Genomic DNA, 57671 nt, shown 5'->3' on the forward strand with positions numbered 1-57671 from the left:
GACACCGTCCCCTGGGCGCTGGCGTCAAAGGCTCGACAGTGTCCATCGGGCGAGAGGATACCCCCCTCATCGTACAGGTATCCGGTCTTTTGCGGGAAGCGCACTGAGACTCCGCCAGCCAATGCCATATCACATGCGCCTGTACGCAGGCTTTCACAGGCCATATGCACGGCTACCAACGAGGTCGAGCAGGCTGTCTGCACGGTAACGCTGGGACCGCGGAGATTCAGTTTGTAGGAGACGCGCGTCGTGAGGAAGTCGCCGCCATTGGCGATGCCAACCTGGCCGGGACTCATTGTCTCTACCGCCGCCTGGTTACGCAGAATGTTCGAGATCAGGTAGGTATTCATGCTGCTGCCAGCGTACACGCCGATCTCGCCCGCATAGGCATCCGCGTTGTAGCCCGCATCCTCCAGGGCTTGCCAGCAACACTCTAGAAATAGCCGCTGTTGAGGATCAGTGATCTCGGCTTCGCGCGGACTATATCCGAAGAAGGTCGCGTCAAATAATGCGGTATCCTCTAATACTGCACCCGCTCGTACATAACGCTCCTGGTTGAACACCTGCGGATCAACTCCGGCAGCCACCAGTTCGGCATCGGTAAAGAAGGAGACCGCTTCGGCTCCATCCCGCAGGTTATGCCAGAAGGCATGCACATCTTTCGCCCTGGGGAAGCGACCAGCCAGGCCAATAATGGCGATATCTGCCGCGTTCCCGTCGTGTGGTGCTGGTGACAGTGCTGGGATGGGCATATTCTCTGGCGTATGATCTTGCTTGTCTTTCTCCTCAGTTTGCAGGAAGCGTGCCAGCGTCTCGACGCTTGTATATTGAAAGAGGTCAAGCAGCACAAGATCAGGCTTGAACACCTTCAGGCGCTCAAAGACCTTCACAATGCTGAGGGAGTGTCCCCCAAGATCAAAGAAGTTATCTTGCAGCCCAATCTGCTCGACAGGCAGGACCGCGCGCCAGGCTTCAACAATGCTTCGCTCAATCTCGGTACGTGGGGCGACGTATGTTGTGCTTGCCTGCTGTATCTCGGGCGCGGGTAGGGCTTTGCGATCGATCTTGCCATTGGGGGTCAATGGAAACGCCTGTAAGATGACATAGCGAGCGGGCTGCATATAGGTTGGAAGATAGCTCTGGGCATGGCCTTTCACGGCTTCAATCATTGTGGATGCATCACTCAGGATGAGATAGGCCACAAGCTGTCTCTGCCCAGGCGTATCTTCACGTACCACGACGATACACTCTTTGACAGCCTTGAATCGTCGTAGCACGGCCTCAATCTCGCCCAGCTCGATGCGAAAGCCACGCAGCTTGATTTGTTGATCAGCTCGTCCAAGATACTCAATCTGCCCATCCAGGCGGTAGCGCACCAGGTCACCTGTCTTATAGAGGCGCGCCCCTGACTGCTGACTGAAGGGATGTGGGATAAAGCGTTCAGCAGTCAAGGCAGGCTGATACATGTAGCCGCGCGCCAGGCCACTCCCTCCTAAATAGAGTTCGCCAACCACCCCGGCTGGAACGGCTTGCAGATACTGATCCAGTATATATGCCTCTCCGTTGGAGATCGGACGCCCAATCGGCACGATCTGGGCATCTCTTGTGATCAATGCCGCCGTCGAGTAGGTGGTATCCTCTGATGGGCCATAGAGATTGTACAGGCGCTGCACCGCCTCTTGTTGATAGAGTCGTTGGACTAGCGCCAGCGGCAAGGCTTCACCAGCCAGGTTGATGGCCCTGATCGATCCTGGCAACTGGCCCAACGCGCAAATTTCTGCGAGTACCGAGGGTACTGTATTGATCATGGTGACGCGCCCAGCCTCTGCGAGCTGTGTCAGATGAAGGAGATTCTCGACGAGAATGACGGCTCCTCCACAACTCAAAGGCACAAAGAGCTCGAAGACCGAGAGGTCAAAGCAGATCGAGGTGCTGGCCAGGACTCCGCGCAGGTCAGGTGCCGCAAAATACTGTCTCGCCCAGGATAGCAGCGCCACGACGCTCTTATGTGTGATGACCACTCCTTTGGGAAGCCCCGTCGAGCCTGAGGTATAGAGTACATAGGCGCAATGCTCGGCGTGCCCTGGCTTTAGAGGCGAAGGCGAAGCAGCCTGCTGGATATGCTGCCACTCACTATCCAGGCACAACACCCGAGAAATATCGTCGGCGGGCAATCTCTCCTGGAGCGCCTGCTGCGTCAACACCACTGGTACCCGGGCATTGCGCAACATATATGCCAGCCGCTCGTGAGGATAGCCAGGATCTAGCGGCACATACGCTCCGCCAGCCTTCAGGATGGCGAGCAGCGCGACGACCATCTCTGTACAGCGGTGCATATACACTCCCACCAGTACCTCTGGCCTGACACCTTCGCTCTGTAAGGTCGCGGCCAGGCAGTTAGCCCGCTGATCGAGTTCGGCATAGGTGAGCTGTGTTTCCGCGAAAACGACCGCGATAGCATCGGGACTTCGCTGTACCTGCTCCTCAAAGAGCTGATGGAGTGAGCTATCGCGTGGATATGACAACTGAGTAGCATTCCACTGTACTAATAGCTGCTCGCGTTCGGCAGAGGAGAAGAGCGAGAGGCTTGAAAGGCGCTGGCGTGGCTCGGCGACCAGGGTCTGTAAGAGTTGCTGCCAGTGCTGCATGAGCCGCTCAATGGTGGTGGCATCGAAGAGATCTGTGTTGTACTCGACGCTGGCCTGGAGTCCCTGCTCGCTCTCCTGTACCAGCACCGAGAGGTCAAACTTGCTCGTCTTATGCTCAAAGGCCACTGTCTCAAGGCTGAGTTGCTCCAACACCATGTTCTGCTGGGGGACATTCTGCAAGGCGAAGAGAACCTGGAAGAGGGGGGCATAGCTCAGCGAGCGCTCGACGGGCAGGCTCGTGACGACCTGTTCGAGGGGCACATCCTGGTGGGCATAGGCTCCCAGGCAGACCTCGCGCGTTCGGGCCAGCAGCTCCAGGAAGGTAGGATCGCCCGAGAGGTCGCCGCGCAGTGCCAGGGTATTGACAAAGAGGCCGATCAGGCCCTCCAGCTCGCGGTGGCGGCGATTGGCCACGGGGGTCCCGATCACCAGGTCGCTCTGGCCGCTATAGCGCATGAGCAGGAGCTGGAAGCTGGCGAGCAGGGTCATGAACAGGGTTGCTCCCTGCTGCTGGCTGAGCGCCTCCAGCCCTTGCCGCAGCTCTTGTGCCAGGTGGAGACTGAACTCGGCTCCCGCATAGCTCTGGACCTGTGGGCGCGGGCGGTCGGTGGGCAGATCCAGCAGAGGTGGGGCATCCGCCAGGTGAGCCTGCCAGTAGGTAAGCTGTTGTTGCAACTGCTCATCCTGGAGCCACTGGCGCTGCCAGAGAGTATAGTCGGCGTACTGGATGGGCAGGGGAGTCAGTTCAAGCGACTCACCGCGCACGGCGGCCTGGTAGAGCGTGGTGAATTCGCGCACGAGGACGCCGATGGACCAGCCATCGGAGATAATATGATGCATATTGAAGAGCAGAATATGCTCCTGGGGCTGAAGGCGTAGCAGGCGCACGCGCAGGAGGGGACCGTGCGCGAGATCAAAGGGGCGATGGGCCTCCTCCCGCGCCAGTTGCTGGACAACACCCTCTCGCTTCGTTGTCGGAAGCCAGCTCAAGTCGATGAGCAATACCTGCATCTCAGCTTCAGCCGCGATATGCTGCATCGGCTCACCCTGATGGGAGCGAAAGGTGGTGCGCAGGCTCTCATGCCGCTGGACAATGCTCTGAAAGCTCTGCTCCAGTTGCATGATGGCAAGCACTCCCGCGAGGCGCAGAGCTGCGGGCATATTATAGGTGGCGCTACCCGGCTCCAGCTGATCGAGAAACCAGAGCCGCTGTTGGGCAAATGAGAGCGGATAAGCATCAAGCTCACCTGTGCGTGGGCTGATTCTCATCTGGGAGCCTGTATCGTTATTCTTCTCACTCAGTCGTCGCAGCAGCAACTCACGTTTCACTGGTGAGAGGTTTGCGATAATCTTTGAAAGGTCACTCATGTGTAATCTCTTCTCTCATGTGCTTACTTCTCGCGCGCCAGCTGTGCCTGCACTTCATCCTCTGAGAGCAGGTTCAGCTCGGCCAGGACACTGGCCAGGGTCTCGCTATCCGTCTGTTCTACTTGTTTCTGCTCGATTGCAATCGTCAAATCCGCAATGGTTGGTGTTTCAAAAAGGCTACGCAATGGGAGTTCTACCTGGAAGGTCTCCCGGATCCAGGCAATGACTTGCGTCGCTAACAGGGAATGCCCGCCAAGATCAAAGAAATTATCATGCACGCCGATCTGCTCGGCATGAAAGAGCTGTCGCCAGAAGTGCGCGAGCTGCTCCTCTCTTGGATTGCGTGGCGCGACAAAAGTGGTTGAGAGGCTGGCTTCAGGCACTGGCAGCTGCCGCCGATCCACCTTGCCATTGGGAGAGAGAGGAAGGGCATCCAGCAACACAAACTGCGCTGGCAGCATGTACTCTGGCAGCCGCTCCTTGAGCGCGCTTCTCAGCTCGCCTTCGCTGCCTGGCTGCACGACCTCGCCCGCCTCTGGCACCACATAGGCCACCAGGCGCTTCTCCTCCCCCGTCTCGGCTCGCAGGACCACCACGCTCTGCTTGATCTGCCGCTGCTTGTTGAGCGCCGCTTCGATCTCCCCCAGCTCGATACGGTAACCGCGCAGCTTGACCTGCTCATCCTGTCGCTCGACAAACTCCAGTTGTCCATCACCCCGGTACCGCACGCGGTCCCCCGTGCGGTACACCCTGGCACCCGCCTTGCCACCGTAGGGATCAGGCACAAACACGCCCGCCGTCTTCTCCGGCTCGTTGAGATAGCCACGACCAACCCCCATCCCACCCACATACAGCTCACCAATAACGCCCGCTGGCACCGGTTGCATCTGCTCATCCAGGACATAGAGCTGGGTGTTGGCAAGCGGTCTGCCGATGGGCACTCGCCACGTTCCCGTCTGTTCCTCTGGCTGCTGGAGGACGGCGTGAGTCACATCATCGGAACACTCGGTGGGTCCATAGGCGTTGAGCAGGGCGGGCAGGACCTGTTCCTCGCGCCACCAGTGGCGGCACAGTTCCACCGGCATGGCCTCGCCCGTCACGCTGACCCAGCGCACCCGGCTCTGGGAGAGCACCTGCCCACCTCCTTGATCGAGGAGCGCTCCCAGCAGGGAGGGGACGACTTGCAGGATGCTGATTCCACCTTCCTCAACGGCGCGCAGGAGCTGCCAGGGATCATGGGCCACTGCATCGGGAAGGATGGCAACCCGTCCCCCATGCAGCAGCCCGGCGAACAGCTGCCAGACAGAGATATCGAAGCACTGCGAAGCGGTCTGGGCCACCACATCCTCCTCTCCCAGGGAGAGGGCCTCGACCTTGGCCCAGAGATGGTTGCGCATGCCCTGCTGAGTCACCATGACGCCCTTGGGCTGGCCGGTGGAGCCGGAGGTGTAGATGACATAGGCCAGCTGCTCGTCCAGCAGCGGAGGTTCGACCCAGGTCTCGTGCTCTGAGGTCTCAGCCAGCTCGTCCAGGCACAGCACGCGTGTGCCCTCGGAGGGCACGCTGTCGCGGAGCTGGCTCCTGGTGAGGAGCAGGGGCAGGGCGCTCTGCTGGAGCATGGCCTGCACGCGTTGCTGAGGATAGGCAGGGTCCAGGGGGACAGAGGCCCCGGCGCAGCGCCAGGTGGCCAGGACACTGATCAGGAAGGCAGCCGAGCGTTCGAGGTAGAGGCCAACCAGGGTCTCGGGACCCACGCCCAGGGCCTGCAAGCGCCGGGCCAGCCGCTGCACCTGTTGTTGGAGGGCGGCATAGGTAAGCTGTCCATCGGGACCACTCACGGCGAGCCGGTCAGGGAAGCGCTCTGCCTGCCGGGCGAGCAGGGCATGGATGTGTTGCGGCGTCTCCCATTCACGCCGGGTCTGGTTCCACTGGACCAGGAGCTGTTCGCGCTCGGTGGGTGAGAGGAGTGCGAACGCCGAGAGGCGCTGGCGTGGCTCAGTGACCAGGGTCTGTAAGAGTTGCTGCCAGTGCTGCATGAGCCGCTGGATAGTGGTGGCATCGAAGAGATCTGTGTTGTACTCGACGCTGGTCTGGAGTCCCTGCTCGCTCTCCTGCACCAGCACTGAGAGGTCAAACTTGCTCGTCTTATGCTCAAAGGCCACTGTCTCAAGACTGAGTTGCTCCAACACCATGTTCTGCTGGGGGACATTCTGCAAGGCGAAGAGAACCTGGAAGAGGGGAGCATAGCTCAGCGAGCGCTCGACGGGCAGGCTCGTGACGACCTGTTCGAGGGGCACATCCTGGTGGGCATAGGCTCCCAGGCAGACCTCGCGCGTTCGGGCCAGCAGCTCCAGGAAGGTAGGATCGCCCGAGAGATCGCCGCGCAGTGCCAGGGTATTGACAAAGAGACCGATCAAGCCCTCCAGCTCGCGGTGGCGGCGATTGGCCACGGGGGTCCCGATCACCAGGTCGCTCTGGCCGCTATAGCGCATGAGCAGGAGCTGGAAGCTGGCGAGCAGGGTCATGAACAGGGTTGCTCCCTGCTGCTGGCTGAGCGCCTCCAGCCCTTGCCTTAGCCTCAGCGGTAGCAGGAGGCTCAACTCGGCTCCCGCATAGCTCTGGACCTGTGGGCGCGGGCGGTCGGTGGGCAGGTCCAGCAGAGGTGGGGCATCCGCCAGGTGAGCCTGCCAGTATTCAAGCTGTTGTTGCAACTGCTCATCCTGGAGCCACTGGCGCTGCCAGAGAGTATAGTCGGCGTACTGGATGGGCAACGGGGCGAGGTCCAGGCTTTTCCCGCGTACGGCTGCTCGGTAGAAGGCGGTCAGCTCGCGGACCAGGACGCCGATGGACCAGCCATCGGAGATAATATGATGCATATTGAAGAGCAGAATATGCTCCTGGGGCTGAAGGCGTAGCAGGCGCACGCGCAGGAGGGGACCGCGCGCGAGATCAAAGGGGCGATGGGCCTCCTCCCGTGCCAGTTCCTTCAAGTACTCTTCGCGTTGCCCCAATGTGACGCCGCTCAGTTCAATGAGCTGTATTTGTAGCTCGGCCATGGCCGCGATATGCTGGAGCGGCTGGTTCTGTTGAGTGACAAAGGTGGTGCGCAGGCTCTCATGTCGCTGGACGATACCGTGAAAGCTCTCTTCCAGTGATTCGAAGGAGAGAGGTCCCACCAGGCGCAGGGCGGCAGGCATATTGTATGTTGCACTCCCTGGCTCCAGTTGATCGAGGAACCAGAGCCGCTGCTGGGCAAAGGAGAGAGGAAGCTGCTCTGGACGAGCCATAGGCACCAGCGGAGGCAGTCCCTCAGAGGACCCAATCTGCTTCAGGGCCTCGATGCGCTGGGCCAACTCGGCGATAGTGGGGGCCTCAAAGAGGGTGCGCAGGGCCAGTTCCACCCCCAACGCCTGCTGGACGCGTGCGATGACCTGCATCGCCAGTAACGAATGACCTCCCAGCTCAAAGAAGTTGTCGGCGATACCCAGGTGCGGGCGTAGTAGTAGCTCGCTCCAGATGGAGGCCAACTCCTGCTGAAGCGGAGTCGCCGGCGCGACATAGCGACCGCGCTGCCAGCTCAGCTGGTACTCCTCGGGCAGGGGGAGAGCCTTGCGGTCCACCTTGCCATTGGCTGTCAAAGGAAGCTGTTCCAGAGCAACAAAATGGGCGGGGAGCATGTACTCAGGCAGGCGCTCTTTCAGGAATTCCCGCAACTGAGGCAAGACCCAGCGTGTAATCTTCCCTTGCAGTGGGTTATTTGTGTATCTTGACCAGGTGCTGTTGGAGAGTACTTCCGGCGCTTCAGCGCGGGCCTGCTCGCTGCTACTCTTCAGCGCGGGCTTGCTCTTCTGGAAAGAGACATCGTACACGCCTCCATCTTCGGTCTCCGACCAGTAGATACTGACCTGGTATCCAAGCTGCTCGCCCATATGCCAGAGGTCCTCCGGGTCCAGGCCCCATTCGCTTGTTTGCTGTAGTTCCTCGCGGAAGGCTCCTACTGTCGCCGGCCCCTGCTCGCCAAAGGCCCACTGCACTGAGCGCAGGTCCTGTTCCAGGCGACTATTGGGCAGGCCGCGCACCAGTAACTCATCTGGTGTTTGCTCCTGTAGATAGGTCTGGAGTTGTGCCAGGCTCTCCACCTCTTGCCTCCACTGCCATGCAAGCGCTACTGGCACTCCTTCAGAATGGCCCTTGCTCACCAGGACATCATAGCGGAAACGGGTCAACTCATTAGACGTGCGACCTCGCTTCAGCAAGAGCTGCACCTCTCCTGCCTGTGGAAGCACCCTTTGGAGCTGAAGGAAGAATGCGGGATCGATGAGCAACTCCTCTTCTTCCTGCATCCGTTGCCGCACGCGCTGGCGTAGCTCTTCCTTTGAAAGGGAAGCCGCGGCTTTATAGAGTTCCACGGAGGTCGCGTAGGCCCTGTGTAGGGCCAGGTTGCGCACATCACCGATGAAGAGAAAACCATCAGGCTCCAATAAGGCGAAGGATTCTAGCAACACCTGGCGCAGATAATTGGCACTGGGGAAATACTGCACCAGTGAGTTAAGAATCACAGCATCAAAGGTCTCTGCCGAAGCCTGGGTGGCCTCATGTGCCAGCTGTTGCTCGAGGTGTACCTGGGGTAGGGGCTGCGTTGCTAAAACTTGCTCAACATACGAGAGGGCTTCCTTTGAAAAATCAGAGGCTCTATAGAGCGTTGTGTGGGGAGCGATACGGAACAGGAGCAGGCCTGTTCCACAACCAATCTCCATAACTCGTTTGGGCGCGTGTGCCAGGATGCGGCTCACTGCCTGCTCCACTTGCACGCGCATCTCTTCTGGTGCGATTGGCTCACCCGTGTAGCTGCTGTTCCAGCCAACGATATTCAGCGTGGGGTCCTCTAGTTCGGAGGGAGAGGTATAGAGGTCATTGTAGAGCATCTGCCATTGCCCAACGTGCTCTTCCTCCCAGGATGGACCGCCATCGTTGATCTGCTGCGTATCCGCTGCCGGGACAAGATACGCCACGAGCTGTTTATCTTCGGCTCGCTCCTGAACGATGACCACGCTCTCCTGGACCGCGGGATGGGCCTGCAAGACGGACTCAATCTCGCCCAGCTCGATGCGGAACCCGCGAATCTTGACCTGCCCATCAATCCTGCCCATGTACTCGATGGCCCCATCAGCCTGATAACGCGCCAGGTCGCCAGTCTGATAGATGCGCGCCCCCTCTGTGTTGCTAAAGGGGTGTGGAAGAAACTTCTCCGCAGTCAGGTCGGCTCGCTGATGGTAACCACGTGCCAGCCCAACACCCGCAATGTAGAGTTCGCCTACGACTCCCACCGGCACAGGCTGCAAGTAGGTATCCAGGACATAAAGCTGCATATTGGCAATGGGATACCCGATGGGCACTGTCGAGCGCTTGCTATCCTCCTGACACTCCCAGAAGCTAACGTCGACCGCTGCCTCCGTGGGGCCATAGAGGTTATGCAGGCGCGTGCCCTGTGGCATATGGGTAAAGAAGGTCTTCTGGAGATCGACGCTGAGTGCCTCGCCGCTACATATTACCTGCCTTAGGCTCCGGCACTGTTCTGGGCGGGGTTCTAGTAAGAATGCTTGCAGCATGGCGGGCACAAAATGGAGAGTGGTAATGGCCTGCTCATTGAGCATATCTTTGAGGTAGGTTGGATCTTGATGCCCACCTGGTATAGCCACAACCAGGCGAGCACCAGCTATGAGCGGCCAGAAGAACTCCCACACCGAGACATCAAAGCTATAGGGCGTCTTTTGTAGTACCCGATCATTCGCGCTCAACTCATACGCCTGCTGCATCCACAGCAAGCGATTCCTGATGCCCTGATGGGTGTTCATGGCTCCCTTGGGTCGCCCAGTAGAACCTGAGGTATAGATCATGTAGGCCAGTTGCTCGGGTGGCACGGCGCGCTCAATATTCTCCACAGGCTGATGAGAGAGAGTACCCCAATCGGTATCGAGCACGAGCTGGGTAATTCCCTCGCCTTCGGAGGTGCGGTCGCGCAAAGCCTCCTGAGTTAGCACTACAGAGACCTGGGCATCATGCAACATGTAGTGGAGCCGCTCCTGGGGATAGACAGGGTCCAGGGGCACATAGGCGCCCCCTGCCTTGAGTACGCCCAGGAGCGCGATTACCAGCTCAAGCGAGCGCTCCAGACAGACCCCCACCAGCGTATCAGGTCCAACCTGCATTTCTTGTAGCCTGTGCGCCAGCTGGTTCGCGCGCCGGTTGAGTTCCGCGTAGCTGAGTTCCGCCCCCTCAAAGACGACCGCGACCGCGTCGGGACTGCGCTCGACCTGCTCTTCAAAGAGCTGATGCAGGCTCGCGCTGCGTGGATATGTGGTCCCGGTGTCATTCCAGTGATGGAGCAGCTCTTCACGCTGGGCTTCGATTAAGAGCGGCACGGTGGCGATACGCTGTTGAGGATCGGCAACAATGGCCTGCAGGATCTGCCGCCAATGCTGCATCATACGCTCAATCGTGTCAGCATCAAAGAGATCCGTGCTGTATTCCACTAGCAGTGAGAGGCCCTGGTCCGTGGCTTCAATTTGCAGCGAGAGGTCAAATTTGCTGCTCTTACGCTCGAACTCAACCATCTTGATAGAGAGCTGATCCAGTACTACGTTCTGTGGCGGCGTGTTCAGCAGGATAAACATAATCTGGAAGAGTGGCTGCCGGCTAAGATCACGCTCGGGTTGTAGGTCCTCCACCAGTCGCTCAAAAGGCAGATCCTGGTGAGCGTAGGCGTCCAGGCAGACCTCGCGTACGCGCGCAAGCAATTCGAGAAATGAGGGATTGCCCGAGAGGTCGCTGCGCAGCACCAGCGTATTCACAAAAAAGCCGATCAAGCCTTCCAGTTCCTGGTGACGGCGATTGGCTACTGGTGTCCCGACCAGGATATCGCTCTGCCCACTGTAGCGCATCAATAGTACCTGGAAGCTGGCGAGCAGCGTCATAAAGAGGGTGACCCCTTGGCGCTGACTCAGGCTCTCAAGCGCTTGCTGTAATGGGAGCGGGAACCACATGGTACATGAGGCACCCACATAGCTTTGTACCTGGGGGCGAGACCGATCCGTGGGCAAGCTCAGGACGGGAGGCGCCGCGACCAGCTGCTCTTTCCAGTAGTCCAGTTGCTCTTGTAGCTGCTCGTCCTGGAACCAGCGCCTCTGCCAGAGGGTATAGTCGGCGTATTGCACGGGTAAGGGATCGAGCGTGATAGCTTCTCCGCGTACGGCTGCCTGGTAGAAACGGGTAAGCTCGCCAAGCAGCACCGCGCCCGACCAGCCATCGGAGATGATGTGGTGCATATCGATAAGTAGGATATGTTCCTCTTCTCCCACGCGTAGCAGCCAGGTACGCAAGAGCGGCCCTTGTGAGAGATCAAAGGGATGATGAGCCTCGTGCTGAGCCAATGCCTGAATGAGCGCCTGTTCATGCTCAGCAACTGCGCACAGATCTATGACAGGCACATGCAGGCGTGACTCCGCCGCGATTAACTGAATGGGAGTACCCTGGCGCGAGACGAAGGTCGTACGCAGGCTTTCATGCCGCTGGACGATCTGCTGCAAGCTCCATTCCAGGGCTTTCACGGAGAGCGGCCCCGAGAGCCGCAGCGCCCCTGGCACGTTGTAGGCGCTACTGTTCGTTTCAAGCTGATTCAAGAACCAGAGACGCTGTTGCGCGAACGAGAGTGGGACTTGTCCTGGACGCTCAAGCGCGACCAGTGGCGGAATCGTCGTCGTGGGTAGGTCGTTCTCTTGTAGCGCTTCAATCCGTTGGGCCAGTTCAGCAATCGTCAGTGCTTCGAAGAGGATCTTCAGGGGCAACTCCATGCCAAGGCTCTGGTTAATCCGTGTGACCACCTGGGTCGCCAGTAACGAATGCCCGCCCAGGTCAAAAAAATTGTCGGTGACACCCACCTGGGGAAGGAGCAGGATCTCGCTCCAGATGGCTGCAAGCTCTTGCTGGAGCGGTGTTTTGGGGGCCACAAAATCGCGGGAGAGCAGTTGCTCCTCGGGATCAGGAAGCGCCCGGCGATCAATCTTGCCGCTGGTCGTGAGCGGAAGATACTCCATGAGCACAAAATGGGCCGGGAGCATATACTCTGGGAGCTGCCTCTGGAGGAAGGCGCGCAGGTTCGCGATGATGACATCATCCTCTTCCCAGAGTAGTGCTGTATATTCCGCCAGTTGTGTCTCTTCATCGAGCACGACATACGAGACCAGCTGTTTATCGTTATTGGAGCGCTCCCGCGCCACCACGACGCCCTCTCGAATGAGTGGATGAGCGCGGAGCACGGTCTCAATTTCGCCCAATTCAATGCGAAAGCCTCGGATTTTGACCTGGTGATCATAACGGCCCATATAGATCAGTGCGCCATCGTCGCGATAGCGAGCCATGTCACCCGTACGATAGAGCCGCGCGCCTGGTACCTGGCTAAAGGGATCGGGAATGAAACGCTCGGCGGTCAGTTCGGGGCGATTGAGGTAGCCACGCGCCAGGTTCACGCCCCCAATACAGAGTTCCCCTGGCACCCCGATGGGCGCAACCTGTCCCTCCGCATCAAGAATATAGAGCCGGGTATTGGCGATGGGCCTGCCGATGGAGATGCGTTCATCACTGGTGCCACGCTCACACGGCCAGCAACTGACCTCCACCGCCGCTTCTGTTGGACCATACACGTTATAGAGCGCGAGCGAGGGATGAGCCAGAACCTGCTCCAACAGTGCCGAAGAGAGCGCTTCACCGCCGCAAAGGATCTGCCGCAAGTCTCGACATTGCGCGAAGCCGGGTTCCTCTAGAAAGACGCGGAGCGTCGAGGCGACAAAGGTCTGCGTCGTAATTGCCTGCTCCGCGGTCACGGCACAGAGATAGGCGCTATCCTTATGCCCATCTGGGCGCGCCAGGACGAGTCTTGCGCCCGCTAGTAGCGGCCAGAGCAATTCCCCCAGCGAGGCATCGAAACTTGTGGGAATCTTTTGTAGTACGCTATCGCGTGCCGTCAATTGAAAGGTAGCCTGGCGCCAGTTGAGCGTGTTGCAGATGCTCCAATGTTGTACCATGACCCCTCTCGGGCGTCCGGTCGAACCCGAGGTATAAATAACATACGCAAGTTGCTCTGGTGTCACCCTGCTGGCTGGAGCGCTGATGGCCTCCTCGCGCCAGCGTGCCTCCTCGCTATCCAGGCAAAATATCTGTGTGGAATGGACAGGCAGTGTATGCAGCAGCCTGGCCTGGGTCAGTACAACCTGGGGCTGAACATCCTCAAGCTGCCAGGCCAGGCGCTCCGTGGGAGTAGACGGGTCCAGTGGGATATAGACGCCTCCCGCTTTCATAATGCCCAGAATACTGATCAAGACAAGAGGGGAGCGCTCCAGATAGACACCGACCGCTCGTTCTGTCTCTACACCTAGCTTGAGGAGGGCATGGGCAAGCTGGTTTGCCCGCTGGTCAAGTTGCTCATAGGTCAGAATCTGTTCTTCAAAGGCAATCGCCACGGCATCTGGCGTGCGCTCGGCCTGTGCGGTAAAGAGCGTATGCACACACTGTTCGGGCGTATACACCAGCTCGGTCTCATTCCATGCCCTTAGACGCTGCGCTTCTGATGGTAGGAGCAGCGGCAACCTGGAGATAGGCTGCGCAACATCGTGTACCACTCCTTCAAGAAGGAGTTGCCAGTGCTCCAGAAAACGCTCAATCGTCGCAGCCTCAAAAGCATCTGTGCTATAGGTTATGGTCGTGAGCAGCCCTCCCTGCTCCTCCCGCAGCTCCATATGCAGGTCTAACGTGGCAGTAGCTTTGGGAAAGGTCAGGAGCTCCCATGAAATTCCCGGTAGCTCAAAGGCTGACAGGGGAAAATTCTGGTACGCAAAGGCTACGCGAAAGAAGGGTTGCCCACTCGCGTCGCGCTCTGGATCCAGCTCAGCAACCAGTTTTTCAAATGGCATCTCTTGATGCTCATAGGCGCCAAGGGTCATCGCTCGTACCCTCTGAAGCACCTCGCGGAAGTCGGGATTGCCAGAGACATCGGCGCGCAACACCAGTGTGTTGACAAAGAAGCCAATCAAGCCCTCTAGCTCGCCACGCGTGCGATTTGCGATGGGCGACCCAATGAGTATATCGTCCTGTCCACTATAGCGGTTGAGCAAGACCTCAAACGCCGCGAGCAGCGTCATAAAGAGCGTGACACCCTCACTCTGACTGAGTTTTTTAAGCTGCTGAAGGAGTGTGCCTGGCAAGAGGTGCGCTCGTCGGCTCCCCACAAAGCCCTGCGTCGCTGGCCTGGGCCTATCGGTCGGGAAGTTCAACTGGGTTGGGGCATCCTGTAATTGCTGCCGCCAGTAATCAAGCTGCCTATCTAGTGTCTCTCCTTGTAACCACTGGCGCTGCTGGCGGGCATAATCCGCGTATTGGATCGGCAGCTCCGCCAGCGGCGAGGCTTCGCCCACACTATACGCGCCATAGAGCACAGACAGCTCATGATAGAAGATGCCAAGCGACCAGCCATCGCTGAGCGTATGGTGAAAGATCGTGAGCAAGAGATGTTCTTCTTCCGCCAGTTGGAAGAGCCGTATCCTATAGAGTGGGCCACTACGCAGGTCAAACGGCTGCTCCAGCTCAGCTTCAGCCATGCTCTGAAGGCGTGCCTCGCGTTCCTCTGAGGGGAGATCTGCAAGATCTATCGTTGCCAGCTTAAAGGCATGCCAGGGGGCGATGTGTTGGTACGTCTCACCATCAGTTTGAACGAACGTCGTGCGCAATATCTCATGGCGGCGCACTATCTCGTTACAGCTTAGTTCAAGAGCGTCGAGGTGCAGGGGACCTTGAAGGCGCAGGGCAATATGTTCATTGTAAAGCGAGGTGCCTGGATGCAATTGTTCGAGAAACCAGAGCCGCTGCTGCGCAAAAGAGAGCGGCAAGCGAGCATCTACAGCGTCTGTCGTCTGAGGAGGGACTGGTGCATGCCTGTACTCTTCAAGCAGCGTCTGTAAATATTTGATGGTCAGCATAGAGCGCTTGAGCAGCGACATGGCGCCTACCTGGGTTGCCAACTCTGTTGGCAGGAACTGCTGCTCCAATACGTTCAGCCGCTCCAGAAGCTGGGCTTCCAGCACGCTGCTATCGGCAGTTGCCTCGCTATCTCTATCTACTACTGCACTCTTCAGCGCGGCGCCATCTCTAAGCTGAGGGTGATACTGCTTTAATGCAAGCTCACTCTCCTCCAGGGTGCGCAAAATATTTACACGTAACTGGCGCTGCTTCTGCTGTACGGCGAAATCACTCATCCAAAAAGCTCCTCATATCCGATCAGTTCGCGATGGAACGACGCCTGAAATTGAGCGCAGCCCCTATTTCATGTGTCGGCTTTTCTGGCAACGCTTCTGTAGTACGCTAAGTGAGTAGAGGCCATCCATGACCGTCTCCACGTCGATGCCAAAATCGATGAGACAGGCTATTTCATCAACCCCTATCTCCCCCAGGCTATCGACCAGCTTCTTACAGGTCTGTGGCGTTCCAAAGAGGCCATGCGTCTGAAAGTAGCGCTCGAAGGCATAGGCCAGGACCTGTTCTTGCTCCTCGGGTGAGAGCGCGTCCAGGCGTTCCGATCGGTTGCGCCACAGATCCACTGATGAGCGCAGGTACTCAATGAAAGGTCCCCGTACCTTCTCGCGCACCTCATCCATATCCTCGCCCACAAAAGTATGCAGCATCAGCGTCACATGACCGGTCGCGGGATCATATCCATGCTGGGCGCGCGCATCGCGATAGGCCTTGATCTTCTCCCCCAGTTCTTCGGCGCTTTGAAACAAGAGGCCCGTCAGGACGTTGGCTCCCATGGCCCCGGCCTGGACAAAGCGCTCTGGCGTCCCCGTGCAGGTAATCCAGGGAGTAAGCCTGCTCTGCTTGGGCTGCGGATAGATTTTGATCAGCGCCTCCTTGCCCAGCCCATTGGGCAGGGGGACCGCCTTGCCACTCCAGAGCTCTTGAAAGGTCTCAATGCTTGAGAAGAGCACATCTTTGCGCAGCTCATACTTGTCGGGGGCCAGCACAAAGTCATTCGGGTTCCAGCCAGTCGCGAAAGCCAGGTCTACGCGGCCAGACGAAAGGTTATCGACAACCGACCACTCTTCCGCGACCCGGACTGGGTGATGCATGGGTAAAACGACGCTCCCGGCTCGCAGACGAATCTTTTGCGTCACCATCGCCAGAGCCGAGGCGAGAACGGAGGGATTGGGATAGAGGCCCCCAAAGGGATGGAAGTGGCGCTCCGGTAGCCATACCGCGCTAAAGTCGTGCTGGTCGGCGAAGGTTGCTCCCTTCAGCAGTAGCTCATACTTGTTCTCGGTAAATTCAGCCTCGTTGCTAGAGAAATAAAGCAAACTGAACTGCATCTGCTTTGGCCCGGCGAGTGGTGCTTCTGCCCTGACTGGTTCCTGCTTGATCTGTGGCACGCCGTTGACTTCAAGCGATCCCAGTTGTGCTTCTAGCCACGCCTCGGTCTCATCTTCGCTGAGCGCTTCCACTTCTTCCAGGGCAAAACCACTAGATGTAAGCCACTTATTGAGCGTGCCTGCTTTATTGGAAGGGAAGAGGGTTGTGGTAAGATACTCTACCAGCCTGTTTGGCGTTGGCTCACTTACTAACAGCGGCAGCAGATTGGCAAATGTGCGCCCCAGGCGTGTCTCCAGGCGATTCAAGAGCTGTGTACCACTCAGCGAATCCATTCCAAGCGACAGGAGATTGCACTCGGGCGTGATCTCCGACTTAGGAACCGAGCTGAGAACGGTATGTGCCTGCTCTGTAACGACGGCGAGCAGCATTTCTCTCCGTTGGGCGGACGTGGCCTCTGCCAACTGAGTCAGGAGTACCTGCTGCTGCTCAGGGGTCACCTGGCCTTGCGATGGGGTGGCTTCCTGCTGGATATCAGCCGCGACAACAATAAGCTCGTTCTTCAGGAAGGCGTCCCGGCAGAAGCGGCGCTGAATTTTGCCACTGGAGGTCTTGAAAATGCTGCCATAGCGGATAAGGACAACCGCGTGCGCCTTGATCTCGTATTGCTCGGAGATAGCCTGACGGATGGCCTTGATGATGCCCTCAGGCTCTTCAGGATGGCGTACAACCTCCTGCACAACGACCAGCCTCTCCTCATTGTCTACCTCTACCGAGAACGCTGCTCCGCAACCTGGTCGCAGGGAGGGATGACTACGCTCAACCGTCAGTTCAATATCCTGAGGATAGTAGTTTCGACCTCGAATGATGATCAGATCCTTGATCCTGCCAGCGATATAGACTTCCTCGTTGTAGACAAAACCCAGGTCGCCTGTGCGTACAAATGGTCCTTCATGTGTATCTGAGAGATACGCGTGGAAGATCGCTTCGGTCTCCTGTGGGCGCTCCCAGTAGCCCTGAGCCATACTCGGGCCTTCAACCCAGATTTCTCCGATTTCATTTGGCTCACATACCTGGAGCGTCTCGGAGTTCACGATCAACACGCGTTGATCCCTGGCAATGGACCCGCAGCCCACAATCGCCAGGCTATCCTTGGCTTCATCCGGCTCCGTCACCAGAAAACGCTTCTGCTCTAATTCTGTCCTGTCGAGATAAATAACGTTGGTCTCGGCCTCAACAGTGGCGCACGAGACCATCAAGGTCGTTTCAGCTAAGCCATATGCCGGTGTCATAGCGGTCTTTGGCAGGCCGCAGGAAGCGAAGGTAGAGGTAAAGCGCTCAACGGTCTCGGCTCGCACTGGCTCAGCCGCGTTCCCCGCCAGACGCCAGCTCTCAAGATGGAGTTGGGCGCGTTCCTCAGGCGTGATACGATTGGTGCAGAGTTCATAGGCAAAATTGGGGGCCGCGGTCGTGGTTCCGCGATAATGTGAAATAGCCTGGAGCCAGCGTAGGGGGCGTTGGATGAAAGCCGCGGGGGCCATTAATACTCCCTTGAACCCCACATAAGCTGGCTGGAGCACGCCAAAGATAAGGCCCAGATCATGAAACATGGGCAGCCAGGAGACACAGATACTCTCACCTGTATGTCCGCAGTGGTCGCGTAGCATTTCAGAATTATGTATGAGGTTTCCATGGCTTACCATGACTCCCTTCGGAATACCAGTTGAGCCGGAGGTATACTGGAGAAACGCCAGGGCCTCTGGAGCGGGCGTATAGGGCTGCCATTGCTTAGCAGAACTGACCTCTTCCTGAGCATCAGTGGCAACCCAGCGTAACTCAGAGAAGGCTGGTAGTGGCCTGGACCAGTTGCGCAGCTTGGGCAAGAGCGATGAATGCGTGAGCGCTAGCTTTATGCTTGCATCCACCGCAATTGTCTGGATACGAGGCATCGAGCGGTTGGAGGACGGTGGATAGGCGGGTACGGCGATGATTCCCGCGTACAAGCAGCCCATAAAGGCCGCGATATACTCTAATCCCGATGGAAAGAGCAGGAGCGCACGCTCGCCCGGGCTAATATGTTGTTGTAACGTCGCAGCGATTGAGCGAGCGTGCTCATCGAGTTGAGCATAAGTCATGCGCTCCTCCTGTTCGCCGTCTGTCAGGAAGATATAGGCGCATCGATCAGGTTGATGCAGAGCACGCCAGCGCAGGATATCGACAAAAGTCTTCGCACGTGCCGGTTCCATCGCGACCGTTACCCCAGCTCTGTTTAGCTCCATTTCACTCATAAGTCATTCGCTCCTTACGCTGCTCTTGGCATGCTCGTGCATCCTATCGAAGGCGCTCTATTCTGCTTTGTCAGCAGGTGCACCGCTTTATCTACTTCCAGACATCTTTTTGATAGACAATGTCTGCCATGGCCACGAGAATTTTGCGCGTTCCATCAAAGGGATCACGGGCATGGGCGATGCGCATATTATCTAGCATGATGACATCTCCGGCCTGCCATTGGAAGCGTACTGCGATCCGCTCATAGAGTTCGCTAATCTCTGCGACGACCGAGTCCTCGATGCGCGAGCCATCGCCATAATACACATTGCGCGGCAGGTCCTCCTCGCGGAAGATCGACAGCATGGAGTTACGTACATCTGGGTCCAGGCAGGAGAAATGGTGCAGTTGAATCTGATTGAAGAACAGCATCTCGCCTGTGCGAGGATGCGGAAGCACCGCTGGGCAGAGCTGACGCGTGGTCAGATGCTTGTTGCTCTTCCATTCAAAATCGATATCCGCTTTGCGGCAGTATTCCTCGACCTGTTGCTTATCGGACGTTTGAAAGAACTGCTGCCAGCTGACATCCAGGCCATCGATGAAGTTGCGCACATACATCAACTTCTTCTCAGTCATGCGTTGAATGAGGGCCGGATCTAGCTCTTGATAGGCTTTGCGACAATCAATAATCGGGGTGGCGCCTCTCCCCTCGGCGGCCTTAACACAGTAGAACATGATCTTCATCGGCCACCGATGCGTATGGGAACTTTCATTGTGAAACAAAATTGATTTATCGGCTGGATAGGGAGTGGAGTGATAGACTTTGGCGCCTGGATCATCACGCGGAAGATCACCATATTCGTCAAATAGTTCGCCAGTCTCGCTGGCGGCCAGGGCAAACTCTTCAAATTTCGCGGGCGAGTTAATAGTAAAGTCACGGAATAGGATCGCGCCATATTTGGCAAGCTCGTTCTGGATATACTCGCGATTATTGCCCGCCCAACTCGCCAGGTTCACGCCACTTGTCGTTGGTTGGACAACCAGGGGCAGGGGTTCTTGCTCGCTCAGGTGGCTGGCCTTTGTCAGATTGAAGTCCGCCAGGTTAATCCCTTCGCGTTTTTCGCGAATATTCTTTCGGATGCTATCCTTGAGACTAGGTTTACGTTCCACTGCTGAGTCCCTCCATTTCTCCTGCTGTGCGCCATATCTCTCAAGCACTTATTATATGAATTTTCCGGCTGAAAGTTAATATCACAAGAATATCACCTCTTTTATCAGCTGTCGCTTCAACTAGAACGACAGCCTCCATTGTAGAGGCCATGCTTGCATGGCCTCTACAGCTTATCTTTGGTATCAATTATCACTTAATGGGGAGAGTTAAAAGGTCTGCCAACTCTGTCCTATACTCGCTGCGTGAGGCGATCTTGAGGGCCGCAAGGATGATACTGTATTCTCGTTGAAGCAACTGATCATCCTCTCGATGTCGTGTCACGTAGTTCAGGACATAATCAACGAGGCGTCTCTCGGCCTGTGTACAAGCATTCTGGCTCTGAGCGTAATCTGAGATGGAGCGGTGCAGGAGATAGCGATCTTCTTCATTACACTCTAGCAAGCCTGCATCCACCAGCTGGTCGAGCGTATCCCGGCAAGCGGCGATAACTGCCAGAGCCGCCTCCTCAGAAAATGTGGCGGGCTTGGTAGGAAAGACCGAAAGAGCATAGAGCGCCTGTCGAGCAGGCTCATCGAGTAGCAATTCGTTGAGGGCAATCGTCTCGCGTATGCTCATTGGTATCGTGGTAGGCCCGTTCTGTTGATGGCTAACTACCTGCATCTGGGTGAGCCGCATGCGTTCCTCGGGTAGCTGCATCCGTTTTAATGCACCTTCGAGCCTGCGCCGTTGTCGATGACGCATCTGCACCAACAATGTGTTGCCCATTAATGCCAGCGTCAGGGGGAGCCCTCCAGCTGCCTGGACGATTTTCGGAACCACTTCTAACTCTTGTTCAACCAGGGCGGGCACTATCTGTTTGAACAACTGCATACTTTCGGCGTTTGTTAATTCAGGCACATGCATGGCTTCTTTGCCGGCGAAGCGCGCCGCGACCTCTGGGATGCGCGTTGTCAGTAGGTATGCACATTCGGTTCCTCCGATAGTAAAGGGCAGGGCATCTTTGATATTCCAGACATCATCAAGAATCAGCAGCATCTGTCGCCCTCGTATCGCCTGTTGAAGAATCTGGAACCAGTCATCAACCTGTTGTAGCACCTCCGCTTTTACATGGTTGATGCCCAATAAGGCTCCCCAACGCTGTAGCTCGGCAGATACCTCGGGTCGAGGCCCAAGCGTGGTCCAGAGCACTCCATCAGGAAAATGCTCCTGGACCCTGGCGCTGCTCGCGACCTCCATTGCCAGCATGGTTTTTCCTACGCCGGGTAGTCCATTGATGCCAATAAAACTTCCATGGTTTTCGGAGCAGAGGTCGTGTATGATCTGCTCCAGAAGATGGTCCCGGCCAATCAGCGGTGGATCGCCGGGTTGTCGCACAGGGATCGCATGATCAATGATCTGTTTCTGCGCCCCGTCAGGCACCAGCGTGGGCGTAGATCTGTAGAGCCCGAGATCCTTATATCCTTTGCCAAAGATGGCACTCAATTTCTCTCGATAGATTGGACCTGGATAGGTCGTGCCATTTTCCCAGCGGCTAATCATAAAAGATTGTGGAACATCTATGAGATCGGCTAACTCTTTCTGGGTCCATCCTCGCTCTTGGCGCGCTTTACGTAGAAGTGTATTGGGTAATGACTCAGCAGCTTTTTTGACGGACAAACTAGCAACCTGCCTTCCTGCTTTCTTTGCATCTTCTGGATTGTCTTCTCTTGCTGAATGACTAGCGTTCCAACCATGTTCCAAGTCGCAGCTCACGCGCGTGATGGTAGACACTGGTCGCTATTGCCACATCTTCAAGAGCGAGTCCGAAGGGGTTGACAAGGATGATGTCGTCAATGCTGCGGCGCCCCTCTCTGGTTCCAGTAATGACGTCGCCTAACTGAGCATCAATACGACGATATGACTGCTGCTGAGTACTCATTGCCTCATCTGGTCCAAGTACCTGCCCGGCCCGGTACATGCGACCTATAAGTCGCCGCGGATCGCTTTTCACCAACATCCAGTCATCAACGATCACGCTGTCCGCCTTGAGCACGACCTCAGGCAAAACATCGTCCAGTGATACATTCACCAGAATGGCTCCTGGTTGTAGCCAGGCGAATGGAATGTAGCCTTCAGTTGTGGTTGTCAAGGGGATGATGAGTTGAGCCTGGCGCACCACTTCTTCTGGCGAACGCAGAATGCGCAGTTCTATCGCATTCTGCTCCAGCATTGGTGTGAGGCTGGCTTGAAGGGCCTGGCTTCTCTCCTCGGAGAGATCAAATAGCAAGACCTGCCGCAAGTGAGGATAACGGCGCTGACGCTCTTTGAGCAGTAAGGCTATATGGGCCTGAGCCTGCACGCCTGCACCAATGATCCCTACCCGCTCTATTTCTGGCCCCTTCAGCTCCTGGGATGCCAGTAGAGAAACGCTGGCAGTGCGCAGGCTTGAGATGTATGCGCCCTCCATGATGCAGTATGGACGCCCGGTTGTGGGATGATGCAGAAGTGTAAGGCCACTTGCTCGCGGATAGCCATGTTTGTAATTATTGATGTTGCCGTTGATGATTTTTGTGCCGACACTATTAATTGTTCCTCCTACATAGCCTGGCATATTTAAACTGCGTACATGTTCACCGAGACTGTTCTGCCAACCCAGGTAGGACTCATCCGGCAGGATCGTCTGTTCGGCTCCATGTAAGCGGAAAACCTCGCGCAAAATATCGATGCTATCAAGTACCTGACAACTCTGTTCTACCTCTCGTCGATTAAGGTAGAGCAAACGGTCATTCTCGTCCATGAGATCATTACCCCTCTCTGTGTATTGATGCTAAGGCCCTGTTTTTTTGCAGCTCTTCTGCTCTTGATTCTTGTAAAACCTTTCATCATAAAATTGTTTGAAAAGCCGCTTGAATCACTATTAGCATTTAAGAACCTTTGAGCAGAAATGTGAAACTATTAATTTAATTACCCGAGCCTATCGAGTCTCGCCAAAACCAAGTATACCCGGCAAAATTCACAACATAGCTATGAATTTTGTGGACTATCTAACACTTGATTGATTGCTCAATAATGTATAATATCGAAGTAACGCGTAATACAATTACAATAGAAAAATATTGCCATTCCTACTATAAAATTCAAATAGAGCTTTTACGCAAAAAGCTCTAGCACCTTTTCGCATTCACCTCCTTACCATGCACAATGCTCAGTCGTCTGTTCAACAACTTGAGGGGAGAGAGAAGTCAGGTGGATTGTAGGGGAAGAGCTTGCTCTGCCTCCGAGCGGAGCGACCTTCTCGCGCAGAGTTATCGGCCTGCGGGCCGGGCGAGTCCATGCCAGCATGGACCCTACATATTCTGTGTGCTTCCTTTCTCACCTGGACTTTGTAAACAAACCGCTCAGTAACGACTCCACTTATCCTTTGGTATAGTGATCTTTGCATCTGTGACGTTGCACAGGACATGAGCTATGGTGGTGAGAAGTTCCAGTTTAGACACGTATGAAAGGATTCATGCACATGGCAACATTTCTTCCCATGAGCTTTGGGGAGGCGCTTAAAGCCGCACGAAAACGCAAACGTTTGACACAAAAACAACTGGCCCAATTGCTTGGGATGCACTATAATACTATTTCTGCATGGGAGCTGGGGACTTACCTGCCCGAGACCCGTGGATTAGTCCTGGAGTTAGCTCGCCACCTGGAATTGGATGAACAGGGAACTCGCCACCTGCTGGAAGCCAGCCTGACCGCGGTCTCTCCCCGTTGGAATATTCCCTATCAGCGCAATCCCTTTTTCACTGGCCGCGAGATTCTTCTGGAGCAACTGCATGCCGCTTTCCAGCGTGAAGGCGACGATCCACTCAAACACTCGTGTGCCTTAATTGGCTTGGGTGGCGTGGGCAAAACCCAGACCGCCATCGAATATGCCTATCGCTATGCCAATGAATACTCCGTCATCTCCTGGGTGAGCGCCCAGACTCATGAAAGCCTTGTCTCCAGCTTTGTGGTCCTCGCCGAACTACTAAATTTGCCGGAGAGGCGAGAACAGGACCAGAATCGCATTGTTGCCGCCACCTTCCAATGGCTCAATAACCATGATCAATGGCTGCTGATTTTTGACAATGTTGAAAACATTGCGCTGGTGAAACGCTTCATCCCCACAACTATGCGCGGTTCCTTGCTCTTCACATCCCGCCGACAGGCTCTTGGAGTTACCGCCCAGGTGCTATACCTGGAACCTATGGACTCGGAGGAGGGGATCCAGTTCTTGCTTCGTCGTGCCAGGCTCCTCGATACAAGCAAAACACAAGAGTCTCTCCCTGAAGAGGAGAAGGCCATAGCTCAAGACATCATCTCTGCCATGGGAGGGCTTCCCCTGGCTCTCGATCAAGCTGGCTCTTACATTGAGGCCACGCATTGCACCCTCTCTGACTACTTTTATCTACATCAAGCATCACAGCTGGACCTGCTTGACGAGCGAGAGACTCATGACGATCACCCCATGTCTGTTGTCAGAACCTTCACGCTGATCTTCAAACAACTTGAGCAACATAATGCCCAGGCAGCCGAGATGCTTACAGTCTGCGCCTTTCTTGCCCCCGAAGCCATTCCCGAAAGCTTTTTTAGCGCGGGTGCGCCCTATCTGGGGCCGACCTTTGAGAAGCTGGCCAGCGAACCTATTGTCTTCCATTCTGCCATCCGGGCTTTGCTGATGTTTTCTCTGCTTCAGCGCAATAATGAGACTCATACAGTGACCATTCATCGCCTGGTACAGGCTGTGCTGAAAGGCACGCTCTCAAAAGTGACACAGCGGATCTGGGCCACACGTGTTGTCCACACCATGAGCAAGCTCTTCCCCTCAAGCGAATTGACTGAAGCTGATTACTGGCAAAACTGTGAACGGCTCTTACCTCACGCGCTGGTGTGTATTGAGTTTAGCGAGCAATGGAGTGACAACGATGCGCTCAGTGTTACCTCTTTGATGAATCATGTTGCAGCCTATCTCCTGGAGCGCGCCCGCTATAGCGAGGCGGAGCCCCTCTTCCAGAAGGTCTTGCGCATTGGTGAGCAAGTATTGGGGAGCGAGCATCCCCATATTATGGCCGAAGCCTTTCATGGGTTAGCTGGTCTCTCCGCCCGACAGAGCAAGTATGAGCAGGCGGAACAGCTCTTCCAGCGTGCCCTGCGTATCCGCGAACATCTGTTGGGAGCTGACCACCCGCTTGTGGCGTCTTCCCTCAATGGGTTGGCTTTACTCTACTACCGACAGAGCAAGTATGAGCAGGCGGAACAGCTCTTTCAACGTGCCATACGTATTCACGAACAGTTTCTAGGAGCCGAACATCCTCTTATTGCGAACTCCCTCAACGGGCTGGCCGTCCTCTATGGAGATCAGGGGCGATATGAATTGTCTGAGCTACTCTACCTACGTGCCCTGCATATCCGCGAAAAGCTTCTCGGGGCTGAGCATCCCCAGGTCGCGACCCTCCTCAACAACATAGCCATGGACTACTATGAGCAGGGAAAGTATGAACAGGCGGAGTCTCTCTTCCAGCGAGCGTTGCATATCTGGCAACGTGAGTTAGGCTCTGAGCATCCCCGTGTGGCCTATCCCCTGCTTAACCTGGCCAATCTCTATCGCGATCAGGGAAAGTATGAACAGGCGGAGCCGCTCTTCCAGCGTGCGCTACATATCTGGGAACAAGGGATGGGAAGCGAACATTTTCTGGTTGCCGATGTTTTGCATGGGCTGAGCGTTCTTTACAGAGAGCAAGGGAAATTGCAGCTAGCAGAGCCACTCGCACTGCGTACCTTGAAGATCAGGCAAGAGGTCCTGGGGATGCAGCATCTCTATGTCGCGGTAGCACTGACCAACTTGGCGGCGCTCTACACTGAGCAGGAGAAGTATCAGCAGGCCGGGCCTTTATTTCTACAAGCCGCCCAGATTCGCGAACAAGCCTCAAGTCAGCAGCATCCCGAGAACGCAGATGCCCTGTATGAACAGGCGTACTTCTACCAGCGCCAACAGCAGTTGACCCGGGCACTTCCTCTTTATCAACAAGCCCTGTCCATTTATGTACAGGTATTAGGCTCCCAGCATCCCAAAACGAAAAAAACACGCCACATTTGTATCCAACTCCTACACGAACTAAAACTTACCGAAGAAGCCATAGCCCTGGAAGCACAGGCATAGTGCGCTCAGTGATGCCTGTAGTATTGGAGTATATGCTATGTTTAGAGAATTCAGGCATGCTGGGTCTTCCAAACATGTTATATACTCCAACTTATCATTCACCATGATATATGCATTGATATCAGCATGATATTAACTTTGGCATGCATATCCATATAATGGGAATTGCATATACAAAAAGCAATTACTTAGTTCCTCTCCTGATGAGAAGAAAGGAAAGAGAACCATGGCTAGAGATGATGAGGAAGACAAGACTATATACAAGGTTGTTATCAACCACGAGGAACAATATTCGATCTGGGCTGCTGACCGCGAAAACCCCCTCGGCTGGCGTGATGTTGGTAAAAGTGGACTCAAGTCCGAATGTCTCGCCTACATCAAAGAGGTCTGGACTGATATGCGCCCTCTGAGCCTGCGTAAGCAGATGGAGGCACAGGTGCAGAATCAGGCGTGAAGCCCGGGCATAGGTGCCTGATAAATCTTCTCTTCTTTACTTAAGAAAGAGATCACTTAGCCTATTGAATATGCAGAGGAGACGATGGCATGCGCAAATATTGCAAAGCATACTATTTAAAAGATCTGAGACAATTCACTGACTGGACAGAGAAGCAAGACGCATCTGAAACAGCCCTCTCAGACGAAACTGTCGTGTATCTCTGGGATGATTTTACCGTCGTGAAGAGCCCGGTTATTCCTGACAAAGGCCTGATATTTGACGCTGTCACACCCGAATGGCAGGCTTTCTGCAAAGAAACCTTAGCCTTTGAGATTCCTGAAGACCTGCGCTACGCGTACCAACAGGCCGACGACCAGAAAACTTCTTCTGAGAGTGCTGCTGGCGAGCAGAGCACGGTGTCGGTGTAAGGCTACAGGGAACAGAAAGGAGCTGCCTTTATGGATGAACTTGTTAAGCGCCTCTCTGAGGGAGATCACCCCGTCACTGTAGGTGGTCCTCAACCCTCCGTAAGTGAATTGCGGAAACGTCTTGAAGAGATGGGCTATGTCTTTGTTAAATTTACCGATACACGCGGAGGAACCGATCTAGGCGTGCGCGTTGATAAAAGCGCGACTGATCTCAGTCGGGCCGCTTTTGATCAGGCTTCAGGAATCGTTCATATTGAGGGAACGCTAACCCTCAACTACGTTAAAGTGCGCTGCATTGCGGACATTGATCTGGAAACCCTGAATGGAACCGGTCACCTGGTAACCCTGGAAGAGGTTCATCTCTAATCAACCGCACGGTCCCTGCCACCCAATCAAATTATAGGGTCTATATCCTGGCATGGATGTATGGTGAGAGCGAGACATTACAGCTTGTGAGAGAAGTCCATGCCAGTCTGGATTCTACAATGAAGAATTTTTTGGTAAACAGGCCGCATCACGTGAGAAGGTTTTCGTATGCAGAGAGCACGCAGACAGAATCGCACCTTCAGTGTCTCCAGCTTGCGCCGTCACTATACAAATCCCTTTGCCCTGTATGATGCCCTTAGAGCACATGACTCCATCTATTTCGACGCCTCAAGTCGCTGCTGGCTTGTGACAGGTTACCACGCCACAACGGCAATTCTAGATGATCCGCGCTTTACATCGCGGCTGGATGATAGCAGCGCGCAGTCGCTTGTGAGCAAGCAGATGGTCTTTATGGACGGCGAGGAGCATCAGCGGCGGCAGAATGCCCTGTTGCGGCCCCTGGCCCAGATGAGCAAAAGGATGCCGGATGCCATTCGCTTGTTTGCTCAAGAGGGACTGGAGACGCTGCGGCGTACAGGCGAAATGGATGCGGTGAATGACTTTGCCGCCCATATTTCATTAATGAGTATAGCCCATGTTCTGGGAATGCCGCTCGATGATCATGAGCAACTCTTGCAGCTTGAGCGCTGGTCTGATACCTTCGGCGATGCAACCAGCGGCTATTTTCATGGCGATATGCAAGACGTGGCACGCCTCGAAGACTACTTCAGGCAACTTATTGAGACGAAGCGTCGCCACCCTGACTCTGACGCTGATGATCTGCTCAGTGGTTTTATCGCGGCCAAAGATGTCTTTCCCGAGGACGATGACCTGATCTCAAACTGCATGATGGTTTTCGCTGCTGGCCGTATCACCACCAAGAAACTCCTGGGCAATGGTATTCAGATCTTGCTAGAACATTGGAGTGAGGTCCAGAAACTCTATCAAGAAAATCCCAAAGCCATCACCAAAATGCTTGGCGAAGAACTCCTGCGCATGGTCACGCCTACACGCTGTCTGATCCGACAGGCCGTTGAGGACGTCGATCTCTCGCACCTGGCCACGGGTCCCCACCTGGTTCGTCGTGGAGAGCGCCTGTTGCTGTTTCTAGAGGCGGCGAACTATGATCCCGCTAGCTTCTCCTGTCCGGCCCAGTTCGATCCCCAACGCCGTCCTAACAGACAGGTCGCCTTTGGCTTTGGCCCCCATCAGTGTCCCGGAGCAACCTTGGCGCGCCTGGAGATACAGATAGCACTAGAGGCCCTGCTCTCAATTGTCGACTTGAAAGCCCACAGCGATATGCAGCCTGTCTGGAATCCTAATCCCAACCTGGGGGGCTATCTCTCCTTCTACGTGGTTTCGCAAACGGTCAAGCGCGGCAGTTGCCCTTGAGAGTGCTTGCATTCCTGCCGTCCTGGTCCATGAAATCGGTGCTTGAGGCTTAAACTGGGAGGAGCTGGTGGAGATATCCCTGAATGTCTTGCTCTCTTTTCCACTGTTGTGGATAGCCAAGGAGGGAAATAGAGCCTAATTGGCATATCTGATTGTGTAGCGATAACAAAAATGATAAGAGCTAGATATTCACTTTTTTAGCTGCCAGGTGTATTACATTCTTAGCGGTGTTCCATCTGAAGGGATACGATATGCAGGGCTTTACACATCAGAGCCATAACAAACACAACACCACTTCAAGCCTGGAGCGGTTTCTTATTCGTCCGCCAAAGGCCCAGGCATGCCTGCGGCTATTCTGTTTCCCCTATGCTGGCGGAGGAGCCTCAGCATTTCACAACTGGGCAAAGCATCTCCCTCCTGAGATTGATAGCTGTCCTATCCAGTTGCCAGGACGAGAGGACAGGATTCGCGAAAAACCTCACACGACGCTCCCCGCCTTAATTGATGCACTTCTCAACGCGCTTTTGCCATATATCGAGACACCTTTTGCCTTTTTCGGCCATAGCATGGGGGCTATAATCGCTTTCGAGCTAGCCCGCCAATTGCGCCGTCGTTCACTTCCAGGCCCTACCCGTTTATTTGTCTCTGCGCACCGTGCTCCGCAAATCCCTGATCCCGATCCACGGATTTATAGCCTGCCAGAAGCCGAGTTCATTACAACATTGCGCCAACTGCAAGGAACACCGGACGAGGTTTTACAAAACCCTGAACTCCTGGAGCTATTTGTGCCAATTTTACGAGCCGACTTCGAGCTTATCGAGACATACCGCTATAGAGCAGAAGCTTCCCTTGCATGTCCGATCTCTGTATTCGGCGGCCTGCAAGACAGTAAGATCACGCGCACTGACCTTGAGGCCTGGCGCGAACAGACATCACAGGCATGTGTTCTTCGTATGTTTGCGGGAAATCACTTCTTTCTCCACTCTGTACAAACCATGCTTCTCCATACTATTGCGCAAGACCTCTTTCGTGATTTCCAGGCCGACTCCCGACTTCCTAATAAAGTAAAGTAAGGAACATACTATGATCTATGAATCAGTTGCTGATTGTATTGGCCAGACGCCTCTGGTCTATCTGAGGCGCTTGTTCCCCTATCATGAACTGGAGGTCATTGCCAAGCTAGAGTTTCTCAATCCAGGTGGCAGCATCAAAGACCGGCCAGCCAGGTTTATCGTTGAGCAGGGACTAAAAAATGGAATGATCACGCCCCAGACACACCTTATTGAGAGTTCTTCGGGGAATCTGGGCATCGCGCTGGCAATGATTGCACGCATTTATAACCTGGCCTTCACCTGCGTTGTCGATCCAAAGATATCGCCGATGAACCTGCGTATCTTAAAACAGCTTGGCGCTGGCGTCGAGATGGTGACGACCGCCGATGACCAGGGAGGATACCTCAAAACACGCATCCAACGGGTCCAGGAATTACTGCATTATATTCCTCATAGCCAGTGGATTAATCAATATGCCAATCAATTAAACTGGCAGGCTCACTACTCTCATACTGGAGAGGAGATCAGCACGCAACTCGACCGGGCGCCAGATTGCCTGGTGGTCGCCGTAAGCACAACCGGCACAATATTGGGGCTAGCTCGTCGTTTGCGCAGGGACAACCCGAATTTACGGGTGATTGCTGTTGATGCTGTTGGATCAGTCATCTTTGGCGCACCCGCCGGACCACGCGAGATTCCCGGCATTGGGGCCAGCCGCGTACCTGAACTGCTTTGTAGAGACGAGATCGATGAAGTTGTGTATGTAAATGATCGCGAGTCAATTCAAGGTTGTCATGACCTTGTAGCACGAGAAGGGATTTTTGCGGGTGGCTCTTCTGGTTCTGTCGTTGCCGCTGTCCAAAAACTGTTGTCGACATTCCCTCCTCGCTACCGTGTGATTACTATTTTCCCGGATCGTGGTGATCGCTATCTAGATATAGTGTACAACGATGAGTGGGTCAGCAGCCAGCTAGGATCCTATGAGCTTGCCTTCCCTTCGTGGAAGAGGAAAAACTGAATTCTACAGAGGAGGAGAGGGATGGTTAGAGGCTATTAATTGGCGGCCAGCACCTCTGGGCTGATCAGAGGTTGGGGCAGTTCGACTCCAACGAGCGACTAGGTTCCCGAACTGATGTACCCCCAACCATCCGAAGAGGAGACTGGCGCAGCCGCAATGGCCGACCCCTTTGTAAATGTGCGAATGAGGTGGGCGGATTCTGGCTCTTCCTCACTTGGCGTGAGAATAGAGAGGCGTCAAAAGGGAATGTGCTGATAATGATTGCCTGCCGAAGCTCATTGAAACAAACCGATGAGCCGAAAATGGTAGAGCTTTCACTCCAAGTGAGGAAGAGCCATTTCGTTCCGTGATTTACAGGTAGCGACCACTCCAAAATGGAGGCTCTCCGCTTCTTGGTTTGCCTTCACATTGGAATGATCTCTTTAGAACTCAGCACCCGCGTATCTCGCGATCAGAAGGCGTTATTGCTCGGAACGTGCGCTCCAGCCTTCTAGAAATGGCCCCACCCATTGTATGTCGTTGTATCCAGGACAGCGAACCAATCGAAATCGGTGAAGCTTTGGACGCCTAGTGGTTCATAGCTCCTGTTCTTATGACTGCCAGAGCGAAGCGGAAGTGCCGCCATTTCCTCGGCAGGAAGCCCTTGTTCTTGATGGGTGGAAATGAACCGCACTGGTCCGGGAGCGGATGTTAACCGCGCCTCAAGCGTCCCGGCTTCTGGCTGGTCGATCCCGTTGGCTGGCGATTCTCCTACGGCTGAGCCGATGACGGCATAGCGGCGACCGAACATTCCATGAAGATGAGATCCAACGGGCCACCAGATCAGCGTCTCATTCCCCCATTGCACTTTTCCACGCTTGAGATGGCTATTGTGGGCAAAAACCAAGACGTTGCCTCGTCCCTGTTCACGGGAGACGATGTACGCCAGATTCTCTGCCATCATGGCGGCACGTATGCCGAGCAGGCGGGCCTGGCGTTGCTCGGACGGTTGCGCGAGCGTAGCATGATAGTGCAGGAGCTGCTGAGCCACCACAGCATAGTGGACGGCTTCTCGATAGCGGCTCTCGTCGCTCTTTGCGACCAGTTCGGGACGGCGCACGCGCAGCTCTGCAATCAGCTCCTCGGTCTCGATCCGCAATGCGGTTGCCTCCGGTGATTGGCCTATCGCTTGCGTCGGGTCGAGCGCGGCAGCCGGATTCTCCCAGGCAGCGTCCTGTCCGAGCAGCGGGTCGATGCGCTTGCGATACTCCTGGCCAAGGGCCTCATCTCTCTCGCTGAGGTAATCAAGCGCAAAGTGCAGTGTCTGGCGGGGACTATCTGCGATTATATCGGTCGGGCTATCGAAACCATAGAACTGGAGTTTTGTAGGGTGAGCTGGATCAGCATTGTATTGTCTCATCCACTCGACCAGCTCGCGATTCGCTTCGAACGTTCCGAAACCGTGGCTAAAGCCAGTATCCTGCACCGCCTCATAGGATGCCGGACCGTGGCCAAGCACGTATTCGTTGACGAGGGGTCCTCGAGGAAAACTGCTCTCAATGGCAATGGCGCTGTAGCCATGGGCTTCTACAAGGCGTTGGAAGAGCTGGTTGCGAAGGACAAGCAGCTCTTCCCCTCCATGGAGTGCTTCTCCAAAGCCAAGCAATGCTACCTCCTCGCCAAGTGAGTCGATCACCGTATCAACGGCGGCGTTGAAGTCCGGGCGAGAAACGAGCGAGCATGGGATCGCCTCGTGTGCTATCCAGTCGTCGAGTGTCGCATATACTCTTGCTGAGTGCGTCATTGGTCTACCCTCCGTTGTTTTCACTGTGTCATTCATCCAAGGAGAAATCTTCTCTTTCTGCCGCTTCTATCTCTCATGCTCTCGTCTACTGCTCTCGAGAGCATGGGAGCCTGGACAAGTGAGAACACTCTCCAGGCTTCAGCAGATCGAGCATTCGGTTGCATGCATGCATCTCCGATCCAAGCTGGCCAGGCTTTTTCTGGATCACGTCTCTACGGTACAACACAGATGCAAGATTAGAGGGTAGAAAGAGAGCCAGGAGAGTGCGTATGGACATACATGGATCATAGCAGGCTCAATATACTTGGATTTCTGTGATAGAACGAGGAGTGTATCGCAAAAAAGTCTCAAACGCGAACTTGGGAGTTCTACATGAAGCTTGGCAATACATTACGCACTATCGAGTCTTCCCAGGGCTGCTGGAATGAGCGTCGAGCCGGGTACGCGACCAGAGCAGCCGCTATCGCCTCTCCCACCTCAACTTGGCGGGGAATTGCGTCTATATGGCAAGGAAATGCCTCAACGCCTTGTTTTTAGTTGAAGAATGGAGTACGATTACGCGCAGAGGTATCTAGCGCTTCATGTGGCCCCAGGCCCATGAGAAGGAACGACGCATGAAGACGTTTGCCTTTGAGCAGTGGTGTAATCGGCTTCAGCTTCCGACTGCCACGCGTGACTTCCTCCTTTGAACCACCAGAAGGAAAAGAAGCAGACATGCCTACGCCCATTCTCACCACGAAACTGTATCTCCCTCGGCTTCGGCTTCACGTAGTCAACCGCCCTCGCCTGATCGAGCGGTTGAACGAGGGTTTGCACCGCAAACTGACCCTTATCTCTGCCCCCGCAGGCTTTGGGAAAACTACGCTGGCCACTGCATGGGTCGAGGGCATCAAGCGACCAACCGCCTGGCTATCTCTGGACGAAGGTGAGAACGATCCTACCCGCTTTCTGATCTACCTTATCGCGGCTGTGCAGACGATTGCGCCCACGCTTGGCGAAGGGGTCTTGCGTGCGCTCCAATCAAGTCAGCCACCACCACCCGAAGCGATGCTGACGGCTCTGCTCAATGACCTGGCGAGCATCAAAGATCCGTTCGTCCTCGTCCTGGACGACTACCACGTGATTGAGGCCCAATCGGTTGACCTGGCCCTCACCTATTTCGTCGAACATCTGCCCCCGCGCATGCACCTGGTCATCACCACTCGTGAAGACCCACATCTCCCCCGGGCCCGCTTACGCGCCCGGGGCCACCTGACCGAACTGCGCGCCGCCGACTTGCGGTTTACCTCCTCCGAAGCCGCCGCCTTTCTCACCCAGGTGATGGGTCTCACTCTCTCCACACAGGACATCGCCCGACTTTCAGACCGCACCGAGGGTTGGATTGCTGGCCTGCAATTCGCTGCGCTTTCCCTGCAGGGCCACCAGGATGTTCCCGGCTTCATCCAGGCATTCGCTGGAGATCACCGATACATCGTGGACTACCTAGTCGAAGAGGTCTTGCAGCGTCAGCCCGAACCGGTGCGCAACTTCTTACTCCAGACCTCCATTCTCGACCGGTTGAGTGGTCCGCTGTGCGATGCTGTCACTGGTCAAGAAGAAGGCAGCGCGCGGTTGGAAGCCCTGGAGCGAGGCAACTTCTTTGTCGTTCCGCTCGATGACAAACGCCACTGGTATCGCTATCACCACCTCTTTGCTGATGTGCTCGCAGCGCATTTGCGGGTAGAGCAGCCCGAGCAGGTCTCGACACTACATCAGCGCGCGAGCGAGTGGTACGAACGTCATGGTTCGGTGGGCGATGCGATCCGCCACGCACTGACCGCCGAGGACTTCGAGCGAGCGGCGGACCTGGTCGAGCTGGCAATTCCGGAAATGCGCAGGAGTAGACAGGATGCCACGTTGCTTGGCTGGTTCAAGGCGCTCCCCGACGAGCTGTTTCACTTCAGGCCCGTGCTCAGCGTTGGGTATGCCTATGCATTACTGGCTAGCGGCGAGCTCGAGGCCGTCCACGCCCGATTGCGGGACGCCGAACGGTGGCTGGATACGACGGCAGACACGAGGGCGTTTGCGCTTGCTCCATCAACTGAGATGGTCGTCATGGATGAAGAGGAATTTCGCCAGCTCCCGGCTTTGATAGCCGTGTACCGTGCCGCGCGTGCCCAGGTCCTGGGCGATGTGTCCGACACCATAAAATACGCCCGGCGGGTGCTCGACCTCGTACCTGAGGAAGACCATCTCGGGCGCGGAGCAGCAGCGGCGCTCCTGGGGCTCGCGTCCTGGGTGAGCGGGGATCTAGAGGCAGCACACCGGACGTTTGCCGATGGCATAGCGAGTGTGCAGATGGCCGGAAACATCTCTGACGCCATCAGTGGCACCATCGCCCTGGCTGATATCAGGATGGCGCAAGGTCGTCTCCATGAGGCCATGCGGACCTACGAGCGCTCTTTGCAGGAGGCGATGACGCTGGGGGAGCCTGTCCTGCGGGGAACGGCAGACCTGTATGTGGGCATGAGCGAGCTCTACCGGGAGCAGAACGATCTGGATGTCGCCGAGCAGCGCCTGCTGAAAAGCAAGGAGCTGGGCGAGCGCACAGGGTTCCCGCAAAACCGGTCTCGTTGGTGCGTTGCTCTGGCTCGCATACGGGAGGCCCAGGGAGATCTGGACGGCGCTCTGGACCTGCTCCACGAGGCAGAGCGCCTGTATGTGAGAGACTTCTTCCCCAATGTGCGTCCTGTAGCGGCGCTCGTGACACGGGTGTGGGTCGCGCAGGGGAGGTTAGGCGAGGCCCTTAGCTGGGCGCGTGAGCAGGGCTTGTCCATTGTGGACGACCTCAGCTATCTGCGCGAGTTCGAGCACATCACCCTGGCCAGGGTGCTCCTGGCCAGGTCTAAGAGCGACTGTGCAGACCGCTCTCTGCTTGAGGCAATGGGACTGCTCTCGCGCCTCCTGAAAGCAGCGCAAGAAGGTGAGAGGACGGGAAGTGTCATCGAAATCCTGGTGCTCCAGGCGCTCGCCCACCAGATGCAAGGTGACATCTCTGCTGCTCTCATGGCACTGCAACAGGCACTCTCGTTGGCCGAGCCGGAGGGCTACGTCCGCATGTTTGTGGACGAAGGCCCACCCATGACGGTCCTGCTAGAAGGAGCCGCGAAACACGGGATTGCCCCGAACTATGTCCGTCAACTCCTGACAGCCCTGGGCTCAGCTTCAGACAGAACGCCTGTCAAACAGGTTTTGATCGAGCCACTCTCGAAACGTGAGCTTGAAGTGCTTCGACTGTTCAGAACTGACTTGAACGGCCCAGAAATCGCCGACGAACTCGTAGTGTCCCTCAACACCTTGCGTACCCACACCAAAAACATTTACAGCAAGCTTGGGGTGAACACCCGGCGGGCAGCGGTCCGCCGGGCTGAGGAACTTGATTTGTTCTAACGAACCCAGCTCCCACCAACCCCAGCAGATGTGTCGAACCACTGCCGGGGCTTTTTTTCTCCATCACAGCCTTCCGATTACCAAATCACCATACCAATCACCACATGTGGTGATGCCTTCTCACCACATTCATAGGTATATTCTGATCAAAGAAAAGAACGCATGCAACGCCGTGGAGATTGATCCATGTCACCAGACCCCATAGCTAAAGCCAGGGGCTTGCACCTCACCTCCCTCTACAGGGGACCAGGGGTGGACGCATTAGCATTCAGGGCAAGCCTGAACACCGTTAGGACGGGTGACAAGCGGTTCAACCAACCGCCACTCTCCGGAGAGAGTCGCCCCACCAGGAAAAGATACTCACAGGTTGAGCTCGCGAGTAGGGCTTTGGCCCCATGCCGATCCTGGCATGCTGAACAGTCTGGCTGATGCAGGTATCCATGCATCACAAACAGTTTCTCTTGAGTCAGAGGAGTGCCTTTGCTCTAGCCTGTTCTTAACATATACACATCTATTCTTAGGCAACACAGGAAAACCGGAAAGGAGAGGGTAGACCCCGCCACCCATGCGCCTGAAAAGGACTCGGCATTCCTCCCCGCGCATGAATGCGGGGACTCCTGCCTCGATTCGATGAGAAAAATGCACGAGTCACAACATTACGAGATTCGCATCAAGGGACACCTTGAGAACCAATGGGCCGACTGGTTTTCTGGCCTGACCATCACGCGAGAAGACCGGGGCGAGACGGTGTTAACCGGCCCAGTCGATCAGGCCGCGTTGCATAGCTTGCTGAGAAGAGTGCGTGATCTAGGCATGCCATTGCTCTCGGTCATTCGCGTTGAACCCGAACCGGCAGACCTGCCGGACATCAAACATTGACACATATCACTCTTATTCAAAAAAGGAGACAAATACATGACTACCACCGAGCAAACCACGCAGACTCCAAAATCAAAGCGCATCGTCAGTGCCAACCAGCGCAGGGCAGAAATCGTGATTGCGGCCCTTTTCCTGGTGACCGCGGCTGCCAGTATCCCCGGAGCTTTTGTCCTGGATTCGATTCTGAACGCCTCCAACTATCTGGCCCAGGTTTTTCCGAACAAGGGGGCCGTCGAATTGGGGACCCTGATGTGGTCGATCAACAACATCGGGATCGTCTTCATCGCGGTGTTTGCGTTTCCCTTGCTCAGAAAACTCGATGAAGCCCTGGCGGTCGGGTACCTGGCTTCCCGGATCGTCGAGGGCACCATCATGATGGTCGGCATCGCCGCGACCTTGCTGCTGATCCCGTTGAGCCAGGAGTTCCTCAAGGCTGGTGCCCCCCAAGGCTCGTGGTTTCTGACTCTTGGCGACGTCCTCAAGCAGGCGAAATTCCTTGGCCTGACCGGGCTCTCTTTGCCGATGCTCGGGCTGGGTGGATTGCTCTTTACCTGGATGTTGTTCCGGTTCCGACTCGTTCCGCGAGGTATCTCTGTGGTTGGTTTGATCGGCTACGCCGTGGTGTTGTTCGGGAGCATCGCCGGCTGGTTCGGTCTGATCGACGTGGCACCGGGAGGCAACGGGACGATCTTTGCCCTTCCCGTCGCAACGTTCGAGATTATCCTTCTCCCCTTCTGGCTGTTGTTCAGGGGCTTCAAGACACCGGAAGCCCCCGAGCGCATCGTCGCCGCGAAGTGAACGCTACCGTAGCCGGCGGCCATGAGAGGGGCCGCCGGTGCGGAGTGCCTCCTTGCTGATAAAGTATACTGAAAAGGATCGAGACCAGAATTTGACACATATTCTGGAACTCCGTCAGCTTTGATAGTCTCTGGCTGCTTGCTCGTCTCCAAGAACCAGGATATGAATCAATTTGCCATAGGGCAAGTATTTTGCTGGTCCGTCCGTGTCATGTGCCTGGGTACCTCTCCTCTACCGATCCAAGCGTCCCGAATCGGATTCGCCAGTTCGCCAACCCATCCTTGACAGGATTATCTCTCTCCCTGTATACTCGTGAAGTAATCACACGTTTTTTGGGGAGGTTTTGACATCTATGCCAGTGTGCTGCTAACTCCATCCTGTTTCCTGTTCAAACAGTGAAACAGACGTTACCATTCTTGCTTTCATCTATCGCGTGTCTCTCATCAGGCATGAGCGCTCAGCCGTTCTACGCCTGGAATGCCGCAGGGCATGATTCCTGCTCGACGGCCCTTCTGGCTTTGCCAAAGCGAGACGGCGCATAGTGAGAACGCAAGCATTTGATGGTGCTCAGAGATATGGAGAAGCGTGCGGCAAAGAGGTGTCAGGCATGGAACTCCGGCGAACGCATCGCTGATGTTCCCCATCCACCATACCATTGGCAGATGGATGCCATCTTTTCCCCTGTCGTGGCAGCCGCATATTTGATCATTGTGCAAGCGATGACCTGCTCTCTCTCCTCCCTCTGGTCTCTCCCATCGTGTCCTTGCGCGTGTTGATACAATCGTACTGTTTTTTCTCGAAGACAAAAAGCAAGGAATACCTATCATGACAGAACATCAGCTTTCACTCCTCCCCTTCTACGCGGGTTGGGGTAGCTACCAGCAGCGTCTGGTCGCGGCCATCGCGCCCCTTACCGGAGAGCAGCTTGCCTTGCGCACCACGCCGCAACACTGGTCGATTGGCATGTATGTGACGCATATTGTCGCAAATCGCGCCTGGTGGTTCCACGCGCGAATGGGCGAGGGGAGCGCTGATCTGACTTCCCTCGAATTATGGGCTCTAGGAGTCTGTGAGGGGAACGTGGATCCATGCCACCCGGCGGCAGAACTGGTTGCCGGACTTGAGAAGACCTGGCAGATGATCGAGGAGACGCTTGCCCGCCTGACCCCTGCTGATCTTGAGCAGGTCGTCCCGCCTCTAGATGATGCGGAACGTGTGCGGCACGCGAAACTGGTGGAGCCTGCGCTCCAGCCATACGCTCAGATGTGGGTGGAGGCAGCACGTCAGGCGAAAGTAGTGAGACCCGCGGTTTCGCTCCAGTCGATCATCTGGGGTGTGCTCGAACATGACATCCATCACGGCAGCGAAATCTCCACCACTCTCGGCGTCCACGGCCTGCCAGTCGTCGAGTTGGATTAAGAACAGGAACGTCTTCAGTTCTCCTCTCTCTCATAGGTGGATATGTTGAAATGATGTGGTCGTCTCAGCGACAGGGACGCCCCTGTCGCTGAAGCGACATTCCATGCTCACATGGACAAGAAAAAGGGGAAAGACTGGACAAAGTATTCTGTGAATGAGTGATCTCGAACACCAGGAGAGTTCTACAGATGATGCCTCGCCGTAACATGCTTGACACATACATCAAGCATGTTACGGCGAGGTGTGATGAGAAGCACGTGCGAAATATCAGAGAACCGAGGCATTTCAAGACAAGGTATCGCACGCCACAACTCGATCTGGGGCAACCTCACGAAGTGGAATGGCACCCCGTCAAGCGGCTCCCTGACTGCGCTCCAAGACACAGGAAAAAGGGTGAATTATCTTTCCGTGAATACCAGCTTGACCGCTAGTGCGCCAAAGGCAGCAGCAAAACTGCGTCGCAGCCAGAGCATAACGCGTGGACGCGTGAGCACATGATCGCGCATGGCAGAGGCAAAAATGCCGTAAGCTGAGAAGACCACAAACGTCACCAGCATAAATACCCCCGATAACTCTATCATGCGCAAAAGCGGCTGTGCTTCCTGCGCATTGACAAACTGGGGCAGGAACGCCACAAAAAAGATGGAGAGTTTGGGGTTGAGGATATTGATGAGAATGCCTTCAATGATAATGCGTAGGTGAGACCGCTTGACCTCTTTGCGATCAACCTGCAATGCACCTTTTTCCTGCAGTGAACGCCACGCCATAAAGAGCAGGTATGCTACGCCAACGTATTTGACCGCATTGAATGCAAGGGCACTGGTATGCAGGATAGCCCCAAGCCCGAGTAGTGCTGCAGCCAGGTGCGGCACGATGCCGAGCGTGCAGGCAAAGGCCGCTACGATGCTGGCACGAGCACCACGTGAAAGCCCGGCAGTGATGGTATAATCCCAAGACTGAGACGATGTTTCCCTCAAGGATGAGACATGGCGTTCAAGGGTTAGATATCCTGTCTCTGTTCCATGCTGCTGATGGTTCGTATGTCTCTGGAGGCCGCGTATCATTGCGGCGAACAAATCGTTTGGTTCAGGATATGCTCATTTACAAGGTGTCGATTGAGAACCACCATGTTCAAACATTTGGCCTTCCTCAGCCTTTTCTAGGAAACTAATTGTAGGTATTGAGGATGATGAGCGTTTGCACTGCTAGTAACAGGAGGATGAAAACAACTCCATAAGCTCCGATTACGCTCGGTGAGAAGACCTCTCTTTCTGCCTCATCCAGCTATCTCATCCAAGCAGTTCTTCGATCTGGCGCATCTGGGCCTCGTTCAGTGCCCCGAACTGTATCGCTGTTGCGTTCTCATCTACCTGTTTGACAGTCTTAAAGCCAGGAATAGGGATAGTATGCCCGCTGCGCGCCCATAGCCAGCCCAGTGCACCCTGTGCCAGCGTACGGCCACCACTCGTCAGGACCTCGCGAACCTGGTCTAGTCGCTGCAACAGTCCTGGTAAGCGTTCGCTACTGAGGTAATTCCATGAAAGCTCAGACAGTCGAATATCTTCTCGTCCTATCTGCTCTCTTGAGGTATATTTCCCGGTCAACACGCCCATCGCCAGGGGACCTCTGTTGATACTCGCCAGATTGTGTTCCTCGCACACTGCTAAGATGGCGGGATTGTCCTCAAAGACATTGAGCGTATGCTGAATGGCCGTACAATGCGGCCCCTGGGCGAAAAGGCGCGCGCGTTCTGGATCGTCCGTGCTCCACCCATAATAGCGAATTTTTCCCTCCGCCACGAGTTGTTCCATCTCTTCACGCACCTCTACGGCCCCCTCAAGATCATAGTCATTAAAATGGAGTTGATAGAGGTCGATATAGTCTGTTTGCAGGCGGCGTAAACTCCCTTCGCAGGCTCGACGAATGCCTGATCGAGGATCATCCAGGCCGCCGGTAATTCTGCGTGTTTCTTCGTCGAACTGGTCCCCGACCTTGGTGGCAATCAGCACGTTTGCGCGCCGCTTTCCTAGCGCCTGGCCAAGGATACGTTCGCTATGCCCACAGCCATAGACCCCGGCCGTATCAAACAGGGTCACGCCCAGGTCGAGCGCCCTCTGAATAGCTTGAATAGACTCCACATCGTCTACTTCGCCATACCCGCACGCCAGGTCACCCGCCCAGAATGGCCCACCAATCGCCCAGCAGCCCATACCCAGCGCACTCACTTCGATGCCGCTTCTTCCAAGCGTTCGTGTCATTACTGTACTCATTCTGTTTCCTCCTCCGATCACAATATGGTTTGCCTCTATCAGGCATGCCCCATCATACCTGACCGCCACCCTGCCACACATTCCCCAAAAGGAGGAAATCTTCCGCGACTTTGCTCCCCGAAAATTACCAAACATCCCCCGATTTACCAAACACCTGGAAATTACGATAATTACATGGGCGTATTGTTAAAAAACTTGAGGGGTTTCCCACCGAAAGTGACCAAGACCCTCAAAACCTGCTCACTTGTCGCCTTACTTACCAGCAACGGCATACGTGAAACTTGTAGCCAGTGAAGCAGTAAGGCCTACTCGCGAGAGTGAGAATTCCCTGGCTTTATTTACGGGATCTTGATGTTCCGATTGATGGCGAGGTAAGGAAGCGGTTTTGGCGTTGATCAGTTTATGACTGCGTCATTAGATCTCCCGCTTCTGGGTACACCTGCCATTCAGTCAAGGGGAGCCTGATTTTCTGTTTGTAGGAACTTTGCTATAGCGTCAAGGCACGGTTGACGCTCCTTCATGAATGAGAAGAGATGTCCACCCTCAAAAGCGATCATTTGCGAGCCTCGTATTCCGACATGCATCTCCTGAGCTAATGGGCAGGGATCGAAGACGTGGGATTGCTGCTTGACGCCGAGGGCATTGAGAACCAGCGTATCAATAGGCCCGAGGATCTCGCGAACGCGCGAAACCATTTGTTTGCGAGAGAGGATCAGCTTGTTGTGGTTGATGTTGTTGCGGTTTTCTTGGGGCGTAGAGTGATAAAAGGAGGATGCACCCTCTACTTAATGAGAAATCCTCTCACGAGAAACTATCGCATGCTTCTCAGTGTGTCGGCTGGGGCACACTGTCTGGAAGTTGAAGGCTACACTCTTCTCGTGCAAGAATGCTATGAGGCAAGAGGTGATGAGTAGAAGCATGATACGTATGAGAAGAGTAAACCGATATCTTCGGCGCCATGGGACCAATACTCAACGGTTGGCCATCAGGAAGGGAAGGTGGCACCAGCCTTTTGTCGGTTATGGAGTTGGGCTCGTTCTTGTCCTTCTTGCCGGACTTGTGAACCACCTTCTCAAAATGCCACACTTTATCTGGACGCCTTTTTGTCTGGTTGCTGTCATTGTCGGATTTATGTGGGGTGTTGGTCCCGCATTGGTTACCATGACTATAGGGTTCTTTGTCTTCAGCATCTTTGTCGTTCCTCAATATAACTTATTTGCCTTGAGTATTTGGTATGATTTCACTCTCCTCATCCCCTTTGTGTTTGCGCAAATTGCGATTGCTTTTCTTGCGGCTCAACATCAAGTGCAATACAAACGTGCCCTTGTCGCAAAACAAGAGGCACATGCGTACGCGCAGGAACTGGCAGCCGCTAATCAGCAGCTTGAGCGCGCGAACCGTCTCAAGGACCATTTTCTCATCCGGGCAGCCCATGAATTGAGGACCCCGCTTACCACGATACTTGGAGAGGCGCAACTCGCCCTGCGTCGCCTGAACAAAGGAGAAGGTGCAGCGACAGAGCCGCTCGTATGGAAGAAGCATTTTGAAAAAATTCTCGCGCGAGCATTCGCTTTGCACGCCTTGATGGAGGAAGTGATTCACCTGAGCAGTTTCCGGTCAGGAGACATTCAATTACGGCTGAGCCCATGCGATTTTGGTAACCTCTGTCGTGAAGTCATCGAGGATCAGCGCGCCTTCTCAAAGCGCACGATTACATTTATATGCCCACCAATCCCTCTCATTCTGCAAGCCGATTGCGAACGACTTTCCCAGGTCGTCATTAACGTTGTCAGAAACGCCATTCAGTACTCGCCAGAACATACTGCGATCAAGGTCTCTCTGAGTGTAGAACCTCCCAATGTGCTTCTCCAGGTCCAGAATGAGGGGCCTGTATTTACTCGAGAGCAGCAGGAGCAGCTTTTCGAACCTTTTTATCGTACGCCTTCCGCCGAAGCCACAAACAGAGAAGGGTGGGGGCTTGGCCTCACGATCTGTAAAGAGATCATTGAGCGACATGGTGGACGCATATGGATAACCTCTTCTGAAGCGCAGGGAATCATTTGTTCTGTGCAGATTCCTTTTCAAGCACGCCAGGATATGTCGCATGTACCCTGTGATTGATTTCTGTCTTGTGTGTAAGTGTTGGAACTAGTTTCTCAAAAAGACGACATGTGTTGCTCTTTCTTGTCATCTCGCCTCTCGTTTCTCTTGCGGTTCTCGAACAGATGTGCTATACTCCTTTCGAACATGAAGAGTCAAAGGAGGCATGTGAGGCATGCAACTGGTTGAGCAACATTTCATCCGCAAAACCGATCCCCGCTATGGCTGCATTGATCGGGCCGCCTTCGCGTCAAAACACCTGTACAACCAGGCGACCTATCACATCCGCCAAGCCTTCTTCCAGGATGGAACCTTTCTCCCCCACGCGGAGATCTATCATCGTCTCAAGCATCTCGAATGCTACCAAGCCCTTCCTTGCAAAGTCTCCAACTCCATTTTGATCCAGATCGACACGAACTGGAAGGCGTTTCGCAAGGGCCTGCAGGCGTGGCGCGAGCACCCCGAACGGTTTACCGGCAGGCCTCACCTCCCACGCTACAAACACAAAGAAACGGGCCGCAATCTCCTCATCTACGACAAGCAAGCTCTCGGCAAACGAGCCTTCAAAAAGACGGGCAAGCTGGTGCCGTCGGGACTGCCTATTGAGATCGACACTGCCGTCAGCTGGGAGGCCCTTGACCAGGTGCGCATCGTGCCGCGTACCGATGGCTACATAGTCGAAGTCGTCTACCAACAAGAGGTCACCCCAGCCCAGGTCGATCCCACCTTGGTTGCGGCTTTGGATCTGGGAGTGGACACCCTGGCTGCCTGTACGAGCACCAAGCCCGGGTTCCAGCCCATGCTCATCACTGGTCGCCCGCTCAAAAGCATCAACCAGTTCTATAACAAACGGCGTGCCCACCTCCAATGTCACCTTTCCAAAGCCAACCGCTTCACCTCGCCCCGACTCGATCAGATCACGGCGAAGCGTCATCGCCGCGTGCAGGCCTACCTGCACACGGCAAGCCGTCGGATCATCGATCACCTGGTCGAGGAGGGCATCGGCACCCTGGTGATAGGCAAGAATCCTCTCTGGAAACAGCAGGTGAACCTGGGGCGAAAAAACAATCAGAGCTTCGTGCAGATCCCGCACGCTCGCTTCATCGAGATGCTCACCTACAAGGCGAAGCTTGTGGGCATCGAGGTAATCGTGATTGAGGAGAGTTATACCAGCAAGGCCTCGTTCCTGGACCTCGACATGCTTCCCACCTATGACCCACAGCGGAGCGAGAAACCGAGCTTCAGTGGCAAACGCGAGCGGCGTGGTTTGTATCGGGCGGCCAATGGGAGACGAATCCACGCTGATGTCAATGCGAGCTATAACATTGTGCGCAAAGCATTCCCCGACTCCTTCGGGCAGGGGATAGAGGCCGTGGCAGTAAGGCCCTGGCGGCTTGCCGTCTAAACACGACTCATGCTGATGTCTTCATTTGTCTTGAGTTTTGATACTGTAAAGGCTTTAGCGTGGGGAACTTTCGGTTAGGGATGGGAGGAGCTGGCGCAGGTATCCCTGAATACCTTTCTCTCTGTTCCACTGTTGCGGATAACCAAGCGAAACCTCTTCAAAGTGCACACCATCTACAACATCAGTACGAGGGATGTGTAAGTGTCCATAGATGACCATCGCCGTCGGAAAACGCTTATGCCAATCATGGGTACGCCGTGTTCCACACCAGAGAGAGAAGCGTGGAATACGCTTAAGGCGCACAAGGGGCTCATAAAGGGGAAAATGGTTGATCAGGATCAGGGGTGTGGTAGGCTCTACTAATTGAAGACGCCTTTCGGTATATGCACAGCGTGCCGCGCACCACGCCGCTCTGGAGGGATAGGGGTCGGGGTGGAGTAGATACTCGTCAGAACAGAGGATATCGGCCTCAAGCGCCCATTCGAGCGCCTTCTCTTCGGGAATCTCGGCTGGCCGAAAGCTATAGTCATAGAGAAGAAAAAGTGGCGCAAGCAGGTATGGAGTCCCGGCTCCGGGCCATTGCACATAGGGATCTTCGGGGGTCAGCACTCCATAGCTTCTACAAATGGAGACCAGGGCAGCATATTTGGCGTCACCACGCAAGTTGTCGGAGGATGTTTTTTGAGATGGGATAGTCCATAGATCATGATTGCCAGGAACCCAGATAACCTGGGCGAAACGTCTGGTCAACAGAGACAGGGCATAACGCAGATGATCTAAGGTCTCACCGACATCACCAGCCAGAATCAGCCAATCGTCCGGGTAATAAGGAAGTTCCTCCAGCGCCTGCCTATTGGTGGCATGCCCAATGTGTAAGTCACTAATCGCGTAGAGTTTCATCGTCTTATTCTACCAGAGCGGCACCCAAAAGTCTCTATTTTTGCTAATGCCAGCAGGGCTTCCCAATTCTAGGCATCATGAGCATGTTCCTCTTGCTCTGCCAGGGGAAGCTGGTGTCAACCTCCGAAAACAGCACGCCACACAAACACAGCTATCTTCTCGCGGCGAGCGCTATTCGAAGAGGAGGAGAGGGATGGTTAGAGGCTATCGTCGGGGAGATCCAAGCCGAAGTCAGCGATATGATAGAGGCCATCGGGAGAGCGTTCAACCACGCAATAGGGCTCGAGGGGAGGGAGATCGTGGGTGGGCTGCTCCTGTGCGAGCCAGGCCGCGAGGGCCTCAGGTAGGTCCGGCATCTGGCCGTGAAGCCAGGTGAGGAAGGCAAGGGCCTGTTCTGGAGTCAGGCGGACGACGCGCCCATCTGAGAGTTGTATGTCATGCGTGTTGTCTATGGGGTTCACCTGCTTTCTTCGTGCTGTTGAGAAGACCTGGTGGCTCTGCATGCTCTATAGAGAGTATACCGCACAATGCGTGTTTTTTGTGGAGAGCAAGAAAAAAACGCGTGTTTTCTCTTTTCTGAACACTCAATGAGTACCAGTCAACGTGCGGAACTGTCCTGCGGCTTCTTGCCAGGCTTCATGCTGGGCAGCCTGTGGCTCAAAGAGACGGGTAGCGGTGCGTTGGGCCACCGTGCGCACCTCTTCCAGGCTCTGGAGATCTCCCAGGCCTACTAGCTGCATCAGGGCATTGCCGTACGCAGTTGCTTCGTGTGGTCCAGCGATCACAGGTATTCCAAGCGCATTAGCCAGCCACTGATTCAACCAGGCGTTGCGGGCACCTCCACCAAGAACATGAACACCCTTGATGTCTTTGCCTGTCAGAGCACCCATCTGCCGAAACACCTCGCAATAGCGTAAGACCAGGCTCTCCAGAATGCAGCGGGCAAAGGCCGCTGGGGTCTGAAGCGGTTCTTGCCCATGTTCCTGGAGATACGCGTTCATGGTGGCTGGCATGTTCATCGGAGCGAGAAAGCGCGGATCGTCTGGATCAACCAGAGCAGCAAAGGCTGGTACTCCTGCCACATCGGTCAATAAGGTTTCATAATCCATTGTATGCCCATCTCGCGCCCACTGGCGTTGGCATTCCTGCAAGAGCCAGAGCCCCATCACGTTTTTGAGGAAACGCGTGGTGCCAAACACGCCCCCTTCATTCGTATAATTGGCGGCCAGCACCTCTGGATTGATCAGAGGTTGAGGTAGTTCGACCCCAACGAGCGACCAGGTTCCCGAACTGATGTACCCCCAACCATCCGGAGAGGAGACTGGCGCAGCCGCAATGGCCGACCCAGTGTCATGAGTCGCAGGAGCGATGACCAACGCGGAACCCAGATCATCCTGCCATTCTGCGAGAACCGGACCAAGGGGTGTGCCCGGCTCAACCACTGGAGGAAGCATGCTTGTAGGAAGACCCAGTTGCGTCAGAAGATCCACGTCCCATACTCCCGCCACCGCGTCCCAGCATTGTGTCGTCGAAGCGTTTGTGCGCTCACTCATCATTGATCCGCTTAGCCAGTTATGAAACAGATCTGGAATCATGAGGAGGCGGTGAGCCTGGGCAAGGGCACCTGGTTGCTGATACTCGTGTGCCGTGAGTTGGAACAGGGTGTTAAAGGGCAGAAACTGAATGCCGGTGCGGGCATAGATGCGCTCGCGTGGGATAAGGGCACAGACCTGTTCCATAATGGTTGACGTGCGTTGATCACGATACTGAAACGGCAAACCGAGTAAGAATCCGTTGCGATCCACCAGCCCATAATCGATCCCCCAGGTATCGACCCCGATGCTGTCCAATGATCCAGCCCGTTGGCGAGCTTTGCGCAGCCCTGCCAGGGTCTCGTCCCAGAGGCCAGGAATATTCCAGAAACGATGTCCATGGATGGTGACCGGTCGGTTGGCAAAGCGATGCACCTCTTCCAGGAGGAGCTTCTTGCCATTGAAGCGTCCCAGGATGACGCGCCCACTCTCGGCACCAAGATCAACCGCTGCGACGTTGCGTGTGGTCATACATGTCTCTCCTCTCTTAGCGCGGATATGCGGCAGAGACGCCTCCATCGACGTTGAGCATATTGCCGGTGCTCTTACTGGAGCGCGTTGGCGAGGCAAAGAACGCTACTGCTTCCGCAATATCTGCGGGCAAAATATTGACGCCAAGCGTGGTTCGTTTGCGATAGACCTCTTCCAACTGGTCAGGCGCAACTCCATAGGTCGCCGCTCGCTCCTCTCGCCAGGAGCTTCCCCAGATGCGCGAGCCGGAAAGCACTGCATCAGGATTGACCGTGTTGACGCGAATGCCGAACTGGCCTCCTTCTTCGGCAAGACAGCGTGCCAAGTGGGCCTCGGCTGCTTTAGCAGTCGAATAGGCGGCAGCATTTTTGCCCGCGACCAACGCGTTCTTACTGGCAACGAAAACGAGACTGCCTCCACATCCCTGTTGCTGCAACAGCTGGAAACCAGCGCGCGCCACCAGAAAATAGCCAGTCGCGAGCACATTCCAGTTCTTGTTCCACTCGGCCAGGCTGGTTTCGGTGAGAGGCGCACTGGAGGCAAGCCCCGCGTTATTGACGATGATATCGATGCCACCGAAGGTCAGGGCTGCCCGTTCAAAGGCTGCCTGCACACTCCCCTCGTTGGTCACATCCATTCTGACAGCGAGCGCTCGCCCCGCACCGTACTGCTGATTAAGAGCGGTGGCCAGTTGTTCCGCGCCAGCAAGATCGATATCGGTGGCCACGATATGTGCTCCATCCTGCGCGACGCGCCGGCAGATGGCCGAGCCAATCCCGCCAGCTGCACCAGTTACCAGTACCACGCGTCGCGCAAACTCGCGCTCAGGGGGAGCGAGCTTGAGTTTATACTGCTCCAGTGGCCAGTACTCGACCGCATAGCTTTCCGCGTCCGAAAGCGAAATAAAACCGCCACAGGCTTCAGCCCCACGCATTACGGCAATGGCGCGATGATAGAGTTGCGCTGAGACATCCGCTAGAGCCATATCTTTGCCCGTGGTAAACATACCGACGCCGGGAAGCAGAATCACGCGAGGATGCGGATCACTTGCTGCATCTGCTTCACGAATGACCGGGAGGGAGGCATCAGGATCAAGGTCCTGGCTGAGGTTCTCTGCAAGATACTGGCGATAACGGGTCACATAGGCCGCGATCCCGGCCTCCACTGCTTTAGCCAGGGTTTCACGGCCCTGTTCGGGAGTCCACTCGACCAGCAAGGGCCAGGGTTTGGTATGGACCAGGTGATCCGGGCAGGCCGCGCCAATGGTGGTCAGGCGAGGAGCATCCTGGCTGGACACGAAGGTGAGCACATCTTCGTCATCTTCAAACCGCAGGATCTGGTGTTTGTCCACAGAGACCAATCCACGTAGCGTCGGCGCGATCTGCGAGGCAATGGACCTCCGTTCTTCTGTTGGGAGAGAGGGGACACGCAGGCCACCAAAGAGCGGTCGTTGTGCTTCTGAGATTCGATTTTCCACAAATGCACGCGCACGGGCAATGGTCGAGCATGTAGAGGCGTAGCACTCCTCGTCGGTCTCGCCCCAGGTGATCAATCCGTGTTTGGCCAGGATGACTAACTTGGCCTCTGGATGTGCACGCACGGCCAGGGCAACCTCGCGAGCCAGCCCGAAGCCAGGGCGACGGTAAGGTATCCAGAGCAGATCCTCGCCAAAGCATGCGCGAGCAAGCTCTTCTCCATTGGCAGCACAGGCAAAATAATTGGTCGCGTCCGCGTGGGTATGGTCAATATGGGCGAAGGGCAAAAACGCGTGTAAGAGCGTTTCGATAGAGGGGCGTGGGCGACCAGGATCGAAGAAGCAGTGTCCCAGGTACGCGACCATCTCGGCATCGCTCATCTGCTCGCGCTCAAGTAAGGGCAGCAAATCATCCAGATACAGACCAGTAAACGATGCTTCAGTACAGCTTGCTAGGTCCGAGCCAGAGCCTTTGACCCACAGAATACGGGCCGTTTGGCCGCGAAAATCTCGTTCGTCCGCTTTGGCAGAAGTGTTGCCGCCGCCCCAGTTGCAGACGGAACGATCAGCTCCCAGACGACGTGACCGCTCGACGAGTTGGGCCAGGGTGGACGAGAAAAGCAAAGATGCCATAATCAATTCCTCGGGTCTTTTAAACAGAAGTAATAAAGCACTATCTTCTCAGGAAACGAGAGTCGGTTGCGCACCGGCTTATGCACCGGGATAGCCACTTACGCTTTCGCCCAGCGTGCGCTCACGAGCTACTTGCTCAGCGTAGCCACTGGAGCGGAAGGCCGCAATGGGATCGGGATCGAGTCCCTGACGCACACGGACCTCTGCGAGTAGCGGGCGCACATCGGTTTCATACGCAGCCTGGAGCACGCGATATGCACCCAGTACGTCGCCGCTCTCCTGCGCCTGCTGCAAGGCCACATGATCGACCAGCAGCGCTTTCGCATAGGCCGTCTGGATATGGAGGACACTCTGAATCATCGCTTCAATCTTGGGCTCGATATTGTGCGATTGATCGATCATATACGCAATGCGACTGGCATTGGCATTGTTCTCGTGCTGCGCACCAACAATCTCATGGAAAATACAAAAGAGTTCAAAGGGGTTGAGTGATCCAGCAATCAGATCATCATCGGCGTACTTGCGGTCATTGAAATGAAACCCACCCAGGCGATCCTCATCCAGCAACTGCGCGACAATCTGCGCGATGTTGGTTCCCTGGGGATGATGGCCGGTATCCACGAGCACCTCGGCGTTTCGTCCCAATTTCTGCGCCATGAGGAGCGACGTTCCCCAATCAGGCAGATCCGTCGAGTAAAAGGCTGGCTCGAAAAACTTGTACTCAATCAAGAGACGCATCTTGTCAGGCAAGGCGGCATAGATGGTCTGGAGCGAATCGAGGAGACGATGGCGACGGTGGCGCAGGTCATCCTGGCCGGGATAGTTGGTACCGTCAGCCAGCCATAGGCTGACCACATTCGAGTCTATGTTTTGCGCGATCTCAATGCAGGAGAGCACATGCGCAATCGCCTGGGTCCGCACTCCCTTGTCGAAATGACTGAGACTCCCAAAACGATAAGCATGGTCCTGGAAGAGATTAGGATTGACCGCACCCAGGCGCAAACCCAGATGCTCGGCATACGCCTTGATCTCTTGCCAGTCATCAACCTGGTCCCAGGGAATATGCAGCGCGACCGTTGGGCAACAGCCAATGACGCGCTGAACCTGGGCAGCGTCAGCCAGCTTCTCGCGCAGGTCGCGCGCCGCCCCTGGCCAGGGAAACACTTTGAAACGCGTTCCCGAATTGCTGTAGCCCCATGAAGGGGTCTCGATGGAAAATGTCTGTATGTGCGCGATCACCTGTTCAATGTCAGTGCCCTGTCGAGCCAGTGTCGCACGTATCTGTTCAAAGTGTTCGGCCATAGCTTTGCTCCTCCTCTTCATCGAAATCCAGATGCAGCATCCCTCTGAGAACGAGTGGAAACGTTCTGAAAGCCCAATCAGCAGAAAACAAAAACTGAATTAGTTCGTTTGAAACGTTTCAATTAGTATAGGAGATGATGTACGCTCTTGTCAAGAGCGTACAAGAGGAGGCATTGTCCGTCATCTTTTTGCAAAGGCCCCATCACCTTCACACTACAGTTGCACTTGTTGGAAGGGAGAGAAAGATCAGCTCGCAACCCAGCTCAGCAAATTAGAGCGTCGGCAGGCGAGAGCCGTAAACCGACCGCATTGTCCGACGAAGCGGAAGGAGGAAAGAGCAGGTTTGGCCCTCATATGTGAGCACTTACAAGAGTCATGAGCACCGAGAGGAACGTGCCTGGGAAAACCGCTCCCCATCTGGGTCCTTCTCTTGATCCCTCATCAATTGGCCGACTTGGGGAAGAACAGAAAATCAAGAAAGCCATCAGGATCATTGTACTCCTCCACCAGTTTCATGGTAAGATGTACGGCTGGGGAACGATGTCCTTCCGCTTTTTCCTCGTGCCTGAAGAAGAGAAACAGGAAAAGCAATCAAAAGCCACTCTCTCCCTTGTGACACTCCGCCGCAACTGAAGTCGCGCGGCTTCTTTTGCCTCTCCTCTGTACGCGATGTGCTGAGAAATGTAGCGTGGCTACGACTCGGCGTACATCGTAGTGGAGGAGGAAAAGCTGAGAGGATGCATCCATCCATGCATGGTCTCTCTTGCGCGGTGCCAGGCGCGTTGTTACTCTCATGCCTTTCGATAAGGGAGAGATGGCCCACAACTCTCGTTTTCGGCGTCCTGGAGAGAAGCAACACCCGCCTCTTTCGAGGCTCACTCCTGGGGAACGTACCCACCAGGTCGGAGGCTTTTCCTTAGCGCTATTCGTTCGGTGACGTGACACTTCCTAAAGCCGTGGATTGGATACCCGTGCCTTCGCACGTCGAAATAGCTGAGGCAGTGGGAAACGCGGTAACGTTTTTACGCATGGCCCTTCGCCATGCAACCCGTACGTTATTCAGTTCTCAAGGTACTACTGATCAATTCTTTTCGCGTACAGAAAAAACGGAAGGGCAAGGGCTAAAGCCGCAAACGCCTAACCACGGGATGAATCCCCGTGGCTTGCGGCGGGCTGAAGCCCTTTTCTGTCAAGGGAAAGGAAGGACAGATGATCACGAGACCCGTTTGGTAGGTCTCCAACTCGTTGGGATTTTTTCCATTGACACTAAAGGAGTTAAGATGACTCGCACCACGCGCCCACGACCAGTCGATATCGCAGCCGTGTTCCCAGAACTGGCACCGCTCGCACGCACCACGACACGGTTGCACCCGCGTCTGGGCACGCCGACGCCCCAGGAAAGCTCGGTCGGCGGCCCGCTGCTGTGGCCCATCGATGACCCGTGGCCCTACTGTGACGGGCGACAACACGATCCAGACTGGGGGCCGTTGACCACCCTGGCCGATGTCCGGCTGCTACGGGACACGTTGACCGCTGCCTGGAAGCGGCCCAGAGATCCTGGTGTCAACCTCCTCACGTCGGAGGAAGACGCCATCATCAAACGCATTCAAGCTGGGCATAGCTGGACCCATGAGCCGATTGCAATGATACCCGTGGCGCAACTCTACGCACGCGACATCCCCGACCTGCACCCGCCTCTTGGCTACGATCTGCTTCAGGTGCTGTGGTGCCCGTTTGATCACCCTGAGGAGGAGCTGCCCAAGGTGAAGCTGGTGTGGCGTTCCTCCTGCACAGTCACTGCCTTGCTCTCCAACCCGCCACAACCCGTTGTGGTGCAGTCCAAGGACTATGTCCCCGAGCCTTGTGTCGTCCATCCTGAACAGGTCATCGAATACCCTGCCCTCTCTGATCTCGATGAGGTTCTGCGCGAGCAGATCCAGGCATGGGAAAAGCGTGAGAAGACAATTGCCGATGTAGGAAGCTTTGCCTATTCATTTGAGCTGTCCGTGGCACCCGGCTGGAAGGTCGGAGGCTGGACATCCTTTAGCTTCCGAGATGCCGAGCCAGCGATCTGTCCCTGCGGGACTCAGATGCAACCCCTGTTGAGGATCGATTCCACCGAGTGGGACGGGGGCAGTGGCAACTGGATTCCCATCGAGGACCAGGCCCTCGATAGCAATCCTGGTAGCAGCTACACCCACCCATGGGAGCCGGTAATGGTCACCATCGGCCGCGGTTACACCATGCAGATCTATACCTGCCCCGCATCGGTTGATCATCCGCCCGTCGCCTGGATGCAATGATCCTCTGGCTCACCTGCCTGCAGACGAGAGAGAAGAGGAGCCGGGAAAGACCGGACAAGGGATCGACGTGCCAAAGAAAGGCCTCTTGGGCAGCATTGACGGCTACGAGAGAGCAGGAGGTAGGTGCAAAGGCGATTTATCACAGTGATACAGGGTGGGGATGAACCACACCATCACGATGTGGCATGCCATGGGATATTGCCCATCATAGCGAAATACATACTATATCGTATTTGTGCGATAAATCGCCTTGCGCGTGATAAATCGGGCGCCTATAGTGAGGAGGTCCATGCCTTTGGTCAGGCGATCTTATCACTATAGGCGCCTGGTCATATGAATATGCAAAAATTTGACGCACACCCGCTTCCATCCAGCCCCTTTTCGGTCGGCCTTCGGCCTGCTATACTACAGAACACCAATGAAACGTTTCACTGGAAATGACGCAACATGCAGAGGGGGATGAGATATGCTCTTCTCAAGAGCGGGGAAAAGAAAAGCGCATGGTAAGTATTCGTGATGTTGCCGAAAAGGCGGGAGTATCGTTGGGAACGGTCTCCAATGTGCTCAATCGCCCGGAGATCGTCGCAGAGACAACACGGCAGCGTGTGCAGGCAGCAATCAAGGAACTGGGATTTGTGCGCAATGCCCCAGCACATCAATTGCGGGCTGGGAGCAGTCGCTACCTCGGCCTGGTAGTTCTAGATGTAACCAATCCTTTTTTTACCGAAGTGGCGCGTGGTGTCGAAGACGCGGCAAATGAGGCTGGCTACATCGTCATCCTCTGCAATTCAGATGCTTCGTTGGAGAAAGAGCGCAGCTATCTGCATATGCTCGAAGAGCAGCGAATTGCAGGAGTCTTGATTACTCCGGCCAGCAATGACCTGAGCTATCTCCAACGCTTGCACCAGCAGGATATCGCCGTGGTGCTCCTTGATCGACCAGACCAGACGCAGAGCCTTTGCTCAGTTGCTGTTGATGATCGACAAGGAGGAGCACTGGCCACAAACCATCTGCTGGAACGTGGACACCGATGTATCGCCTTTGTGAGTGGTCCGCTCAGTATTCGTCAGTGTGAAGAGCGGCGAGAGGGCATGTATCAGGCGATCAAAACAGCAGGCCTTGATCCCAACCAGGTGATAGTTGAGATTTCTGTCGGAACGCAGAATACTCGTGCTGGCGAGCAAAGCGTGGAGACATTATTGCACCATGAGCGCAAGCCAACGGCTGTCTTTTGTGCCAATGATTTACTGGCGCTTGGCGTGATGCGCGGCTTGCTCCAGCGTGGCATCCAGATTCCCAACGAGATGGCCCTGATCGGCTATGATGATATCGAATTTGCCAGTGCCCTTTCGCCTGCGCTGTCCTCCATTCGTCAACCGAAATACCTGCTGGGACGAACGGCGACAGAACTCCTCCTGGACGAGATGGCAAATCGTGAAAAACATCAGCATCAACACATCATCTACCAGCCAGAACTGATTATACGGACCTCGACCTTCCTGATGAAAAACGAGTCTGCGTTCTGACAAGAAAAGGGGTGCATTTCAGCTGGGTGAGGCGGCGAGTGATCCTAGCATTTCGCGCAGTCGTAGCGCGTTATGGATGGCGTATGCCTCAGGATCATTGTTGAAATAGGCATAGATTTCTCGTCCCTGTTCCGCATCGTGTGCGAGTCGTTTGGCCCAGGCGGACAGCTCATCGTCACTAAGACCAATGCCGTTGGCCCCTGCGTGAAAACGCACGTATCCAAATGATCCCAGGGGAGGAAGGTCGAGGGGCGTCGGGAGCATTCCACCAATCGCTATGGCTAGCGTAGCGTTGCTGGTAGGTGTAAATAGCGGCGCTATCCTGGTCGCCATATCTGCTGCGAACCAGGAGACATCGCGGACCTCAATAGCTACCTGAAGCTTGTGTGGAAGCTGGCTGAGAAATTGTTCCAGGCGCTCCGGATTGGCATGCCAGTGAGGAGGGAGCTGAAAAAGGAATGGCCCCAACTGTTCTCCCAGTCCCTCGGCGGCAGTGAGGAGGCGGTTTATCCCTTCTTCTGCGTTCAGAAGCTTTTTCATATGCGTAAGGTAGCGACTACCCTTGACCGCGAAGCGGAACCTGGGATGCGAACGTGTTTGCTCACTCCACGCATGAAACTGCTCGTATGTGGGCAGACGGTAAAAACTTCGATTAATCTCGACTGTGGGAAAGTGCTGGGTGTAGTATGCCAGGTGCTCGCGCACGGGTAGATGTGTTGGATAGAAGCGCCCAATCCAGTGCGGATAGATCCAACCTGATGTGCCAATCCAGATCATAAGTCCATCCTCCGGAATTGTCCTGGTAAAGGTGTTTCTCTTCATTGCGGATCATAGGGTACACGAGGCAGGAGGGTGATTGGTCGCATCGTTCTTGATTACAAGATGGCGCGCGTGTGTCATGGATGGTTTCCAGAGAACCCAAAAATGCCCATAAAACCACAACTGATCTGTGAATTGCAAATGCTATACTCTTTTCATGCAAACGCCAGACGCACTTCGTGGAAGTTGCAGAATTCCTAATTTATTTAGGTTAAAACTGCATAAAGCGTGAAGAGATGCTTTTTAGCAAGAGGAGAGATTCATGCGGATTGGTGAACAAGTTCTTTTTATGAGCATGCCATTTGCTTCGAGCCGGCGTCCTTCTCTTGGACTGAGCCTTCTTCAAGCAAAGCTTCAAGAATCTTCTATCACCTCTTTTATTTGGTACCCCTTTCTCCCCTTTGTTCCCAAAGTAGGAACAAAATTCTATGAAGAGATTGCCGATGGCAAATACCCCTCTAACTACTTGCTTGGTGAATGGATCTTTGCTCCCTGGTTGATGAGTGATCCACAGAATTCCTCGTGGGACAGTGAGTATGATGAAAAGTATTTACAGTATCTACAACAGCCCAAGGACTGGTTGGATGTTCTCTATTCCAGGGGTATTGCTCAGGAAGATGCCGATACTGTGAGGCATGTGCGTCAGCTCATACCTGCTTTTTTTGAAGATACTCTCAATGCTATCGAGTGGGATGAGATACAGTTTGTAGGCTTCACCAGCGTATTTCAGCAGCATGTCGCCTCCCTTGCATTTGCACGCATATTAAAAGAACGCTATCCGCACCTCACGATTGTCTTTGGTGGAGCAAATGTTGAAGGCCCAATGGGCCGTGGCCTATTACGGTCATTCCCTTGGGTTGATGCCGTTGTCTCAGGTGAGGGGGAAAATATAATTATCCCTCTGGTAAAGGCCGTCCTTAATAAGGAAGATTATGTCCATGTACCAGGAGTATGGACCAGGCGAACCGTTGCATCAGCCCAGGTTCCAGCGGTAAAAATGGATGAGCTGCCGTATCCCATCTTCGACGATTTTTTTTCACAGCATAATGCTGACGAGATCAAGGATAGTGTCTCGCCTTCTATTATGGTAGAGACCTCTCGTGGATGCTGGTGGGGGCAACGCTCGCACTGTACCTTCTGTGGACTCAATGGCTTGAATATGGCCTTCCGGAGTAAAAGTCCAGAGCGAGCCTTACGGGAAATCACGGAATTGTGGGACCGCTATGCGGATCGAGCAGCGAATGTGCTTGCCGTTGATAACATCCTCGACTACCGCTATATCAATACGCTTCTGCCACAGCTTGCACAACACCCCAAGCGGTTTAGCTTATTTTATGAAACCAAAGCGAATCTCAAGAAGCAGCAAATCGCGAACTTCGCAGAGGCCCATATAGACCGTGTTCAACCTGGTATCGAAAGTCTGTCCACCCATGTACTCAAAGTGATGCGTAAAGGCGTTTCAGCACTGAATAACGTGCAGATGCTCAAGTGGTGCCACGAGTATGGAATCACGCCTTACTGGAATATTCTCTGGGGATTTCCTGGCGAACAACCAGAAGATTATGCCCAGGCCAATGAATGGGCCAAGCGTATCTTCCATCTGCGTCCACCTGTCGCCTTTGCTCCAGTTCGGCTCGATCGTTTCAGCCCGCTGTTCAATGAAGCCCAGGAGTTTGGTATTAAAGATATCAAGCCAACATTGGCTTATGAACATATCTTTCCTGGATTATCACCACAGGAGCGTTTCGACCTGGCCTACTTCTTTGATTATGATTATCAAGAAAAACCGGGAAGCGGTTATACAACGGACCTTATTCAAACGGTCAGGCAATGGACGCACG

The 57671-nt window shown here is 55.1% G+C and carries 33 protein-coding genes (2 of these 33 only partly in view); 17 read left to right on the plus strand and 16 right to left on the minus strand.

The genetic code is table 11. The annotated features are described in order from the left end of the window. From KTE_RS37600 to KTE_RS37625, 6 genes are all read right to left on the minus strand, one after another. On the minus strand, nucleotides 1-4016 hold the 5' portion of the coding sequence (locus tag KTE_RS37600; RefSeq protein WP_201390861.1) for a non-ribosomal peptide synthetase/type I polyketide synthase. It extends 3757 nt beyond the left edge of the window; the window shows 4016 of its 7773 coding nt (coding positions 1-4016); it begins with the start codon at nucleotides 4014-4016; its stop codon lies beyond the left edge, outside the window. 23 nt (nucleotides 4017-4039) lie between these two features. Next, nucleotides 4040-15319 (minus strand): non-ribosomal peptide synthetase, encoded by an 11280-nt coding sequence (locus KTE_RS37605; protein WP_201390863.1) that lies wholly within the window; start codon nucleotides 15317-15319, stop codon nucleotides 4040-4042. Between the two features lie 63 nt (nucleotides 15320-15382). Next, nucleotides 15383-18712, minus strand: a complete 3330-nt coding sequence (locus KTE_RS37610) for a MupA/Atu3671 family FMN-dependent luciferase-like monooxygenase (protein WP_201390865.1) — start codon at nucleotides 18710-18712, stop codon at nucleotides 15383-15385. Between the two features lie 91 nt (nucleotides 18713-18803). Further along, entirely contained in the window at nucleotides 18804-19862 is a 1059-nt protein-coding gene (locus tag KTE_RS37615; RefSeq protein WP_201390867.1) for a TauD/TfdA family dioxygenase, read from the minus strand. A gap of 190 nt (nucleotides 19863-20052) precedes the next feature. Beyond that, the gene (locus KTE_RS37620) at nucleotides 20053-21519 is read right to left on the minus strand and encodes a helix-turn-helix domain-containing protein (RefSeq protein WP_201390869.1); all 1467 of its coding nucleotides are present in this window, start codon (nucleotides 21517-21519) and stop codon (nucleotides 20053-20055) included. 61 nt (nucleotides 21520-21580) lie between these two features. After that, entirely contained in the window at nucleotides 21581-22639 is a 1059-nt protein-coding gene (locus tag KTE_RS37625; protein ID WP_201390871.1) for an ornithine cyclodeaminase family protein, read from the minus strand. A gap of 720 nt (nucleotides 22640-23359) precedes the next feature. Between KTE_RS37625 and KTE_RS37630 the strand changes: the two genes are divergently transcribed. The 7 genes from KTE_RS37630 to sbnA all read left to right on the plus strand — a co-directional run bounded on the left by KTE_RS37630 (nucleotide 23360) and on the right by sbnA (nucleotide 30727). Continuing rightward, complete coding sequence (locus KTE_RS37630; protein ID WP_201390873.1) at nucleotides 23360-26035, plus strand: helix-turn-helix domain-containing protein; 2676 nt, start codon at nucleotides 23360-23362, stop codon at nucleotides 26033-26035. Nucleotides 26036-26261: 226 nt separating this feature from the next. Next, nucleotides 26262-26489 (plus strand): MbtH family protein, encoded by a 228-nt coding sequence (locus KTE_RS37635; RefSeq protein WP_201390875.1) that lies wholly within the window; start codon nucleotides 26262-26264, stop codon nucleotides 26487-26489. Nucleotides 26490-26578: 89 nt separating this feature from the next. Beyond that, entirely contained in the window at nucleotides 26579-26899 is a 321-nt protein-coding gene (locus KTE_RS37640) for a hypothetical protein (protein WP_201390877.1), read from the plus strand. A 30-nt stretch (nucleotides 26900-26929) separates the two neighbouring features. Beyond that, nucleotides 26930-27265, plus strand: a complete 336-nt coding sequence (locus tag KTE_RS37645) for a hypothetical protein (protein WP_201390879.1) — start codon at nucleotides 26930-26932, stop codon at nucleotides 27263-27265. A 168-nt stretch (nucleotides 27266-27433) separates the two neighbouring features. Next, nucleotides 27434-28657: a cytochrome P450 gene (locus KTE_RS37650; protein WP_201390881.1), complete on the plus strand. Its 1224-nt coding sequence runs from the start codon at nucleotides 27434-27436 to the stop codon at nucleotides 28655-28657. Nucleotides 28658-28908: 251 nt separating this feature from the next. After that, the gene (locus tag KTE_RS37655) at nucleotides 28909-29730 is read left to right on the plus strand and encodes a thioesterase II family protein (protein ID WP_201390883.1); all 822 of its coding nucleotides are present in this window, start codon (nucleotides 28909-28911) and stop codon (nucleotides 29728-29730) included. A gap of 10 nt (nucleotides 29731-29740) precedes the next feature. Continuing rightward, on the plus strand, nucleotides 29741-30727 hold the full coding sequence (gene sbnA, locus KTE_RS37660; protein ID WP_201390886.1) for a 2,3-diaminopropionate biosynthesis protein SbnA: 987 nt from the start codon (nucleotides 29741-29743) through the stop codon (nucleotides 30725-30727). A gap of 490 nt (nucleotides 30728-31217) precedes the next feature. On the opposite strand, the gene KTE_RS37665 is transcribed toward sbnA, so the two are convergent. Both KTE_RS37665 and KTE_RS37670 read right to left on the minus strand, forming a co-directional pair. Beyond that, nucleotides 31218-32510 carry an erythromycin esterase family protein gene (locus KTE_RS37665; protein WP_201390888.1) on the minus strand — a complete coding sequence of 431 codons (1293 nt, stop codon included), beginning with the start codon at nucleotides 32508-32510 and terminating at the stop codon, nucleotides 31218-31220. 533 nt (nucleotides 32511-33043) lie between these two features. Further along, the gene (locus tag KTE_RS37670) at nucleotides 33044-33226 is read right to left on the minus strand and encodes a hypothetical protein (RefSeq protein ID WP_201390890.1); all 183 of its coding nucleotides are present in this window, start codon (nucleotides 33224-33226) and stop codon (nucleotides 33044-33046) included. Here KTE_RS37670 and KTE_RS37675 point away from each other — a divergent pair. The 4 genes from KTE_RS37675 to KTE_RS37690 all read left to right on the plus strand — a co-directional run bounded on the left by KTE_RS37675 (nucleotide 33225) and on the right by KTE_RS37690 (nucleotide 39035). Then, complete coding sequence (locus KTE_RS37675; RefSeq protein WP_201390892.1) at nucleotides 33225-35939, plus strand: LuxR C-terminal-related transcriptional regulator; 2715 nt, start codon at nucleotides 33225-33227, stop codon at nucleotides 35937-35939. The genes KTE_RS37670 and KTE_RS37675 overlap by 2 nt on opposite strands. A gap of 639 nt (nucleotides 35940-36578) precedes the next feature. Further along, nucleotides 36579-36818: a hypothetical protein gene (locus tag KTE_RS37680; RefSeq protein WP_236600872.1), complete on the plus strand. Its 240-nt coding sequence runs from the start codon at nucleotides 36579-36581 to the stop codon at nucleotides 36816-36818. A 36-nt stretch (nucleotides 36819-36854) separates the two neighbouring features. Then, nucleotides 36855-37616 (plus strand): DUF4386 domain-containing protein, encoded by a 762-nt coding sequence (locus tag KTE_RS37685; protein WP_201390896.1) that lies wholly within the window; start codon nucleotides 36855-36857, stop codon nucleotides 37614-37616. A gap of 825 nt (nucleotides 37617-38441) precedes the next feature. Further along, nucleotides 38442-39035, plus strand: a complete 594-nt coding sequence (locus KTE_RS37690) for a DinB family protein (protein WP_201390898.1) — start codon at nucleotides 38442-38444, stop codon at nucleotides 39033-39035. A 398-nt stretch (nucleotides 39036-39433) separates the two neighbouring features. On the opposite strand, the gene KTE_RS37695 is transcribed toward KTE_RS37690, so the two are convergent. Continuing rightward, on the minus strand, nucleotides 39434-40099 hold the full coding sequence (locus KTE_RS37695) for a LysE family translocator (RefSeq protein ID WP_201390900.1): 666 nt from the start codon (nucleotides 40097-40099) through the stop codon (nucleotides 39434-39436). A 225-nt stretch (nucleotides 40100-40324) separates the two neighbouring features. Next, entirely contained in the window at nucleotides 40325-41305 is a 981-nt protein-coding gene (locus tag KTE_RS37700; RefSeq protein WP_201390902.1) for an aldo/keto reductase, read from the minus strand. Between the two features lie 1077 nt (nucleotides 41306-42382). On the opposite strand from KTE_RS37700, the gene KTE_RS37705 reads away from it, so the two are divergent. Together KTE_RS37705 and KTE_RS37710 are read left to right on the plus strand one after the other, a co-directional pair. Next, on the plus strand, nucleotides 42383-43426 hold the full coding sequence (locus KTE_RS37705) for a sensor histidine kinase KdpD (RefSeq protein ID WP_201390904.1): 1044 nt from the start codon (nucleotides 42383-42385) through the stop codon (nucleotides 43424-43426). 154 nt (nucleotides 43427-43580) lie between these two features. After that, entirely contained in the window at nucleotides 43581-44810 is a 1230-nt protein-coding gene (locus KTE_RS37710; protein ID WP_201390906.1) for an RNA-guided endonuclease TnpB family protein, read from the plus strand. A 54-nt stretch (nucleotides 44811-44864) separates the two neighbouring features. Here the strand turns inward: KTE_RS37710 and KTE_RS37715 are convergent, their stop codons facing one another. The 5 genes from KTE_RS37715 to rhaI form a co-directional block, all read right to left on the minus strand. Next, the gene (locus KTE_RS37715) at nucleotides 44865-45710 is read right to left on the minus strand and encodes a metallophosphoesterase (protein WP_201390908.1); all 846 of its coding nucleotides are present in this window, start codon (nucleotides 45708-45710) and stop codon (nucleotides 44865-44867) included. A 197-nt stretch (nucleotides 45711-45907) separates the two neighbouring features. Further along, on the minus strand, nucleotides 45908-46171 hold the full coding sequence (locus KTE_RS37720; RefSeq protein WP_236600873.1) for a hypothetical protein: 264 nt from the start codon (nucleotides 46169-46171) through the stop codon (nucleotides 45908-45910). Between the two features lie 123 nt (nucleotides 46172-46294). Further along, nucleotides 46295-47773 (minus strand): rhamnulokinase family protein, encoded by a 1479-nt coding sequence (locus tag KTE_RS37725; protein ID WP_201390912.1) that lies wholly within the window; start codon nucleotides 47771-47773, stop codon nucleotides 46295-46297. Nucleotides 47774-47789: 16 nt separating this feature from the next. Continuing rightward, entirely contained in the window at nucleotides 47790-49880 is a 2091-nt protein-coding gene (locus KTE_RS37730; RefSeq protein WP_201390914.1) for a bifunctional aldolase/short-chain dehydrogenase, read from the minus strand. Between the two features lie 78 nt (nucleotides 49881-49958). Further along, a complete protein-coding gene (gene rhaI, locus KTE_RS37735; RefSeq protein ID WP_201390916.1) occupies nucleotides 49959-51182 on the minus strand; it encodes an L-rhamnose isomerase in 1224 nt (407 codons plus the stop codon). A 375-nt stretch (nucleotides 51183-51557) separates the two neighbouring features. Between rhaI and KTE_RS37740 the strand changes: the two genes are divergently transcribed. The 3 genes from KTE_RS37740 (at nucleotide 51558) to KTE_RS37750 (ending at nucleotide 55011) form a co-directional block, all read left to right on the plus strand. Next, a complete protein-coding gene (locus tag KTE_RS37740; RefSeq protein WP_201390918.1) occupies nucleotides 51558-51815 on the plus strand; it encodes a hypothetical protein in 258 nt (85 codons plus the stop codon). A gap of 647 nt (nucleotides 51816-52462) precedes the next feature. After that, entirely contained in the window at nucleotides 52463-53485 is a 1023-nt protein-coding gene (locus tag KTE_RS37745; RefSeq protein ID WP_201390920.1) for a hypothetical protein, read from the plus strand. A gap of 500 nt (nucleotides 53486-53985) precedes the next feature. After that, nucleotides 53986-55011, plus strand: coding sequence for a substrate-binding domain-containing protein (locus KTE_RS37750; RefSeq protein ID WP_201390922.1), 1026 nt, complete (start codon nucleotides 53986-53988; stop codon nucleotides 55009-55011). A gap of 18 nt (nucleotides 55012-55029) precedes the next feature. On the opposite strand, the gene KTE_RS37755 is transcribed toward KTE_RS37750, so the two are convergent. Beyond that, nucleotides 55030-55788, minus strand: coding sequence for a DUF72 domain-containing protein (locus KTE_RS37755; RefSeq protein WP_201390924.1), 759 nt, complete (start codon nucleotides 55786-55788; stop codon nucleotides 55030-55032). A 304-nt stretch (nucleotides 55789-56092) separates the two neighbouring features. Here KTE_RS37755 and KTE_RS37760 point away from each other — a divergent pair, with 304 nt between their 5' ends. Further along, nucleotides 56093-57671, plus strand: the 5' portion of a protein-coding gene (locus KTE_RS37760; RefSeq protein WP_201390926.1) for a RiPP maturation radical SAM C-methyltransferase. It continues 374 nt past the right edge of the window; the window shows 1579 of its 1953 coding nt (coding positions 1-1579); its start codon is at nucleotides 56093-56095; the stop codon falls past the right edge of the window.

This window comes from Ktedonobacter sp. SOSP1-85 (assembly GCF_016587415.1).
Lineage (GTDB): Bacteria > Chloroflexota > Ktedonobacteria > Ktedonobacterales > Ktedonobacteraceae > Ktedonobacter.

Bases quoted from the DNA above. Each gene is read 5' to 3' on its own strand.
- sbnA (WP_201390886.1), top strand. From the start codon at position 29,741: ATGATCTATGAATCAGTTGCTGATTGTATTGGCCAGACGCCTCTGGTC.
- KTE_RS37605 (WP_201390863.1), bottom strand. From the start codon at position 15,319: ATGAGTGATTTCGCCGTACAGCAGAAGCAGCGCCAGTTACGTGTAAAT.
- KTE_RS37670 (WP_201390890.1), bottom strand. From the start codon at position 33,226: ATGTCTGCTTCTTTTCCTTCTGGTGGTTCAAAGGAGGAAGTCACGCGT.
- KTE_RS37685 (WP_201390896.1), top strand. From the start codon at position 36,855: ATGACTACCACCGAGCAAACCACGCAGACTCCAAAATCAAAGCGCATC.
- KTE_RS37675 (WP_201390892.1), top strand. From the start codon at position 33,225: ATGCCTACGCCCATTCTCACCACGAAACTGTATCTCCCTCGGCTTCGG.
- KTE_RS37640 (WP_201390877.1), top strand. From the start codon at position 26,579: ATGCGCAAATATTGCAAAGCATACTATTTAAAAGATCTGAGACAATTC.
- KTE_RS37680 (WP_236600872.1), top strand. From the start codon at position 36,579: ATGCACGAGTCACAACATTACGAGATTCGCATCAAGGGACACCTTGAG.
- KTE_RS37630 (WP_201390873.1), top strand. From the start codon at position 23,360: ATGGCAACATTTCTTCCCATGAGCTTTGGGGAGGCGCTTAAAGCCGCA.
- KTE_RS37645 (WP_201390879.1), top strand. From the start codon at position 26,930: ATGGATGAACTTGTTAAGCGCCTCTCTGAGGGAGATCACCCCGTCACT.
- KTE_RS37695 (WP_201390900.1), bottom strand. From the start codon at position 40,099: ATGATACGCGGCCTCCAGAGACATACGAACCATCAGCAGCATGGAACA.
- KTE_RS37705 (WP_201390904.1), top strand. From the start codon at position 42,383: ATGCCACACTTTATCTGGACGCCTTTTTGTCTGGTTGCTGTCATTGTC.
- rhaI (WP_201390916.1), bottom strand. From the start codon at position 51,182: ATGGCCGAACACTTTGAACAGATACGTGCGACACTGGCTCGACAGGGC.
- KTE_RS37740 (WP_201390918.1), top strand. From the start codon at position 51,558: ATGAGCACCGAGAGGAACGTGCCTGGGAAAACCGCTCCCCATCTGGGT.
- KTE_RS37725 (WP_201390912.1), bottom strand. From the start codon at position 47,773: ATGACCACACGCAACGTCGCAGCGGTTGATCTTGGTGCCGAGAGTGGG.
- KTE_RS37635 (WP_201390875.1), top strand. From the start codon at position 26,262: ATGGCTAGAGATGATGAGGAAGACAAGACTATATACAAGGTTGTTATC.
- KTE_RS37650 (WP_201390881.1), top strand. From the start codon at position 27,434: ATGCAGAGAGCACGCAGACAGAATCGCACCTTCAGTGTCTCCAGCTTG.
- KTE_RS37625 (WP_201390871.1), bottom strand. From the start codon at position 22,639: ATGGACGAGAATGACCGTTTGCTCTACCTTAATCGACGAGAGGTAGAA.
- KTE_RS37730 (WP_201390914.1), bottom strand. From the start codon at position 49,880: ATGGCATCTTTGCTTTTCTCGTCCACCCTGGCCCAACTCGTCGAGCGG.
- KTE_RS37755 (WP_201390924.1), bottom strand. From the start codon at position 55,788: ATGATCTGGATTGGCACATCAGGTTGGATCTATCCGCACTGGATTGGG.
- KTE_RS37745 (WP_201390920.1), top strand. From the start codon at position 52,463: ATGACTCGCACCACGCGCCCACGACCAGTCGATATCGCAGCCGTGTTC.
- KTE_RS37610 (WP_201390865.1), bottom strand. From the start codon at position 18,712: ATGAGTGAAATGGAGCTAAACAGAGCTGGGGTAACGGTCGCGATGGAA.
- KTE_RS37710 (WP_201390906.1), top strand. From the start codon at position 43,581: ATGCAACTGGTTGAGCAACATTTCATCCGCAAAACCGATCCCCGCTAT.
- KTE_RS37715 (WP_201390908.1), bottom strand. From the start codon at position 45,710: ATGAAACTCTACGCGATTAGTGACTTACACATTGGGCATGCCACCAAT.
- KTE_RS37700 (WP_201390902.1), bottom strand. From the start codon at position 41,305: ATGAGTACAGTAATGACACGAACGCTTGGAAGAAGCGGCATCGAAGTG.
- KTE_RS37750 (WP_201390922.1), top strand. From the start codon at position 53,986: ATGGTAAGTATTCGTGATGTTGCCGAAAAGGCGGGAGTATCGTTGGGA.
- KTE_RS37655 (WP_201390883.1), top strand. From the start codon at position 28,909: ATGCAGGGCTTTACACATCAGAGCCATAACAAACACAACACCACTTCA.
- KTE_RS37690 (WP_201390898.1), top strand. From the start codon at position 38,442: ATGACAGAACATCAGCTTTCACTCCTCCCCTTCTACGCGGGTTGGGGT.
- KTE_RS37665 (WP_201390888.1), bottom strand. From the start codon at position 32,510: ATGACGCACTCAGCAAGAGTATATGCGACACTCGACGACTGGATAGCA.